At 63.6% G+C, this 56575-nt stretch carries 53 protein-coding genes and 2 tRNA genes; 25 read left to right on the top strand and 30 right to left on the bottom strand.

Going from position 1 to position 56575, the window contains the following annotated elements; genetic code table 11:
* Positions 1-44: 44 nt before the first annotated feature.
* From LB541_RS26760 to LB541_RS26770, 3 genes are all read left to right on the top strand, one after another.
* Entirely contained in the window at positions 45-413 is a 369-nt protein-coding gene (locus LB541_RS26760; protein ID WP_140561378.1) for a four helix bundle protein, read from the top strand.
* Between the two features lie 70 nt (positions 414-483).
* The gene (locus tag LB541_RS26765) at positions 484-1770 is read left to right on the top strand and encodes an NAD(P)/FAD-dependent oxidoreductase (RefSeq protein ID WP_140676717.1); all 1287 of its coding nucleotides are present in this window, start codon (positions 484-486) and stop codon (positions 1768-1770) included.
* A 224-nt stretch (positions 1771-1994) separates the two neighbouring features.
* Positions 1995-2843, top strand: a complete 849-nt coding sequence (locus LB541_RS26770) for an SH3 domain-containing protein (RefSeq protein WP_224619969.1) — start codon at positions 1995-1997, stop codon at positions 2841-2843.
* 67 nt (positions 2844-2910) lie between these two features.
* Here LB541_RS26770 and LB541_RS26775 read toward each other — a convergent pair whose 3' ends face one another.
* Entirely contained in the window at positions 2911-3657 is a 747-nt protein-coding gene (locus LB541_RS26775) for an SDR family oxidoreductase (protein ID WP_140501098.1), read from the bottom strand.
* Between the two features lie 313 nt (positions 3658-3970).
* On the opposite strand from LB541_RS26775, the gene zwf reads away from it, so the two are divergent.
* The 3 genes from zwf to edd all read left to right on the top strand — a co-directional run bounded on the left by zwf (position 3971) and on the right by edd (position 8058).
* Positions 3971-5443 carry a glucose-6-phosphate dehydrogenase gene (zwf, locus tag LB541_RS26780; protein ID WP_140501096.1) on the top strand — a complete coding sequence of 491 codons (1473 nt, stop codon included), beginning with the start codon at positions 3971-3973 and terminating at the stop codon, positions 5441-5443.
* Positions 5425-6141, top strand: coding sequence for a 6-phosphogluconolactonase (pgl, locus tag LB541_RS26785; RefSeq protein ID WP_224619970.1), 717 nt, complete (start codon positions 5425-5427; stop codon positions 6139-6141). The genes zwf and pgl overlap by 19 nt, the downstream gene beginning before the upstream one ends.
* Before the next feature lie 72 nt (positions 6142-6213).
* Positions 6214-8058 (top strand): phosphogluconate dehydratase, encoded by a 1845-nt coding sequence (edd, locus tag LB541_RS26790; protein WP_140525577.1) that lies wholly within the window; start codon positions 6214-6216, stop codon positions 8056-8058.
* A 326-nt stretch (positions 8059-8384) separates the two neighbouring features.
* On the opposite strand, the gene LB541_RS26795 is transcribed toward edd, so the two are convergent.
* The 6 genes from LB541_RS26795 to LB541_RS26825 form a co-directional block, all read right to left on the bottom strand.
* Positions 8385-8663 (bottom strand): helix-turn-helix domain-containing protein, encoded by a 279-nt coding sequence (locus LB541_RS26795; protein WP_140501090.1) that lies wholly within the window; start codon positions 8661-8663, stop codon positions 8385-8387.
* Entirely contained in the window at positions 8632-8907 is a 276-nt protein-coding gene (locus LB541_RS26800; RefSeq protein ID WP_140501088.1) for a BrnT family toxin, read from the bottom strand. Before LB541_RS26800 ends, LB541_RS26795 begins: the two co-directional genes overlap by 32 nt.
* Positions 8908-9234: 327 nt before the next feature.
* Positions 9235-10914, bottom strand: coding sequence for a vWA domain-containing protein (locus tag LB541_RS26810; RefSeq protein ID WP_140513380.1), 1680 nt, complete (start codon positions 10912-10914; stop codon positions 9235-9237).
* Between the two features lie 89 nt (positions 10915-11003).
* Positions 11004-11966 (bottom strand): GlxA family transcriptional regulator, encoded by a 963-nt coding sequence (locus LB541_RS26815; protein WP_140501084.1) that lies wholly within the window; start codon positions 11964-11966, stop codon positions 11004-11006.
* Between the two features lie 55 nt (positions 11967-12021).
* Positions 12022-12921, bottom strand: a complete 900-nt coding sequence (gene folD / locus LB541_RS26820) for a bifunctional methylenetetrahydrofolate dehydrogenase/methenyltetrahydrofolate cyclohydrolase FolD (RefSeq protein WP_140501082.1) — start codon at positions 12919-12921, stop codon at positions 12022-12024.
* Between the two features lie 240 nt (positions 12922-13161).
* Positions 13162-15756, bottom strand: a complete 2595-nt coding sequence (locus tag LB541_RS26825; protein WP_140558572.1) for a GumC family protein — start codon at positions 15754-15756, stop codon at positions 13162-13164.
* Positions 15757-15955: 199 nt separating this feature from the next.
* On the opposite strand from LB541_RS26825, the gene LB541_RS26830 reads away from it, so the two are divergent.
* Positions 15956-17251, top strand: a complete 1296-nt coding sequence (locus LB541_RS26830) for a lipopolysaccharide biosynthesis protein (RefSeq protein WP_140501079.1) — start codon at positions 15956-15958, stop codon at positions 17249-17251.
* Positions 17252-17297: 46 nt separating this feature from the next.
* Here LB541_RS26830 and LB541_RS26835 read toward each other — a convergent pair whose 3' ends face one another.
* The 3 genes from LB541_RS26835 to LB541_RS26845 are packed head-to-tail and all read right to left on the bottom strand — an operon-like array spanning position 17298 to position 20187.
* Positions 17298-18227, bottom strand: coding sequence for a DUF6492 family protein (locus LB541_RS26835; protein WP_224619971.1), 930 nt, complete (start codon positions 18225-18227; stop codon positions 17298-17300).
* On the bottom strand, positions 18224-19018 hold the full coding sequence (locus LB541_RS26840; RefSeq protein WP_224619974.1) for a WecB/TagA/CpsF family glycosyltransferase: 795 nt from the start codon (positions 19016-19018) through the stop codon (positions 18224-18226). Before LB541_RS26840 ends, LB541_RS26835 begins: the two co-directional genes overlap by 4 nt.
* Positions 19015-20187 (bottom strand): glycosyltransferase family 4 protein, encoded by a 1173-nt coding sequence (locus LB541_RS26845; RefSeq protein WP_224619976.1) that lies wholly within the window; start codon positions 20185-20187, stop codon positions 19015-19017. The genes LB541_RS26840 and LB541_RS26845 overlap by 4 nt, the downstream gene beginning before the upstream one ends.
* A gap of 170 nt (positions 20188-20357) precedes the next feature.
* On the opposite strand from LB541_RS26845, the gene LB541_RS26850 reads away from it, so the two are divergent.
* Genes LB541_RS26850 through proC form a run of 3 tightly spaced genes read left to right on the top strand, consistent with a single transcriptional unit; the run spans position 20358 to position 23546 of the window.
* Positions 20358-21356 carry a glycosyltransferase family 2 protein gene (locus LB541_RS26850; protein ID WP_224619977.1) on the top strand — a complete coding sequence of 333 codons (999 nt, stop codon included), beginning with the start codon at positions 20358-20360 and terminating at the stop codon, positions 21354-21356.
* Entirely contained in the window at positions 21325-22671 is a 1347-nt protein-coding gene (locus LB541_RS26855) for an O-antigen ligase family protein (RefSeq protein ID WP_224619978.1), read from the top strand. Before LB541_RS26850 ends, LB541_RS26855 begins: the two co-directional genes overlap by 32 nt.
* 59 nt (positions 22672-22730) lie before the next feature.
* Positions 22731-23546: a pyrroline-5-carboxylate reductase gene (proC, locus tag LB541_RS26860; protein ID WP_140501067.1), complete on the top strand. Its 816-nt coding sequence runs from the start codon at positions 22731-22733 to the stop codon at positions 23544-23546.
* A 10-nt stretch (positions 23547-23556) separates the two neighbouring features.
* Here the strand turns inward: proC and LB541_RS26865 are convergent, their stop codons facing one another.
* The 3 genes from LB541_RS26865 to LB541_RS26875 form a co-directional block, all read right to left on the bottom strand.
* A complete protein-coding gene (locus LB541_RS26865) occupies positions 23557-23949 on the bottom strand; it encodes a type II toxin-antitoxin system VapC family toxin (protein WP_140501065.1) in 393 nt (130 codons plus the stop codon).
* Positions 23949-24191, bottom strand: coding sequence for a type II toxin-antitoxin system VapB family antitoxin (locus LB541_RS26870; protein ID WP_140501063.1), 243 nt, complete (start codon positions 24189-24191; stop codon positions 23949-23951). Before LB541_RS26870 ends, LB541_RS26865 begins: the two co-directional genes overlap by 1 nt.
* A gap of 67 nt (positions 24192-24258) precedes the next feature.
* Complete coding sequence (locus tag LB541_RS26875) at positions 24259-25572, bottom strand: NAD(P)H-dependent oxidoreductase (RefSeq protein WP_224619979.1); 1314 nt, start codon at positions 25570-25572, stop codon at positions 24259-24261.
* 584 nt (positions 25573-26156) lie between these two features.
* Here LB541_RS26875 and LB541_RS26880 point away from each other — a divergent pair.
* The 3 genes from LB541_RS26880 (at position 26157) to LB541_RS26890 (ending at position 28403) form a co-directional block, all read left to right on the top strand.
* A complete protein-coding gene (locus tag LB541_RS26880; RefSeq protein ID WP_140562198.1) occupies positions 26157-27563 on the top strand; it encodes a PTS galactitol transporter subunit IIC in 1407 nt (468 codons plus the stop codon).
* Between the two features lie 73 nt (positions 27564-27636).
* Positions 27637-28098 (top strand): PTS sugar transporter subunit IIA, encoded by a 462-nt coding sequence (locus tag LB541_RS26885; RefSeq protein ID WP_224619980.1) that lies wholly within the window; start codon positions 27637-27639, stop codon positions 28096-28098.
* A gap of 17 nt (positions 28099-28115) precedes the next feature.
* Positions 28116-28403 carry a PTS sugar transporter subunit IIB gene (locus LB541_RS26890; RefSeq protein WP_140513359.1) on the top strand — a complete coding sequence of 96 codons (288 nt, stop codon included), beginning with the start codon at positions 28116-28118 and terminating at the stop codon, positions 28401-28403.
* A gap of 20 nt (positions 28404-28423) precedes the next feature.
* On the opposite strand, the gene LB541_RS26895 is transcribed toward LB541_RS26890, so the two are convergent.
* Both LB541_RS26895 and LB541_RS26900 read right to left on the bottom strand, forming a co-directional pair.
* Positions 28424-29812 (bottom strand): multicopper oxidase family protein, encoded by a 1389-nt coding sequence (locus tag LB541_RS26895; protein WP_224619981.1) that lies wholly within the window; start codon positions 29810-29812, stop codon positions 28424-28426.
* A 459-nt stretch (positions 29813-30271) separates the two neighbouring features.
* Positions 30272-30346 (bottom strand) — tRNA-Thr (locus LB541_RS26900).
* Positions 30347-30507: 161 nt separating this feature from the next.
* Here LB541_RS26900 and LB541_RS26905 point away from each other — a divergent pair.
* The 9 genes from LB541_RS26905 to yacG all read left to right on the top strand — a co-directional run bounded on the left by LB541_RS26905 (position 30508) and on the right by yacG (position 36216).
* Positions 30508-30708 (top strand): hypothetical protein, encoded by a 201-nt coding sequence (locus tag LB541_RS26905; protein ID WP_224619982.1) that lies wholly within the window; start codon positions 30508-30510, stop codon positions 30706-30708.
* Between the two features lie 127 nt (positions 30709-30835).
* Entirely contained in the window at positions 30836-32128 is a 1293-nt protein-coding gene (gene murA / locus LB541_RS26910) for a UDP-N-acetylglucosamine 1-carboxyvinyltransferase (protein WP_224619983.1), read from the top strand.
* Positions 32129-32277: 149 nt separating this feature from the next.
* Positions 32278-32712, top strand: a complete 435-nt coding sequence (locus tag LB541_RS26915) for a DUF2948 family protein (RefSeq protein ID WP_140666550.1) — start codon at positions 32278-32280, stop codon at positions 32710-32712.
* A 3-nt stretch (positions 32713-32715) separates the two neighbouring features.
* Entirely contained in the window at positions 32716-34008 is a 1293-nt protein-coding gene (gene hisD / locus LB541_RS26920) for a histidinol dehydrogenase (RefSeq protein WP_140666548.1), read from the top strand.
* Between the two features lie 5 nt (positions 34009-34013).
* Positions 34014-34499, top strand: coding sequence for a UPF0262 family protein (locus tag LB541_RS26925; RefSeq protein ID WP_140501043.1), 486 nt, complete (start codon positions 34014-34016; stop codon positions 34497-34499).
* Between the two features lie 48 nt (positions 34500-34547).
* Positions 34548-34958 (top strand): low molecular weight phosphatase family protein, encoded by a 411-nt coding sequence (locus tag LB541_RS26930; RefSeq protein WP_263488205.1) that lies wholly within the window; start codon positions 34548-34550, stop codon positions 34956-34958.
* 196 nt (positions 34959-35154) lie between these two features.
* A complete protein-coding gene (gene infA, locus LB541_RS26935) occupies positions 35155-35373 on the top strand; it encodes a translation initiation factor IF-1 (protein ID WP_006200926.1) in 219 nt (72 codons plus the stop codon).
* A gap of 22 nt (positions 35374-35395) precedes the next feature.
* Complete coding sequence (locus LB541_RS26940; protein WP_140501039.1) at positions 35396-36022, top strand: Maf-like protein; 627 nt, start codon at positions 35396-35398, stop codon at positions 36020-36022.
* Positions 36019-36216 carry a DNA gyrase inhibitor YacG gene (gene yacG, locus LB541_RS26945; protein WP_140501037.1) on the top strand — a complete coding sequence of 66 codons (198 nt, stop codon included), beginning with the start codon at positions 36019-36021 and terminating at the stop codon, positions 36214-36216. The genes LB541_RS26940 and yacG overlap by 4 nt, the downstream gene beginning before the upstream one ends.
* A gap of 18 nt (positions 36217-36234) precedes the next feature.
* Here yacG and LB541_RS26950 read toward each other — a convergent pair whose 3' ends face one another.
* From LB541_RS26950 to LB541_RS26975, 6 genes are all read right to left on the bottom strand, one after another.
* Positions 36235-37605 (bottom strand): alpha-glucosidase/alpha-galactosidase, encoded by a 1371-nt coding sequence (locus LB541_RS26950; protein WP_140672508.1) that lies wholly within the window; start codon positions 37603-37605, stop codon positions 36235-36237.
* 19 nt (positions 37606-37624) lie between these two features.
* Positions 37625-39292 (bottom strand): ABC transporter ATP-binding protein, encoded by a 1668-nt coding sequence (locus LB541_RS26955; protein ID WP_140501033.1) that lies wholly within the window; start codon positions 39290-39292, stop codon positions 37625-37627.
* A 10-nt stretch (positions 39293-39302) separates the two neighbouring features.
* A complete protein-coding gene (locus tag LB541_RS26960; protein WP_140501031.1) occupies positions 39303-40439 on the bottom strand; it encodes an ABC transporter permease in 1137 nt (378 codons plus the stop codon).
* On the bottom strand, positions 40440-41447 hold the full coding sequence (locus tag LB541_RS26965; protein WP_140513339.1) for an ABC transporter permease: 1008 nt from the start codon (positions 41445-41447) through the stop codon (positions 40440-40442).
* A 112-nt stretch (positions 41448-41559) separates the two neighbouring features.
* Positions 41560-43641: an ABC transporter substrate-binding protein gene (locus LB541_RS26970; protein WP_140672509.1), complete on the bottom strand. Its 2082-nt coding sequence runs from the start codon at positions 43639-43641 to the stop codon at positions 41560-41562.
* Positions 43642-43751: 110 nt separating this feature from the next.
* Complete coding sequence (locus LB541_RS26975; protein ID WP_140672510.1) at positions 43752-45218, bottom strand: alpha-glucosidase/alpha-galactosidase; 1467 nt, start codon at positions 45216-45218, stop codon at positions 43752-43754.
* Between the two features lie 211 nt (positions 45219-45429).
* Here LB541_RS26975 and LB541_RS26980 point away from each other — a divergent pair, with 211 nt between their 5' ends.
* Positions 45430-46338 carry an AraC family transcriptional regulator gene (locus LB541_RS26980; protein ID WP_181167335.1) on the top strand — a complete coding sequence of 303 codons (909 nt, stop codon included), beginning with the start codon at positions 45430-45432 and terminating at the stop codon, positions 46336-46338.
* 37 nt (positions 46339-46375) lie between these two features.
* Here LB541_RS26980 and LB541_RS26985 read toward each other — a convergent pair whose 3' ends face one another.
* The 5 genes from LB541_RS26985 to LB541_RS27005 form a co-directional block, all read right to left on the bottom strand.
* Complete coding sequence (locus tag LB541_RS26985; RefSeq protein WP_140672511.1) at positions 46376-48403, bottom strand: aldo/keto reductase; 2028 nt, start codon at positions 48401-48403, stop codon at positions 46376-46378.
* A 36-nt stretch (positions 48404-48439) separates the two neighbouring features.
* Entirely contained in the window at positions 48440-49519 is a 1080-nt protein-coding gene (locus LB541_RS26990; protein ID WP_140672512.1) for an ABC transporter ATP-binding protein, read from the bottom strand.
* Between the two features lie 8 nt (positions 49520-49527).
* On the bottom strand, positions 49528-50364 hold the full coding sequence (locus LB541_RS26995; RefSeq protein WP_140513329.1) for a carbohydrate ABC transporter permease: 837 nt from the start codon (positions 50362-50364) through the stop codon (positions 49528-49530).
* Positions 50361-51221, bottom strand: coding sequence for a carbohydrate ABC transporter permease (locus tag LB541_RS27000; protein WP_224619984.1), 861 nt, complete (start codon positions 51219-51221; stop codon positions 50361-50363). Before LB541_RS27000 ends, LB541_RS26995 begins: the two co-directional genes overlap by 4 nt.
* 160 nt (positions 51222-51381) lie before the next feature.
* A complete protein-coding gene (locus LB541_RS27005; protein WP_140567750.1) occupies positions 51382-52653 on the bottom strand; it encodes an extracellular solute-binding protein in 1272 nt (423 codons plus the stop codon).
* Positions 52654-52757: 104 nt separating this feature from the next.
* Between LB541_RS27005 and LB541_RS27010 the strand changes: the two genes are divergently transcribed.
* Both LB541_RS27010 and LB541_RS27015 read left to right on the top strand, forming a co-directional pair.
* Entirely contained in the window at positions 52758-53630 is an 873-nt protein-coding gene (locus LB541_RS27010) for a helix-turn-helix domain-containing protein (protein WP_140633737.1), read from the top strand.
* A gap of 172 nt (positions 53631-53802) precedes the next feature.
* Positions 53803-53878: transfer RNA gene (locus LB541_RS27015), tRNA-Phe, on the top strand.
* Between the two features lie 180 nt (positions 53879-54058).
* Here the strand turns inward: LB541_RS27015 and LB541_RS27020 are convergent.
* The 4 genes from LB541_RS27020 to LB541_RS27035 form a co-directional block, all read right to left on the bottom strand.
* Positions 54059-54781, bottom strand: coding sequence for an AprI/Inh family metalloprotease inhibitor (locus tag LB541_RS27020; RefSeq protein ID WP_181172013.1), 723 nt, complete (start codon positions 54779-54781; stop codon positions 54059-54061).
* Positions 54782-54850: 69 nt separating this feature from the next.
* Complete coding sequence (gene csgH / locus LB541_RS27025) at positions 54851-55168, bottom strand: curli-like amyloid fiber formation chaperone CsgH (RefSeq protein WP_181167438.1); 318 nt, start codon at positions 55166-55168, stop codon at positions 54851-54853.
* Positions 55169-55230: 62 nt separating this feature from the next.
* The gene (locus LB541_RS27030) at positions 55231-55926 is read right to left on the bottom strand and encodes a hypothetical protein (RefSeq protein WP_140525781.1); all 696 of its coding nucleotides are present in this window, start codon (positions 55924-55926) and stop codon (positions 55231-55233) included.
* A gap of 26 nt (positions 55927-55952) precedes the next feature.
* The gene (locus LB541_RS27035) at positions 55953-56447 is read right to left on the bottom strand and encodes a hypothetical protein (RefSeq protein WP_224619985.1); all 495 of its coding nucleotides are present in this window, start codon (positions 56445-56447) and stop codon (positions 55953-55955) included.
* Between the last annotated feature and the right edge of the window lie 128 nt (positions 56448-56575).

Consider the following 56575-nt stretch of genomic DNA (forward strand, 5'->3'; position numbering starts at 1 on the left):
GAGAGGGAGTATTTGTTGCTCAATGAGTAGGGGAGTAGGGATGAATGGCCGAAAAGACAGGCTCTTACAAGGACTTGCTTGTTTGGCAGCAGGCAATGGATCTTGCTGTGGCAGTTTACAGCTCCACAAAATCATGGCCCAAGGAGGAACTTTATGGATTGACCAGCCAAGTCCGCCGTTCCGCAAGCTCGGTGCCGGCAAATATAGCTGAGGGGTATGGTAGAGAAATTCGAGGATCCTACCAACAGTTTCTTCGCATCGCCCAGGGATCATTGAAGGAGCTGGAAACTCAACTTCTGATCGCTGAGCGGACTGGCATCGCCTCGCAGGCGGCGACAGCGTCGTTGTTGGCCAGCACCGAAAGTGTGGGGAAGCTCTTGCGGCTTTTGATCCGCAAATTGTCCCCGGAATAGCCTACCCTACTCCCCTACTCCCCTACTCCCCTACTGCCCTACTGCCCTACTGCCCTACTCCGTGAGCATCATGCCCTACCAATCCCCGATCTCCCCCGGCCGTTCCTGGTACGAGGACACGGCCGGCCCGCGACCCGAGTATCCGGCGCTGGACGGTGACCGGAGCTGCGACGTCGTTATCGTTGGGGGCGGTTTCACCGGCTTGTCGGCGGCGGTGCATCTGGCCAAGGCTGGTAGCAATGTGGTCTTGATCGAGGCGTATCGCTTCGGCGACGGCGCTTCCGGGCGCAATGGCGGCCAGCTCGGCACGGGGCAGCGCGCCTGGGCCGAGGAATTGGAGGCCGAGTACGGGTTTTCCCGCGCCAAGGCACTGTTCGACCTCGCCGAGGAGGCGAAGGCGCATCTGCTCGAATTCGCCGCCGCCAACCAGATCGATATCGACTACATGCCGGGCCAGCTCTCGGTTGCGCACAAGCCGCGCTATGTCGACGACTACAAGGCGCATGCCGAGATCATGGCCAGCCGCTTCTCCTATCCGCACATTTCGTTCATGGACGCGACGGAAACTGCGCAGCGGCTGGGCTCGACAGCCTATTTCGGCGGGACGCGCGACACCGGCACCGGCCATATCCATCCGATGAAACTGGTGATCGGCACGGCGCGGGCGGCGGCACAGGCCGGCGCACGATTGTTCGAAGCGACGCCGTCGACCGGCATTGTTTCGAGCGGCGGCACGGTGAAGGTTTCGACAGCCAGGGGGACGATCACAGCGCAGAAATGCCTGATCGCGGTCAATGCCTATGGCGGCACGCTCGAACCGGTGAGTGCCGCGCACATCATGCCGATCGGCTCGTTCATCGGCGCGACCGTGCCGCTTGGAGCGGATTCGAACGTGCTGCCGGGCGGCGAGGCCGTCGATGATTCCCGCTTCGTCGTGCGCTACTTCCGCAAGTCGAGGGATGGCCGGCTGCTGTTCGGCGGACGCGAGGTCTACGGCGTCAACGACCCCAAGGACATCCATATCCATATCCGCCGCCAGATCGCGGAACTCTATCCCGCACTAAGGGACGTCGAAATCACGCATGGCTGGGGCGGCTATGTCGGCATCACGGTGCCGAGAAAGCCGTTCGTGCGGGAAGTGATGCCGAATGTGATCTCGGCCGGCGGCTATTCCGGCCACGGCGTCATGCTGTCGAACTTCTTCGGCAAGCTCTATGCCGAAACGGTAGCCGGCAACCGCGACCGGCTAAAGCTGATCGAGGATTTGAAGATTCCGCCGTTCCCGGGTGGCCGGCGCTTGCGCGCGCCGCTGCTTTTCCTGGCGCTCAACTGGTTCGCGTTGCGCGACAGGATTTAACAATTGTTGAGTAATATCATGGGGGCCGCGACATCCAAGCGTTGCAGAATCTTCAGCAATGGCGCACTGATGCCACAATCGCGGGCAAAAAGTGCAATCTCTAGGCGAATATAGACGGGGATTTTCTGCGGGCCCGCCCGCTGTTTGATTTGGGACCGGTGTGATCGACGCACGCATTGCGGTGTTTGATCGAAGAACATCGGCCCCTTATGGAGGTGGCAAGAGTGAGAGAGCCCTTCAGTTTCGGTGCTCCGGAACGTCGGCGCTTTGCCATGCAGTTCGGCTACGACATGCGCCCGTCATTCTGGCAGGAAGTTCGTTCGAACTCGCATCTGGTGATTGCCGCGGTCGGCACGGCCGCGCTGCTCGGCGTGGCCGCGGTGGCACTGTGGCTGGCATTGCCGGCGAACGAGCGGCAAGCGGTTGCCAATCCAGAGCAAGCCATTCCGGCCGTTCCGGTGAAGACGACGAAGATCGCGCCGGCGGGGATCACGGTAGCCGCGGCGGCGGTGCCGCAAGCGGCGCGAAAGTCCGACCAGGTCTCGCCGACCGTGGCTGTCTCGGAAGCCGCCATTCCGGCGCTCGCGGCGAACGATCCGCGCTGGACCGCCTCCCAATCGAAGACCGCACCGGCTGCTTCCGGCCAGTCGGCGAGCAAGGCCGGGCAGACGCCTGACAAGCCGGCGGCGGCGGCATTCGCGCAACCCGCTGCCGACACCGACGCCGCCACCGAGCTCGCCAAGGTCGCCGCACCGGCCCCGGCGGCGGGCAGCAGTCCCGATGGCGCGCAGACCGCCGCCATTCCGGCCGCGCAACCACAAGTAGCGTCGCAGCAATCTGCCGCGCAGGATGACGACAGCAAGGCCGAACCGCGCAAAGCGGCCGCGGCTGGCACCGGGCGCATCCTCAGGGCCGTGACTATGCGTAGCGGCCCGAAGAAGAATGCGGCCGCCATCGTCACGGTGCCCGCCAAGACCTCGGTGCAAGTGATGAGCTGCAAGCGTTGGTGCCAGATCGTCTACAACGGCAAGACAGGCTGGGTCTACAAAACCTACATCAAGACCGGCGCCTGACGCACCAGCGCCACGATCAAGGCAGGCACGGCCGAGCCGATCTTTGGCGCAGTGATGACGGTGTGCGTCAGATGCAGCGCCCGCCGTCGACCTCCAGTGCAACCCCAGTAATGAAGGCGGCCTCGTCGGATGCCAGCCACAGTGCCGCATTGGCGATGTCGAGCGGGGTCGAAAGCCGGCCGAGCGGGATCGAGGCGCGGAATTTCTCGCGGATTTCGGGTGTATCGGCGCCCATGAATTTTTCCAGCATGCCGGTCTCACCGGCCACCGGACACAGGCAGTTGACGCGGATGTTCTTCGGCGCGAGTTCCACCGCCATCGACTTGGTGGCGGTGATCGCCCAGCCCTTGGAGGCGTTGTACCAGGTGAGGCCGGGCCGAGGGCGCAGGCCAGCGGTGGAGGCCGTGGTCAGGATGACGCCCCCGCCTTGCCGCTCCATGATCGGCACGACGGCAAGGGCAGCATGATAGATGGCCTTCATGTTGACCGATGTGATCAGGTCGAACGTCGCCTCGTCGACTTCGAGCATGTCGCCATTGCGATGGGTGAACCCGGCGTTGTTGACCATGATGTCGATACGCCCGAAGGCGCTTTTGGCGGCATGGACCATCTCGTCGAATTCGGAGCGCTGCGAAACGTCGGTCTGGGTCCAGATCGCCGCCTCGCCGATCTCGCCGGCTACGCGTTCGGCGCCCTTGGCATTGAGGTCGGCCACGACGATCCTGGCGCCCTCCTCGGCGAAGCGACGGGCAATGCCCTCGCCGAAACCCGAAGCGGCCCCGGTGACGATGGCGACCTTGTCCTTCAGACGCATGTTTTTCCGCTCCCTGGGTTCATCGCGTGGCTTTTACCGTGGGCTGCCGGCGTCATGGCCTGTGCCACGACAGGCAAAGCGCTGATTCTCCCTTAGCTTTCGTCACATTCACGTCCTATGCTGCAACTGCGAAGGCTTGGCGGAGTTGTCGTTTGCCGACAAGCCTTTGCTTGGTGCCAGTGTCAAGCGCACATCTGGACCGATGCAAATATGTAGCGATCGGTCGTCGATGTGACACCATGGCACTGGAAAATTTAAATCGATTAGAATATATCAGCCGCGTACTCGCGACCGGCGTCAAAGCGGATAGACCATGACCAGCCAGATCATCCCCGTCGACCCTTTCGACTTCATCATTTTCGGTGGCACCGGCGACCTGTCGGAACGCAAACTTCTGCCGTCGCTCTACTATCGCCAGCGCGACCATCAATTTTCCGAGCCAACCCGCATCATCGGCACGTCGCGTTCGAAGATGAGTGATGACGAATTTCGGGCTTTCGCCAAGCAGGCTATTTCCGACCACGTCAAGGCGGCCGATATCGATCCCAAGGAGCTCAAAACCTTCCTGGCGCGGCTTTCCTATGTCCCGGCCGATGCCACGAGCGGCGCGGGGTTCGACAGGCTGAAGAAGGCGATCGGCGACAGCGACTGCATCCGCGCCTTCTATCTGGCGGTGGCGCCGGCGCTGTTCGGCGACATCTCGCACAAGCTGAAAGAACACGATCTGATCACGCCGAATTCGCGCATCGTGCTGGAGAAACCGATCGGCCGCGACCTCGCTTCGGCGCAAACGCTCAACGATCTGGTCGGCGACGATTTCCACGAAAGCCAGATCTTCCGCATCGACCATTATCTCGGCAAGGAAACGGTGCAGAACCTGATGGCGCTGCGTTTTGCCAATGCGCTCTACGAGCCGCTGTGGAATTCCGCCCATATCGACCACGTGCAGATCACCGTCGCCGAGACCGTCGGCCTGGAAGATCGTGTCACCTATTACGACAAGGCCGGCGCGCTGCGCGACATGGTGCAGAACCATATGCTGCAACTGCTCTGCCTGGTGGCCATGGAAGCGCCATCGTCGATGGACGCCGACGCCGTGCGTGACGAGAAGCTGAAGGTGCTGCGCGCGCTCAAGCGCATCAACGGCAACGAGGCGCCGAAGCACACGGTGCGTGGACAATACCGCGCCGGCGCTTCCGCAGGCGGGCCGGTGAAAGGCTATGTCGAGGAGCTCGGCAAGGACAGCAACACCGAAACCTTCGTCGCGATCAAGGCCGAGATCGGCAACTGGCGCTGGGCAGGCGTTCCGTTCTACCTCAGGACCGGCAAGCGGCTGGCAACCCGGGTCTCGGAGATCGTCATCGAGTTCAAGCCGATCCCGCATTCGATCTTCGGCGGCGACAGCGCCGGGCCGATCTTCGCCAACCAGCTGGTCATCCGGCTGCAGCCCGACGAAGGCGTCAAACAATTCATCATGATCAAGGACCCGGGTCCGGGCGGCATGCGGCTGCGGCAGATTTCGCTCGACATGAGCTTCGCGCAGTCCTTCGACGGCCGCGCGCCGGACGCTTATGAACGGCTGATCATGGATGTCGTGCGCGGCAACCAGACGCTGTTCATGCGCCGCGACGAGGTCGAGGCCGCGTGGAGGTGGATCGACCCGATCCAGAACGCCTGGGAAAGCGCCAGGCAGGAGGCGCAGGGCTATACGGCGGGCACCTGGGGACCTTCGGCCTCGATAGCGCTGATCGAACGTGACGGGCGGACATGGCACGAGAGCAATTGAACAGCGCCAGCTACAACTGGAATGGCTTTTCCGACCGCGCGGAACTGGCGGCTGCGCTGGCCGGCCGCGTCGCCGACCGGCTGGCAAAGGCAATCGCGGCGCGCGGCACGGCGTTACTGGCCGTTTCCGGCGGCACGACGCCGGCAAAATTCTTTGCTGCCCTGTCGGGAATACTGATCGCCTGGGACAAGGTAACGGTGACGCTGATCGACGAGCGCTTCGTGCCGGCCTCCTCGCCGCGTTCCAATGCCGGACTGGTGGCCGCCAATCTGTTGCAGAACGCGGCTGCGGCGGCACGGTTCGTGCCGCTCTATCACGAAGCCGTCAGCATCGAGGATGCCGCGGCATCGGACAATGCGGCGCTCCAGTCCCTGCCCTGGCCGCTCGACGTCGCCGTGCTCGGCATGGGACCTGACGGCCATACCGCCTCATTCTTTCCCGACGCCGACGATCTGGCGAAATTGCTCGACCCGTCCTCGCACAGGATCGTGCTGCCGGTTCATGCGGCAAGCGCCGGCGAGCCGCGGCTGACCCTGTCGCTGGCGCGCATCGTCGATGCCGGCTTCCTGGCGCTGCACATAGAGGGCGAGGACAAACGCACCGCCTTCGACGGCGCGGTGGCACCCGGTCCGCGAAAGCCGATCCGCGCCGTGCTCGACGCCGCCCCCAGGCCTGTAGAGGTTTTCTGGGCACCCTAACTCTAGACTTATCTGGTCCCGGCAAACGGCGGGAGGATGTTTCCGGGACCTCGCTTGAAAGGACCGAACGCCATGACCGCAAGACGCGATATCGAAGCCATCACGGAGCGCATCCGCCAACGCTCCAAGCCGGGCCGCGAGCGCTATCTCGGCCGCATCGCCAGCGCATCGAACCAGACCGCCAACCGGGCGGTGCTGTCCTGCGGCAATCTTGCCCATGGCTTTGCCGTGTGCAGCCCCTCGGAGAAAGTGGCGCTGGGTGCCGACAAGGTGCCGAACCTCGGTATCATCACCTCCTACAACGACATGCTGTCGGCGCATCAGCCCTTCGAGACATTCCCGGCGCTGATCAAGGAAGCGGCGCGGGAGGCCGGCGGCATCGCCCAGGTTGCCGGCGGCGTGCCGGCGATGTGCGACGGTGTCACCCAGGGGCAGCCGGGCATGGAGCTTTCGCTGTTCTCGCGCGATGTCATCGCCATGGCGGCCGCGATCGGCCTGTCGCACAATATGTTCGACGCCGCCGTTTATCTGGGCGTCTGCGACAAGATCGTGCCCGGGCTGGTGATCGCGGCACTGACCTTCGGCCATCTGCCGGCGGTGTTCATTCCGGCCGGGCCGATGACGACAGGCCTGCCCAACGATGAAAAGGCCAGGGTTCGCCAGCTCTATGCCGAGGGCAAGGCAGGCCGCGCCGAACTGCTGGAGGCCGAGTCCAAATCCTACCATGGACCGGGGACATGCACCTTCTATGGCACGGCCAACTCCAACCAGATGTTGATGGAGATCATGGGCCTGCACACGCCAGGCGCTTCCTTCGTCAATCCGGGCACGCCGCTGCGAGATGCCTTGACCCGCGAGGCGACCAAGCGGGCGCTGGCGATCACCGCGCTTGGCAACGCCTATACGCCGGTCGGGCGGATGATCGACGAGCGTTCCATCGTCAACGGCGTGGTTGGCCTGCACGCGACCGGCGGCTCGACCAACCATACCATTCATCTGATCGCCATGGCCGCAGCCGCTGGGATCGCGCTGACCTGGCAGGATATTTCCGACCTCTCGGAAGCGGTGCCGCTCCTGGCGCGCGTCTATCCCAACGGGCTTGCGGATGTGAACCATTTCCATGCCGCCGGCGGGCTCGGCTTCCTCATTCGCGAGCTGCTCGACGAAGGCGTGCTGCATGAAGATGTGCAGACGGTATGGGGCGAAGGCCTGCGGCCCTACGCAGTCGAGGCAAAGCTCGGTGCCGACGGCAGCGTCGTGCGCGAAGCCGCCCCGCGCGCGAGTGGCGACGCGAAGGTCCTGGCGCCGTTCAAGAAAGCCTTTCAGCCGACGGGCGGCCTCAAAGTGCTGGCCGGCAATCTCGGCCATGCCGTCATCAAGACGTCCGCGGTGAAGCCGGAACGGCGCCTCATCGAAGCGCCGGCCAAAGTGTTCGACAGCCAGCAAGGGCTGAACGAAGCCTTCAAGGCCGGCACGCTCACCGGCGACTTCATCGCCGTCATCCGCTTCCAGGGGCCGAAGGCCAACGGCATGCCGGAACTGCACAAGCTGACCACCGTGCTCGGCATCCTGCAGGATCGCGGCCAGCGCGTCGCACTGGTCACGGACGGGCGCATGTCCGGCGCCTCCGGCAAGGTGCCGGCGGCGATCCATGTCACGCCGGAAGCGGTCGAGGACGGCCCGATCGCCAGGATCCACGACGGCGACATCATCCGGCTGGATGCGGATGCCGGCACGCTTGAAGTGCTGGTACCGGCAGCGGAATTCGCGCTGCGTCGGACGGCGGAAGCCGATCTCATCGGCAATGAGTTCGGCTTCGGCCGTGAGCTCTTCGCCGGGTTCCGTCAGCTGGTGGGTCGAGCCGACCATGGGGCCAGCGCGTTTGGAACCGACGCAGCGGAATTCGCACTGCAATGAAAAGGGACGGCTCCTGGCCGCCGTAGCTGAAATGTGGATTACTTGCTTGTCGCGGGGATCGTCGTCAAAGCCGGTTATTTTGTTGCGAAGATTAGGATTTCTGAGATCGGACGTGGCCGAAAGGGCAAAGCACAAGGCTTTCCGTAAATAACTCGCCCCACTGTGCTTCTCGAATGCAACTGCTCTCCGCTGGCGGCGTACGCTAGCTGTTCATGATTCCTCCGAATCACCACAAAATCTCAATTTTTCGTCAGCTCGCCATATGGGCAAATTCGCGAAGCTGCCGAAACTACGACATGCAAGCCGAAACTCCTCGGTGACGCCAGCTATGCGACGGCCTTCGCCACCATGTCCGGATGCTGACCGATCACGCGCACATAGGCGATAGCGAAATCCGGCGCGGTTGCCCGCGCCTGCTCCCAATCGCGTAGCGTGCCGACCGGAACCCGGAAGCGGCTGGCGAACTCGGACTGCGACAGGCCAAGCCCGGTCCTCGTCTTGCGGATCAGGCGGGCGCGCTGGCCCCGGTCCATCGCCCCAGCCGTCACGTCGAAGTCATCGGCGTCAGCCGGGTCAGCAGGTAGCGAGATATGCTCGTTCTTCACCCTTGTTGCTCCTTCTCACTGAGATGAAGCGGGGCTGTTCACCCCGCCAGACGAAGACGCCGGTGAACAGCTTCTCCCCGACGATGCCGACCACCTTGAACCGTTCCTCGCCGTCGATCTCTCGGATGGAGGGGATAATGAGATGGTTGTCGTCCTCAAAAATCCGATCGCCAAAGGCCAGCGGTAATTTGTGCTTTTCGCGATTCGCCGCATCCTTGGCAGAGTCGAACCTGTCCTGCGTCATGGGCTACAATCATACGGGATTTCCGTATAGATCGCAAATCCCTTTTCACTCGTGAAATGTCGAGGGTTTTAGGAGCGCGACAAACCCACAGAGGAAAGGCGCTTAAACCGCTCGGTATGGTAACTGGAGCCGCTGGGTAAACCTTCGCTCGGCCGGCTAAAGCGCCGGCGATTTCGGGCAGCACATTCATCGCATCTCGGCCATGGTCGAGCTTTCAGCACGGCCGGAATGTCGTAGGTGTCGTTGATTGACTTGACGGTTCGCCAATCGAGACCGGCCTGGTAGGCCGGCTCGTGGGCCGCCCCTTCTGTTGCTGACAACCAAACCCTACTGAACCGTGATCTCGGCCCGTTCGCCAGCCTTGACTGTCACCGGCATCTCCTTGTCATGACCCTCATCCGACATATGCCGGACGACGACATAATCGCCGGCCGGGATCGTCTGCTGCCAGTTGTCGCCGTAGTTGAAGCCGAGCGATTTGCGCTTGCCATCGATGTCCTTTTTCGACGAAAACACCTCAATCGAATAAGCGCCGGGCGCCGATATTGCGAGCACGCCCGCATCGAGCACGACCTTCACGTCCTGGCTGTCGCCGGGCTTGATGCTGAAAGGCTGCTCGACGACGGCGAGATCGAGCGTTGTCACCGCCACATAGTCGTCGGGCGGCAGCCAGAACTTGCTGTCGGCCCCATAGGAGTGCTCGACGCTGTCGCGGCTGCCGTCGATCTTCTTCTTCGCCTTGACGATCTCAAAGCCGATGGCCGAATTGTCGGCCTTCTCGCCGCCAGACGTATAGTAGGCATTGAGCATGGCCTGGCCGACGCCGACCACGACGTCCTTTTCTACGGTCTGCCCGGCGGCGAGCTGGATTGTTTCCGTCACCGTGCCGGCACCGATCTGCACCGTCACCTTCTGTTCGCCCGCCGGCACGATGGCCTGGGTGTCGCCGTAATGGGTGGTGCTGCCACCGGGATAGGCGAAATCGACGCGGGCTTCGCTGCTGATCTCGGCACCCTGGCTGGCATGCGGGTGAATGATCAATGTGCCGGCGTTCAGGATAAAGAGCGGTTTTTGGACCTGGCCGGCCTCGATCTTGACCTTCTGCTCGACCTTGGCTTCGTCGTCGCGCGCGACGACGATATAGTCGCCGGGATCGAGTTTGCCGCTATAGCTGCCATATTCGGTGGTGACGGACTCGCCGCGCGAGCCGTCGGGGTTGGCTTTGTAAATCTCCCAGGCATTGCCGTCGGTGATCGGCTCGCCGCCTTCGGCCATCACCACGGTCGGCTGGAAATTGAAAGCAGGCCTTGCAGGCTCCGGCGCAGGCGCTGGCGCTGGCGCCGGTTCGGTTGCCGGCGCCGGCGCGGGGGGCGGTGACGGCGCCGGTGCGGCGACGGTTTCGACCAAAGCTTGCCGCAGCGCCTTCTCGTCGGACGCCTGGATGTACTTGCCGCCGGTGTTGTCGGCGAGGCAAGCGATCTGCTTGCCTTCGTCGGCCGTAAGGCCAAAGCCGACAACGTCGGCTGTGAAATCGACGCCGGACGATTCGAGTTCCTTGCCAAGCGCGCAAGGATCGCCGCCACAGGTCTCGAGCCCGTCGGTGATGAGAATGACGGTCGCCTTGTCCTCGGTGTATTTCAGCGCTTCGGCCGCCTGCTTGACGGCTGATGTCAGCGGCGTCTTGCCGAGGAATTTCATGCTGTCGGCCGCGGCCGAAATCGCGCTCGCCGAGCCGGCCTGCGGCGGTACGATCAGCTGGATATCCTCGCAACTGCCTTTCTTGCGATGGCCATAGGCCATGAAACCGAGTTCATCGTCGGCGGGAACCGATTGCAGCACGCTTCTCAGCGACTCACGGGCGATTTCCAGCTTGGGCCTGCCGTCGATCTGCGCCCACATCGACCCTGAAGCGTCGAGGATGATGATGAGCTTGTTCGCGGCAAAGCCGAATGTCGTCATCGACAAAAGGAGAAACGCCGCAGCGACGCTCCGTGCAAGTCCCGCCATCAAAATCTCCTGAGTAGCCGCCCCGTCCGCCGGCTGAAGCTATTTGAGCCCACCCTGGGACACAAGCCCGGACGCGGCTTGTCCGCGGCTTAGTAGGTGGTGCGGCGCTCTTCGGAAGGCGGGCGGCCAAACTGCAGCCGGTAGCTCTGGGCAAAATAGGAATGCGAGGTGAAGCCGGTGGCGATCGCCACATCGAGGATCGGCATGTTGGTCTGGCGCAACAATTCGCGCGCCCGCTCCAACCGCAGCCGCATGTAGTAGCGGCCGGGCGTGACGTTGAGGTGGCGCAGGAACAAACGCTCCACCTGACGCACCGAAAGGCCGGCCGATTTGGCGAGCTGCACCGCCGAGAGCGGCTCGTCGAGATGGTCGGCCATCAGCTCGACGATGCGCCTGAGCTTCTCCGACTTGCCGGTGAGATCGCGCTCCGGCCCGACGCGCTGGCGGTCGCCGGCCGAGCGGATGCGCTCGTGCTGGAACTGGTTGGCGACGCCATTGGCGAGGTTCGAGCCGAAGTCGCCGCGCACGATCTCCAGCATCAGGTCGATCGAGGTGGTGCCGCCGGCGCAGGTGTAGCGCTTGCGGTCGATCTCGAAGACGTTGCCAGTGCAGTTGATGTCGGGAAAGCGCTCGACGAAGCCGGCGCGGTTCTCCCAATGGATGGTGCAGCGATAGCCGTCGAGCTGGCCGGCCTCGGCCAGCAAATAGGATCCGACCGACAGCGCGCCGAGCGCATTGCCGCGCCGGCCCCAGCTGCGCAGCGCCGCCAGAACCTTGCTCTTGCCGGGAAACTCCGTGGTCAGCCCGACCGAGACGAAGAGGATGTCGACCGGCGGAAGGTCGGCAACCGCATAGTCGATCTTGAGCGGCAAGCCGTTGGACGCCATCACCGGATCGCCATCGGCCGATACCGTCGTCCAGCCGTAGAAATCGCGGCCGAGCAGCCGGTTCGCCGAACGGAACGTGTCGATCGCGGCGGCCAGCGAGAACATGGAGAACTTGTCGACCAGCAGGAATGCGAATTGCCGGCCGCCTTGAACGGGATCATTCATGACCGGCCGTTCCAAGGGAATAGTTGGGTTCGGCAAAGCTGCTGCTTTCTGGTGGTCAGAAGGAGGGCCGTTTCAACCCGGCCGCAAGGTAGGCGGAGGCTAACGTATTGGCCATCAGCATGGCAATGGTCATCGGCCCGACGCCGCCGGGCACGGGCGTGATGGCGCCGGCGGCCTTCGCCGCTTCGGCATAGGCGACGTCGCCGACGAGGCGGGATTTGCCCTCCCCCTTCTCCGGGGCCGGGATGCGATTGATGCCGACGTCGATGACGGTTGCGCCGGGCTTCACCCAATCGCCCCTGATCATCTCCGGCCGGCCAACGGCGGCGACGAGAATGTCGGCGGTGCGGGCCAGCCCCGGCAGATCCTTCGTGCGGCTGTGCGCGATGGTGACGGTGCAATTGGCGGCGAGCAGGAGATTGGCCATCGGCTTGCCGACGATGTTGGAACGGCCGACGACGACGGCATTGAGGCCCGACAGATCCTTGCCGCGCACGCGCTCGATCAGGAGCATCGAGCCGGCGGGCGTGCAGGGAACGAAAGCGGTGTCGAGTTCGCCGGTGCCGAGCTTGCCGACATTGATGAAATGGAAGCCGTCGACATCCTTCTGCGGCGCGATCGCCTGGATGACCTTGCCGGCGTCGATGTGGGCGGGAAGCGGAAGCTGCACCAGGATGCCGTTGATGGCGGGATCGGCGTTGAGGTCGGCGATGATCTTGAGCAGCGCCTCCTGGGAGGTGTCCGCCGGCAGCGTGTGCTGGACCGAATGAAAGCCGCATTCCTTGGCGGTGCGGGATTTGGAGGCGACGTAGACCTGGCTCGCCGGATCCTCGCCGACGATAACCACGGCGAGGCCGGGCTGGATCTTGCCCTTGGCGACAAGCTCCGCGGTCAAGGTCTTCACCGTCCGCACCACGTCTTCGGCAACGCTTTTGCCGTCAATCACTTCGGCCATATGAATCACCCCTCGATACGTTCCGCCAAACCGGCCGCGTCTGAAAATGCGGCGCTTTGGATCCTTTTCTCAATCGTGTGCCGAAGCCTGCATGACCCGGCCAGCCGGGCTGCGTCTCCGGCAAGACACCGCGCGGCATTTTGACGAAAATTCGAACACGCAATCCCGTCAAAGCGCCGTCCGATGCCGTTTACGCGAAACCGGCCCGCTTTTGTTCGACACAGGAGACTATCTTGTGGCTCAGAAATAGCGGCGGCCGGCGCGGCTCTCGGTAAGCTCGCGAACAGCCTCGCGAAATTCGCGCAGGCTGGCGCGAATTTCCTCGATCGACGCCTGCTCGGCGCCCTTCTCGGCGGCGGCGGGCTGCTCCAGCGGCGCGGCGGGATAGGCCGACGGCTGAGCCGGAGCGGGTGCGGCCGGGTAGGGCATGGGCGCGCCATAGGGCGCCGCGGCCTGGGGATGGCCTGCCGCCGACCGCGTCTGCCAAGGCTGCATGTGCGGATAGACCAAGGGCTGCGCATAGGGATGGGACGAGGCCGGATACATCGCCTGCTGCGGCACCAGGGGCGACCGCAATGGCGGTCCCATGGGCCGCGTATAGCCGGCGTCCGCGTCTGGCTGAAAAGATGGCCGCGGATAGTCTGGAGCTGGCGGGCGATGTCCAAAGGCGGAATCCGGAGCCGGATAGTCGGGAAATGCCGGAGTGCTCGCCGGCCGGCCCTCTTCGGCGACAGCGGCCGATGCAGATGCACCGGGAAACGCATCGTCCTGCGCCTCGGTGCCGGGCTTGCGGGACACGGCTTTGCGCAGCCTCGACATCAGCAAGCCGATCCGGCTTGGACCCTCGGTGGCAGCGGCTCCGGGCTGCGCGGCAAGCGGCGGCACTGATGCTGGTGGCGGCGGCGGTGATTGCGGCGGCGATGCTTGCGGTATCGGCGGCGCCGGCGGAGGCGGCGCCCGGAATGCCTGGTCATCGAGCGGCGCCCGGCGTTCGTCCATCTTGCGGTCACGGCGGGATCGTGACCCGGCGGTCTCACGCAGGCTTTCATAGGCGCCGCGCATGGCGCCGAGACCGACGCCGGAGGCAAAGCCCAGCAGCAGGCCGGCAAGCGCCACCACGGCGCGCGACGGCCCGTTCGGCTCCAGCGGAATGGAGGCGGGCGAGATGACGCTCATATTGGCGGTGTTGATATTCTTCTGCTCGCCGGTCTCCTTGGCGCGCAGGAGATATTGCTCATAGACCGAGCGCTTGGCCGAGGCCTCGCGTTCCAGTTCGCGCATCGAGACAAGGTCGCTGTTGACGTCGCCGCTGCGCACCTTCATCTGCGCCAGGCGGGAAGCAAGGTCCTGTTCGAGCTGGACCGAGCGTTTCAGGTCAACCTGCAGCGACGACGCGATGCGGCTGAGTTCGGCGACGATGCGTTCGCGCGCGCCGGTGAGCTGGGCCTCGAGCGCCTGGCGCTCGGGATGGCGCGGTCCGAGCCGGACCGCTGCCCGATCAGCCTCCTGTTTGAGCGTTGCGTATTGCGAGCGCAGATCGCTCATGGAGTTGGAGTTGATCTCTTCAGGCAAGGTGCCGCTGAGCACCGAATTCACGTTGACCTGACGTGCCGAGGCCGCGCGGGCGTTCAGCTCCAGCGTGCGGGCGCGGGCGACGGAAAGCTGCTCGTTGAGCTTGAGCATCTGGTCGTCGCTGATCAGATGGCCCTGCGCGTCGACAAGATCATGGGTGGCCCTGAAATCCTCGACCTTGCGCTCGGCGGCTTCGACGCCCTTGCGCATCTCGTCGAGTTTCGCCGTCAGTTCGTTGTTGGCCCGGCCGGCAGTGTCGGACTGGATTTCACCCGAAGTCTGCAGGAAAACCTTCGTCATCGTTTCCGCGATGAGCGCCGATTTCTGGGCGTCCTGCGTGGTGACGCCGATGGTGATCACGGAGGTCTTGCCGCCGCGCTCGACCGAAACGCTCTCGGCCAGGTTGACGATGGCAAGGGAAAGGCGGCGGGATTGGTCGACACCGCCCGGTCCGTCCTGGCGCAACAGGATCGAGCGGATCAGCGACATGACGCCCAGGCCGCCATTGCCTTGGCCGTTGAACTCGGGGTCGTCGACCAGGTCGAGCTCCTGGACAACCTTGTTCAACACGGTGCCGGAGGTCAGCAACTTGATCTGGTTCTCGACGTTGACGAGCGCCGCGTCGGGCATGACCACCGCCTGGGTGAGATCGCGATCCGTAAGCTTCAGGTCGCGCGGGTCGACGATCAGTTCGGTGGTGGACTCGTATTTCTTCGGCGTCGACAGGGCAATCGCAACGCCGAGCGCCGCGCCCAGTACCGTCGTGGTGATGATCAGCGCTTTGGACCTGGCGACGCCGCGAACCACCTGCATCGGATCGATCAGGGGCTTCCATTGCTGGCTGTCGGCATCCTCGCCAGGAGATGTTCCCGCTTCGCTCGCGCTCAGCGGTTCGGATGTGCTGCGCGGGGAATCAACGCTCGAGGCGATCTCAGGAACCGTCTCTTCATACGGCATCGCCGAGTCCGAACCGCCGATACCGGCCCCATCGTGCGAACGCGAAATGCCGGCGGACGCCGGAGCCGGCTCGCCGCCCGGCTGCAAGCGTTGCGTTGCGGTGGATGCGGAAGGCGCCGGATTCATCTTCGCCTCGCGCTGCGAACGCGCCAGGCGATGACGTGTGGCGGCATCCTCGCGCCATGACGGATTTGCCCGATCCCCTAGCGAGACCAGCGATGCCTCGTCCTCACCGCGCACGGCTTGGCCAAGCGCCAGCAAGGATCGCTCGCGCCTCCAGTCCTCACGATTTTCCCTGTCGCCCATTGTCGCGGAGCTTACTTTCAGCCGCCAGACAGCGGCAGTCGGCCATTTGTTAAGCCACGCTAAACAAGCATAGAAAACAAAAGGTTAATTTTAGGCGGCCGAAAGCATTGCTTGATGCCGGCTGCTTGGAATTTCAGCAGATGCAGGAAGATTTCAGAAGGGCACGTTAAACTTTGCCGCCTATGCCTTTCCCTGACCTATGACTGAGGCCAGCGACATACCGCAGAGGCGGCCCCTCGCCCGGATCGGCACCTTCGTGGCCGAAAGACGGGGGATGGTTCGCGACTATTTTTCAGCGATCAGCGGCGCCGGCGGGCGGCTGGTGTTTTCACTCGCCTACTTCATCGCCTTGGCCAATACGCTTTCCATCGCCGAGTTCGGCATGTTCGCCACCGCCTCGGCCGCCGGAGTGATGCTGTCGCGGCTTCTGGCCTTCGGCTTCATCTCGGCACTCTACCGCACCGCCACCATCCGCCCCAACCTGATTGGCACCTTCACCGCAGGCTTCCTGCTGCTGGGCATCGTCTCGTTGCCGCTGCTCGCCGCGGCCTCCTACATCGTCTACCTGATCTTCTTTGCCAGCACCGTGCCGCTGCCGGTGTTCGCGGCAATCGTCTTTGCCGAGGCGCTTCTGTGGCGGCCGGTGGAGGTGGCGCTGATCGTCAACAACGGTCTCGGCAAATTCGGCCGTGCCGCCGTGCTGGCGATCCTGGCGACGGCGTTGCGGGCAGCCGGCGCGGTGCTCTTCATGTTCTGGGCGCAACACAGCGTCTGGGTGTGGTCCTGGTTCTATATCGGCGCGAACGCGGCCTCGCTGCTGGTCGCGTTCGGCCTCTTCTATCCGCGCCAGCGGCTGCGGCTGCGCGGCGAGCTCTATCTCAGGCGGCTCGCCGATTCGATCTACGTCGCCGGCGCCGAGGTGTTGTTCTACCTGCAGATGGAGTTCGACAAGCTTCTGGTGCTGGCGATCGGCGGGCCGCACCTGGCCGGCATCTATGCCATCATCATGCGGCTGGTCGACCTGACGGCGATCCCGATCCGCACCTTCTCCATGATGCTGGTGCAGCGCATGATGCGCGCCCCGGAGCTCTTGTCACGGCTGGCGGTCAAGAGCGGCATCGAAGGCGGCGTATTCGCGGTCTCGACGCTGGCGCTGCTGGCGCTTGCCGTGGTGCTGCATTTCTTCCCCGGGGCGCTCGGCAAGAACGTCTCGGAGGCCGCTCCCCTGGTGGCGCTTGCGATCGGCGTTCCGGGACTGCGCAATCTGGTCGAATACCAGGCGGAACTTCTGTTCGCGCGCGGCCAGACGCTGGTGCGGGCGCTCAATCTCGGCCTGCTCGCCGCTCTCAAGGCGCTGCTGCTGACCTATGTGCTGACAACCATTGCCGACACATCGAAGCTGGTGCTGTCGCTCAACGTCGTCTTCCTGCTGCTCTATCTCGCGTCGATGCTGCTGACCTATTCGGCGCTGCGCAAGCCGGCGAAGGCGATCTGATCCTTCATCCGGGCAGTCTTTCCGAGAACCGGTTCGCTTTTCAGGATCAGGGTCGGTCGAGCCCGATCAGCCGGCGGATGCGGCCGGTATCGGTGCCGATGAAGGACTGCATGCCGATCGCCACCTGTTCGGGCGCCATGGCGGCAACGAAGCGACGGAATTCATCATCCGACAGCGCCTCACCGGTCCAGTGGACGCGGCAGAATTCTTCCGAGCCATGGAAGTGGCCAGCGCCGTCCAGCAGATTGTCGACATAGCGGCCATAGATCATGCATTCGGAGAATTTGCGCGCCGAGCCGACGACCTCGACCCAGTTTCGGCCATGCACCTCCTCGATCCGACTGCACATGGCCAGCACGGTGTCGCGGCGCCAGGCGATCAGCGTCGAAATGTAATCGTGAACCGAATTCCTCGACGGATCGATGCCGAGCGCGGAGCCGGCATTGCGCGACCATATGCGATGCTCGTCATGACCGTCCTGCGCAAGCACGCCGTCACGGCGGAACAGGCGCGCCTTGCCGTCGCGCCAGAACGCGCCGCAATCGAAAGGCTTCAGAAAGGCGACGTCGGAATCGCAGAAGACCAGAACGTCCTGGCATGCATGCGCCGCAACTGCAATGCGGCGCAGTTGCTGCACGTGCCAGCCGCGCAGCGGCTGTGTCTTCAGGCTGAGCCAGACGCGCCGCCGGAACAGGCTGAGCGGATCGTCGAAGACATGCAGCCAGCGCGGCAGCAGCTCACCTTCGTCGACGACGGATCGGTTGGCGCTCTCCAACCGTCGAAACAATTTGACGTCGCGGCCTTCGACCAGAATGTAATGATGCGCGATGCCCGTGACGTGCCGGTCGAGGGTTTCGCAGAGCAAGCGGCAACGCTCGAAATCCGGCGCATAGCTTGCCGTCACCATGGCTGCCGTCGGCGTTGCCCGAAGCAGTCCGGGTTCGGCGATCGCGCCTGGAACGAACCTCTCGTTCAACGGACGTCTCCGGCGGCTTGGGGCCGGTTCAACAATTTCTGTTTGAGGACCCGCCACAGGAACAAGGGGTTGCCGACCACATAGCGGCGCCAGAGCCGTCCCGGCTCGACCGCCAGCCGAAACAGCCACTCCAGCCTGAGGCGCCGTATCCACAAGGGCGCGCGCGGCACGGCGCCGCTGAGAAAATCCAGCAGCGCGCCGACCGCGACCGGCAGCGTGCAGTGGCGCTCGTCGATGTGCCGTTCGATCCACAATTCCTGGCGCGGCACGCCCATGGCGACCAGCAGCATATCAGGCCGCAGCGCCGCGATCCGTTCGATGATTTCCGGCTCCTGCACAGCGGAGAAGTAGCCGTCATGGATGACCACGAATCTGTGCTGGACGGCAATCGCCGCGAGCTTCTTCGACGCGGCCTCGGCATTGACGCGCGTCGCGCCGAGCAGCCCCACGGTCAGCGGCCGGGTCACCGACCGCAGAAAGGCCGGCACGAAGTCGGTGCCGTTGAGATTGTCCGGGAACGGCGCGCCATAGAGAAGCTGTGCTGCGAGATCGACGCCGATGCCGTCCGGCAGGATGAGAAAATCGTCGAGCGCCTGGGCGAACACCGGATCGGTGTAGGCGAGATTGGCGTTATGGGCGTTGAGGAAGCTGACCTTGGTGAAGCGTCGTTCCACGATCAGCCGCGTCAGCAGGGCGATCGCGTCGTCCCAGCGAATGGCGAGCACGGAGATGCCGAAGATCGTCTTCAATGTGTCGGGCCCGAACGAGGCGCGGGCGGCGTGCATGTTCATGCAAACGCCTCCTGCATGACCGGACCGAGCTTCTCCAGGCCAAACCGAATGGCGGCGTCCAGCGCCTTGAGCTGCCGGCGGTGGAACGCGCTGCCGTCAACGTCGCTTATGTCGGCCGCCGCGGTCTCCAGCGCCTTGGCAAAGGCGACCGGATCGTCGGTGACCGCGCAATTGACCGGGCGATGGTCGATGCCGCGCAGCGCGCGGCTGGTGGCGACGGCGGGCAGGCCGAGCTCGAACGTTTCGATCGTCTTCAATTGCACGCCGCTGCCGGCGGTGCTGATGAGCGGGATGACGGCGCCGCCGCGTATGAAAGCCTGGGCGTCCGGCACGCGTCCGACGAAAGCGACGCCGGGATGCGTCGAGGCGATGTCAGACGGCATGCTGCCGGCGATCCTGATGCGGAAGTCCGGGCGCAGATGCGGTACCACCTTGTCCAGGAACCAGCCGAGCCCGATGCGGTTCGGCTGCCAGGTCCAGGTGCCGATCAGCGCGGCGTCGCACTCAATCTTGCGCCGGCCGTTACGCGCCGGTGGCGTGGCGCCCGTCACCAGCGGCAGCACCGCCGAGCGGTCGTCGGAGGCCGCGCCAAGTGCCGAACGGTCTTCCTCGGCCAGCGTGAAGACGAAACGCGCGCGGCGGCACAGACGCTCTTCCACGCTCTCGAGCAGCCTTGCCTCGCGGCGGAACAACAGGCGCTGGAAGATGCCCGGGGCGGCAGCGGCATTTTCCCGCGCCGAAAGATGCTCGACATTGTGGGCGACGAAGATCGAAGGCCGCTCGTCGAAGAGCTTTTCGAAGGCGCCGGCGAACTGCACGGAATTAAGCACATAGCCGTCGAAGGGGCCGGCGCGCTCGATGGCGGCGAGGACTTCGGCATCGGAGACCGCACGCACCTTGGCCGACGCGAAGGTGAGGCCCGAAAGCATCGCCTTGCCGACCCAGGCAAGCTTTTGCAGCGCTGAAGCATTTTCGGTGCGCACGTCCACGGCACCCAGAACGATGGTGCTTTCAGGATCGGCGGCGGCTTTCTCCGGCCAGATGAAGCCGATGACGGTGACGCGCGCGCCGGCGCGCCGCAAGGCAGCGATGATTGCAGCATTGGCGATCTCGTAGCCCGATGCGAGAGCGCCATCGGGCACGATCGATGTGGCGAACAGCAGATGCATCTCACCTATCCTGTGGTGCAGCCGGTAGCAAAGCGCGGTGAACCCTTGATTAAACGCGCGCGCATCGACGACCCAAAACCTCGGCTTGAAGAGCCACTCCGTGAAAGGTGATTAACGAAACGTTATCGTCATGGTGCTAACAGAACTCGACCCACCATGCGGTGACACGGATGATCCCTTTGCCATCGGACGGTTCGGTATCGATCGCGGGACGATCCCCCCGGCTTGACACGCAGGCCGTCGAAGCCGTCGTCACCTTGCCGACCTTCAAGCGGCCGGACCAGGTCCTGCAAACGCTGGCGTCGCTGCGGGCACAGCAGACCGGCAGGCGCTTTGCCGTCATCGTCATGGAGAACGAGGCCGAGGCACGTGCCGGCGCCCAGGCGTCGCTGCCGCTGTTCAAGCGCGGCGAGATACCGGGCATGGTGATCATCGCGCATCAGCGCGGCAATTGCAGCGCCTACAATGCCGGCTGGCAGGCGGCGATCCTGCACTTTCCGAATTTCAGGCACCTGCTGGTCATCGACGATGACGAGATAGCCGACCCGCACTGGCTGGAACGGATGTGCGCGGCGGCCGAGAGCCTTGGCGCCGATGTTGTCGGCGGTCCGCAAGTGCCCGACTTCGCCGATCCCGCCCATGCGCGCTGGGCCAAGCATCCGGTCTTCGCGCCGCCCTACCGCAAGACGGGCCTCGTGCCGGCGCTCTATTCGTCCGGCAATCTCCTAGTGGGGCGCAACGTGCTTACCGCCATGGGGCCGCCGTTCCTCGACCTGAAATTCAATTTCATGGGCGGCGGCGATTCCGACTTCCTGAGCCGGGCGGCGCAGCGCGGCTTCGTGCTTGGCTGGTGCGCCGAGGCCAGCGTAACCGAGACAGTCCCGGCCCGGCGGGTCGAGGCCGACTGGATCCGCGCCCGCAGCCTGCGCAACGGCGTGATCTCGACGCTGGTCGAAAAGAAGAAACGCGCCGGCACCCCGCTGGCCGGCGTCAAGGTGTTGCTGAAGAGCCTGGCCCTGCTTGCCGCCTCGCCATTTCGCGGCGCCGCCAGGCTTGCACGGACAGGATCGCCGGCGGCCGCCATCTACCCTGTCCATGTGGCGCTGGGCCGCGTGCTGGCCGAATTCGGATATGCCAATGAGCAATACCGCCAGCCTGAAAAGAACTGAGCGCGCGCCGCTCAGCGCCGCGTTCACACGCGACGGCGTGGCAACCGCGATCGCGGCGCTGCTGTTCACCGTCATCCTGATATCCTTCCGCCCGTTCCAGCCCGCGGGCGCGGAACTCACCGGCGAAGGCGGCGACATCGTCAACCAGCTCGGCTTCGGCTCGCTCGGCGCCGTTTCCATCTTTTCGCTGATGGCGTTCGCCGAGCCGCGCATCGTGCGTTCGCTGCTCAGCCCTTCCTGGATGCTGATGCTGGGTTTCTTCTTCCTGTCGGTGGTGCTGGCGACAGACCCGCCCTCGGCGATGCGCGCCGCCTCCTTCACCATGATCGGCATCCTGACCATGGCGACCATCCTTGTGCTGCCGCGCGATGCGGACTCCTTCTCGAAGGTCATCATCTTCACCGCGGTGGCCGTCATGGGCCTGTCCTATCTCGGCCTCATCGTCTTTCCGCACGAGGCAATGCACACGGCCGATTCGCAGGAACCCGAACATGCCGGCCTGTGGCGCGGCGTCTTCACCCACAAGAACATCGCCGGCCCGGTCATGGCCTGCTTCAGTTTCGCCGGCCTCTATCTCTTCCGGCGCGGGCAGCGGTTCTGGGGCGCCGGAATTTTCTTCGCGGCGATGGTGTTCATGCTGCACACCGGATCCAAGACCACGGCCGGCCTGGTGCCGTTCTCGATCCTGATCGTCATGTTTCCAAGCCTCATGGGCATGCGACTCGGCACGCCGATCCTGTTCGCGCTGGCGATCATCGCTACCGCGGTCGGCACGCTGGGCATCGTTTTCCTGCCGCCGGTGAAACAGCTGGCGGCGATCTATTTTCCCGGCCTGACCTATACCGGGCGCACCACGCTCTGGGAGTTCGCCGGCGAGATGCTGGCGAAGAAACCGTGGACCGGCTACGGTTATGAGAGTTTCTGGGGAACGCCGCTGCTGCTCAACCAGGATCAGCCCTTCGACCGGCCGTGGGATATCAGGACTATCGTGCATGGCCATGACGGTTATCTCGATATCGCGGTGCTGATGGGCATTCCGGCCCTTTGCGTGGCGGTCTACACTTTCCTGATCGCCCCTTTGCGCGACTACATGCGCATTCCCTTGCGCAAGGAAAACATCTATCTCGGCGACTTCTTCATGATGGTGGTGCTGTTCGCCGCGCTCAACGCCTTCCTCGAAAGCTTCTTCTTTCATCGCGGCGATCCGGTGTGGCTGTTCTTCGTGCTCGGTGTGCTTGGGCTCAGACAAGTTTCGCTGCGCCCGGTCGCGCTGCGCAACGCCGGTCGTGGCGCGCGATTGGGCCACTCCACCTGACAGGGCTTCCCCGTTGATCCGCGAGCGTTTATGTGAAGCCTTTCCTCGGAGGGCTTTCGATGACGATCAGGCTTGTTCTCGCCGGCTGCGGCAATATGGGTTACGCCATGCTCTCGGGCTGGCTGAAATCCGGCAAGCTTGCACCGTCGTCCGTTTTCGTGGTCGAGCCCAATGCCGACCTGCGCCAGCGCGCGGCCGCACTCGGATGCGGAACGGCTGCCGACGCCACCGATATCCCGGCCGGTGCCGTGCCTGATCTCATCGTCATCGCCGTGAAGCCCCAGGTGATCCGCGACGTCACCGCCGCTTACAAACGTTTCGGCGAAGGGCGCACCACCTTCGTCAGCATTGCCGCGGGCACGCCGGTCGCCACCTTCGAGGAAATCCTGGGCGACCGCGCGCCTGTTGTGCGCTGCATGCCCAACACGCCTGCTTCCATTGGCAAGGGCATGATGGTGGTGTTTTCCAATCCGCTGGTTTCCGACGACACCAAGCGTTTCGTCGCCGACCTCTTGTCGGCCAGCGGCGAAGTGGCCACCATCGACGAGGAGGGACTGATGGATGCGGTGACCGCCGTGTCGGGATCGGGGCCGGCCTATATCTTCCATTTCATCGAAGCGCTGACCGTCGCCGCCGAGAAGGCGGGCCTGCCGGCGGCGACCGCCAGGCTGCTCGCCATGCAGACCGTCTATGGTGCCGCCTCCCTCGCCGCCGAAAGCGGCGAGGAGCCGGGCCTGCTGCGCCAGCAGGTGACCAGCCCGAACGGCACGACGGCGGCGGCGCTTGGTGTGCTGATGGGCGAGGACCGGTTGACCAATCTCCTCACGCAAGCGGTGGAAGCGGCGCGGCTGCGGTCGATCGAACTGGGGAAATAGAGCAGACTCCCTAGGCCAGATCGGTATGCGAGAAGTCGTTGCCTTTGTAGAGCAGAGCAGAGCCACGACTCTTTGCGCATGCATAGGACAGGCAATCGGCCAGGTTGAGTTGGGCGGGATGCCCGCGTCCTTTTCCATAGTCTGAAAAAGCTTGGACCGCGAGCTTGGCGTCGCCGGCGTCGATCGGAACGATTTCGATTTCGGACTCGCGCAGAAAAGCCTCTATCGCCACTTCAGCGACAAGCGGCTCAACGGCCAGCATAGTTGAAAGCCGCATAGCCGCTTCGAGCACCACCAACGCGGAAGTAATTTTGCGAGGTGCTACCGCGATGCGGTTGCTCCACTCGCCAGCATCTCCCTCTCCCGAAAGAATTGCGACGACCACCGAGGTGTCGACAAACATCAAGAGTGGCCCCACATCTCATCGATCTCATCCTTGTCTACGGGCCGGCCGCCATGACCAGCTCTGGCTTTGAGTTCATCAGCGATGGCAGCCAGCCGCTGCGCCAACGGAGCGCGTCCACTTTCCCGTTTCAGTTCGGACTCAAGAGCTTCGATCACCGCCTCGGTCATCGAAATCTTGCGTTTGGCGGCGAGCCGCTGTGCCAGCTCACGTGCACGCGGGTCCCTGATCTGGAGGTTCATTGGTCGATCCTCAGCGTCATCTGCCATTACAATATAGTGCATCTGTCATGACAGCGCCACAACGGGCTTATTTTTCGTACAGCATCTCATCCTGCAGCCGGCGCAGAGCGAACAGTCTCGTCGTCCGGTCGGGTGCGGCGTTGTCGGCCGTCAACAGCTCGCCTTTCCTGACCGGTTTCAGCACCTTGCCGCCCTCGAGCAGGCCGACCGGCACGGCACGCCGGGCGCGAGCGTCTTCGACGGTCATCGTCCAGGAGCGATAGCAGGTCTCGCCGATCGCATCGAAGGTTTCGCCGGCGGCCAGATCCCGCTTGGCGACGGCGCATACCTCGGCGACGGGCCTTGGCAGCGGCACCATGTCGGGCTTGCCGAAGAGCACGATGCGGGCTGCGGTCAGCGGCACTTCCAGCGAGGTCAAATGGTAGGGCCGGAACAGGCTGTAGTAGGGACCGTGGCCGATATGCAGGTCGTCCATGCGCTCGACGATGCGCGGGTGGGTCGCCTCGACGATGACGAAGACACCGGGTGCGACACCTTTGCCGACCGTGTAGTCGACAACGCCCTTTTTCGTGAGCAGCCCGCCATGCTCGCGCGGAATGAGCACCTTGACGAGGTCGTCGCGGTCGGCCTTCGGGCCGTGCATGCCGGGCACGTCGGGCACCAGCCCGGTGGCGTTGGCGATGGCGCACATCTCGACCATGGTTTTCGAACCGTCGACGAACTCGACCAGCATGCGCGGGTTCATGTTGCGGCGGATCGCTTCCTCGCGATAGTCGTCGGGCACGGCATCGTGGTTAAGCGGGTTGTTCTTGCCCTTGCCGGCCGAGACGATGGTCAAGCCCAGTGCGGAGGCGAACTCGATCAGTTCCATGCAGCTCGAGGGCTCGTCTCCGGCGCCGACCGAATAGACGACGCCGAGGCGATCTGCCTGCTGCTTGAGATAGCAGCCGATAGTGACGTCGGCCTCGACATTCATCATCACCAGATGCTTGCCATGCTGCATCGCCATCAGGTCGAAGTCGGCGGCGACGCCGGGCTTGCCGGTGGCGTCGATGACGACGTCGATCAGCGGATTGGTGACCAGCATCTCGTTGGAGGTGATGGCGATCTTTCCCGACTCGATCGCCGCGGTGACTTTCGAAGTGGTATCGGCTTCGACGGCCATCGCTTCGTCACCATAGGCGATGCGGATCGCTTCGCGTGCCGTGTGCGGACGTCTTGTCGAGACCGCGCAGACCGAAATGCCGGGCATCAGCATGCCTTGCGTGACCAGATCGGTGCCCATTTCGCCCGAACCGATGACGCCGATGCGTACCGGGCGGCCCTCGGCGGCACGGCTGGCGAGATCGCGGGCGAGCCCGGTCAAGGCGACATTGGTCATGCGGAGATGTCCACAGCTTCCTGGTTCGCGTCGGATTAGCAGGGAATAGCTCCTCCTTGCCAACGAAACTGGCCTCGGCCCGTCAATTTCCCATGAAATCGCGCAGGACAGATGCGCTCGCCACGGTTCGGTTGGCCCAAAGACTGGGCTCCGAACTCGGCGACAAAGACCTGACGACTGCCAGTCCGCTGTGCCGGCGGTTTCTCCTGATAGGAATTTTTTCTTGACTGGGTGAGGGCAACTATGCTCCATATTTGCCCATGGTGCTGAGTTGCGCCAAGGGCCCGCCGCACAGGCGGGTTTTTCCGTTCAATGGTCCGTCAAGACGCACAGGCGAAGGCTCCGTCAGCCCGGATGCCTTGGGTTCAAAGACTTGCCAATTGACATTGCCTTGAACTGCCTCAATAAACATTCGTTCGCCAGCGAAGGCAAATGTTCATCCCGCATCACCGAGCGGGACGCATTCCGCCTCGCGGGCAGAACGGGGAGTGCCTTTGCGCCGAGGTTGGCGGCAAAGGCGTTGGAGGTCAACGGAGCATCATTTCGAACCCGGGGGTCGGGCTCGGTGCTCCAGGGGAGGACAAATGGATACTATTCTTGCGGGCCTCAAAGGGGCCATCGACACGCTCGGCGCAACAGTGCTGCTGCCGATCGTCATTTTCATCATAGCCGTCGTTCTGGGCGCAAAGGTCAGCAAGGCTTTTCGCGCCGCGGTCACCATCGGCGTCGCCTTCATCGGCATCAATCTCGTGCTTGGCCTGATGTTCACGTCGATCGGCGACGTCGCCAAGGCCATCGTCACCAACACCGGCATTCATCGCGACATCATCGATGTCGGCTGGCCGTCGGCGGCCGCCATCGCCTTCGGCTCGTCGGTCGGCCTGTGGGTCATCCCCGTCGGCATCCTGGTCAACATCGTGCTGTTGCTGACGCGCATGACGCGCACGCTCAATGTCGACGTCTGGAACTTCTGGCACTTCGCCTTTGTCGGCTCGCTGGTCGTGGCGGCGACCGACAATCTGGCCTACGGCATCGCCATCGCGGCGTTGGTCGCGGCGCTGTCGCTGCTGTTCGCCGACTGGTCGGCGCGCGCGGTGCAGCAGTTCTATGGCGTGCCCGGCATTTCGGTGCCGCACCTGGCCTCCGCGCAGATCCTGCCGATCGCCATCATCCTGAACTGGATCATGGACCGTATTCCCGGCATCAACCGCATCAACATCAACACCGAGACCATCGAGCGCCGGTTCGGCGTGTTCGGCGAACCTGTCGTGCTCGGCTTGATCATCGGTCTCGTGCTCGGTGCCATCGCCTTCTACAATGCGGGCGATCTCGGCACGGTGCTCGCCAAGGTGCTGGGCACCGGCATGACCCTGGCAGCCGTCATGCTGCTTTTGCCGCGCATGGTGAAGATCCTGATGGAGGGCCTGATCCCGGTCTCCGACGCGGCGCAGGAATTCGTGCGCAAGCGCACCGGCGACCGCGAGCTTCTGGTCGGCCTGGACTCCGCCATCCTGATCGGGCATCCCGCCGCGATCTCGTCGTCGCTGATCCTGGTGCCGATCGCGATCATCCTGTCGGTGATCCTGCCGGGCAACCGCGTCATCCTGTTCGCCGACCTGGCGGTCATTCCCTTCATCGTCGCCATGACCGCCCCTCTGGTCAAAGGCAATGTGTTCCGCATGGTGGTGATCGGCACGGTGACGCTGGCGATCGGTTTCTACGTCGCCAACGCGCTGGCGCCGCTGTTCACAAGTGCGGCCGTCGCGTCGGGCTTCAAGCTGCCGGCAGACGCGCTGCAGATCACCTCGGTCGTCGACGGCTTCCTGTGGGTGCCCTATGTGATCATCGAGGCGATCCAGGGACTTGGCCTTGCCGGCATTGTCGTGATCGCCGTGGTCATCGCGGCATTGTTCGTCCTCTATCGCCGCAACACGCTCGGCTGGGAACGGGCAGCGGGCGCCGAGGACGAGCCGGCCGAAGGCACGGCCTGAGCGTCGTCGCGCCTGACGTTTGAAATGATCGTGTGCCCTCCCCGGGCGCACGATTTTGCCGACGGAGCAAAACATGTCTGACAGCCTCATGCAGCTTCTGGATCCCGAAGCGATCGTGCTCGGATCCGATGCCTCGACCAATGAGCAGATCATCCGCATCCTGGCCGGCCGGCTCGAGACGCTCGGCTATGTCAAAGACTCCTATGCCGACGCGGTCGTGCGACGCGAGTTGACCATCCCGACAGGACTGCCGCTGGAGCGCCCCGACAATGTCGCGGTGCCGCACACCGATCCCGAACATGTCTTGAAGCCCGGGATCGCTTTGGGCACATTGAAGCACCCCGTCGTCTTCGCCAACATGGAAGACCCCGACGAGAAGCTGCCGGTCGGCTTCGTCTTCCTGCTTGCCATCAATGACAAGGACAAGCAGATTGAAGCGCTGCAGGCCGTCATGGCCACCATCCAGAATCCAGATGCATTGGACGGCCTGAGGTCGGCCACGACGCTAGACGACGTTCGGGCCGTGCTCGGCTGAACAAGGAGAAGCAAGAGATGTCCAGACAGAAAACAATTCTCTTTGCCTGCGGCACGGGCATAGCCACCTCAACCGCGGTCAACGTCGCCGTCACCGAGGCGATGAAGCAGCGCGGCCTGACCTTCAACGCCCAGCAGGCCAAGGCGACCGAAGTGCCGGGGCTGGCCGACAGCGTCGACTTCATCGTCGCCACGACGCCGATCTCGGCTTCGGTGACCAAGCCGGTCATCAAGGGCCTCGCCTTCCTCACAGGCATCGGCAAGGACAAGGTGCTCGACGAGATCGAGGCGCAACTGCGCAAGTAGGCCGCGGCACGCGCTCGGTTTCAGGTCACCCTGACGTAGCTCGTCATGCCCGACTTCTGATGCTCGATGATGTGGCAGTGCAGCAGCCAGTCGCCGGGGTTGTCGGCGACGAAGCCGAGGCTCACCTTCTCGTTGGGCTGGATGAGATAGGTGTCTGAAATCAGCGGCTGCACGGGCCGAGTCGAGGATGACAGCACTTTGAAGCTCATGCCGTGCAAATGCATCGGATGCGATTGCGGCGTCAGGTTCTCCATGTCGATGACATAGCTCCTGCCAAGCTTCAATTCGGCCAGCGGCGCGGTCGGATCCGGCGTGTCACCCGGCCACGGCACCTTGTTGATGGCCCAGAAACTGTAGCCGAGCGAACCGCATATGCCGTCGCTCGCAATGTTCTCGGCCGTGGCGCTGAGCGCCAGCGAAATATGCTGGGCAGCGGAGAGATCGACCTCCGCCACCGGATTGGCCTCCAGCGGCGCGACATCACGAATGTCGCGCTTCAGCGAGCGGCCAGCCGCACGCAAGGTAGCCAGCACCTTGGGCTTGGTGCCCCTGACGTCCCGCAGGCTCACGACCGCGCCCTCCGCGTCAGGCATGCGGATGGCGAGTTCCATGCGCTGTCCCGGGCCAAGCAGCAAGGCATCGGGCGAAAAACGCTGCGGCACCGGATTGCCATCCAGCGCGATCACCGTCGCCTCCGCGCCGTCGACGCGAAAGGCATGGATGCGCGTCACGTCGGTGATGGCGACGCGCAGCCGCACCAGCCCGCCGGCTGGCGCGTCATAGTGCGGCTGGTCGAGCCAGTTGGCCGTGCGCACCGTGCCATAGGTGCCGGTTCTCGCGGCATCCCGCGGCCGGAACTGATCGATGAACTGGCCATCGTCGCCGAGGCGCCAGTCGCGCAGATTCAGGACGATTTCGGCATCGAATTTCGGATCACCGGGATTTTCGACCACGATGACGCCGGTCAGGCCGTGCCCCATCTGCTCCAGCGTGTTGCAATGCGGGTGGTACCAGAAGGTGCCGGCATCGGGCGGCGTGAAGGCGTAGTCGAAATGATCGCCGGTATAGACATAGGGCTGGACCAGGAACGGAACGCCGTCCATCTTGTTGGGGACCCGAACGCCGTGCCAATGGATCGTCGTCGGGTCGTCGATGGCGTTGACGAGCCGGGCGGCGAAGGGCTCGCCCTTTTTCATCCTCAGCACAGGCGGCATCCCGGCGCTGCCATAGGTCAGCACGTCCCGGGTCGGACCGATCTCCATCAGCCTGGCCTGGATCTTGGCGGTCCGCAGTACCACCGGCTCGGGCGTGGCGGCGGCCCAGCCGCCAAGCCTCCCCATCGCGACGAGCCCGCCCGCACCGGCAAACGCTGCCGATTTCAGAAGTCGACGGCGTGTGATCAAGGTCATGCTGCGCTCCAGCGGGAAAGCCCTCGGAATCGCCGACTTGAATCACGATCGGGCGACCAGCGCAAATCCCGATATCGGCATTTGCGTTCCGATGAAGCCGCAACCAGCGCCGTCTGCGCGGACGGCGCTTCGCCCTGCGACTCTGATCGGGACGACGGCCGCGCCAGGTCATGCTTCAAGGCACTGACCGGAGCGGACTCGCCCGGGTCGCCAATGCCGATGTTTTCAACCGTCCGATCGGGCGGGTGGGTAGCGGAAGGGCGTCAAGCGGTCGCCCCCTATGGGCAGGCGCTCGTCGCGGAGGAAAGCAAGCAGGCCGATTTGCTCCCGCCATGAAAGCGCGACGAGAACCAACCTGCGCGAAATCTCGGATTCAGGTGCCGGATGCGCCTTTTTTTGCCCGTTCGTGCCGCAAGGGCTTAAGAATGGGACGGATGGCGCTGAAAATGTCGGGCAGCCTGGTGCTGCGAGAGAGGATTGAACTCTCGACCTCTCCCTTACCAAGGGAGTGCTCTACCACTGAGCTACCGCAGCCGCTGATGGCGGGGCTTCTGCCATATCGAACCGGCAAGCGCAAGGCCAAGTGCAAAGCATCTGTGAAAGCCTTTGCCGGATACGTTTTGATGACATGGCCGCGCCACAATGTTGGTTATGCCTGAATAGCGGGCTGGCCGGCCGCCGGCTAGGACGGGACAATGAACGACAAGACAATTCCACCGAAAAAGGGCGGCACCGGCCGCAAGGACCGCCTGGCCGAGCAGCTGCGCGCGAATCTGCTGAAACGCAAGGCGCAGTCGCGCTCGCGGCGCGCCGGCGACGCTGACAAACAGCGCGCCGGCGACGCCGACAAGCGGCCGGACGGGCTCGGCCCGGCGAAGGAAATGCAAAAAGATTAACTCAAATCAGCCACTCTTCGGTCGGGTGCCAGGAAATCCTATTTCTTGAACCAGCTTGGCCGATGGTCTAGACGGGCCGATACTCAAACGATTGAAACCGGCTTTCGGGGCCGAGGGGATAGTCTTCATGGATCGCATCAGAATTGTCGGCGGCAACAAGCTCGCCGGAAGCATTCCGATCTCGGGCGCGAAAAACGCCGCCCTGCCGTTGATGATCGCGTCGCTTCTGACGGACGACACGCTGACGCTCGAAAACGTGCCGCATCTGGCCGATGTCGAGCAGCTGATCCGCATCCTGGGCAATCACGGCGTCGATTATTCGGTCAACGGACGCCGCGAAAAGCAGAATGAAGGCTATTCGCGTACCATCAACTTCTCCGCCCGCAACATCGTCGACACGACGGCACCCTACGAGCTGGTGTCGAAGATGCGCGCTTCGTTCTGGGTCATCGGCCCGCTGCTGGCCCGCATGGGCGAGGCCAAGGTGTCGTTGCCGGGCGGTTGCGCCATCGGCACGCGGCCGGTCGACCTGTTCCTGGAAGGCCTGCAGGCGCTGGGCGCCGACATCGACGTCGACACCGGCTATGTCATCGCCAAGACCAGGAATGGCCGCCTCGTCGGCAACCGTTATGTCTTTCCGAAAGTGTCGGTCGGCGCCACCCATGTGCTCATGATGGCGGCGTCGCTCGCCAAGGGGGAGACGGTGCTTGAAAACGCCGCCTGCGAGCCCGAGATCGTCAACCTCGCCGAATGCCTCAATGCCATGGGCGCCAGGATTTCCGGCGCCGGCACGCCAACCATCACCATCGACGGCGTCGAGGCGCTGTCGGGCGCGCGCGTGCGCGTCATCCCGGACCGCATCGAGACCGGCACCTATGCCATGGCCGTCGCCATGACCGGCGGCGACGTCGTGCTCGAAGGCGCGCGTCCCGATTTGCTGCAGACCGCGCTGGACGTGATCTCGCAGACGGGCGCCGAGATCACGCCGACCAATTCCGGCATCCACGTCAAGCGCAACGGCGCCGGCATTTCACCGGTCGACGTGACGACGGCGCCCTTCCCGGCCTTCCCCACCGATCTGCAGGCGCAGTTCATGGGGCTGATGACCATGGCCAAGGGCAAGTCGCGCATCACCGAGACGATCTTCGAAAACCGCTTCATGCATGTGCAGGAACTCGCGCGCCTGGGCGCCCACATCACACTTTCGGGCCAGACGGCGATCGTCGACGGCGTGCCGAAATTGAAGGGCGCGCCTGTCATGGCGACCGACCTTCGCGCTTCCGTTTCGCTGGTCATCGCCGGCCTTGCGGCCGAAGGCGAAACCACGGTCAACCGCGTCTATCATCTCGACCGCGGCTTCGAGCGGCTGGAGGAAAAGCTGTCCAATTGCGGCGCGGTGATCGAACGGATCTCGGCTTAGGCCGATCCCCGCCCGCCTCACGGCTGCGCGGACCGGAACGACCTCCGGATTCCTGCTTGAGCATGATCTTTTCCGAAAAGCGGTTTCCACTTTTCGGGATCATGCTCTAACAGAAGGCTGAACAGTCAATTTTCAGGTGCGAAATCCGCATGAACGGCCTCAAGCTTATCGCCCTCGACGACCAGGACCTGAGCATCGTCTCCGCCCACGTCCAGGACGCCGTGATGAAAGTCTCGGACCTTGAATACCTTCCCGCGGCCAAGCGTTTCGTGCTGACCATGAACCGTTTCGTCTGGGAGGCCAAATCGGGCTTCTTTCGCCAGCACAACGAACGGCGCCAGGCCGTGCTGCATTTCGATCGGGTTCTGGGCGCCAAGACCAGCGGCATAGCCCGCGACAAGCCGGCCGAAGTGCTGTCGCTGCTGGCGATCAGCTTCATCGAGATCAGCAAGCCGGCCGGCATAGTCGAGCTGATCTTTTCGGGAGGCGGCGCAATCATGCTCGATGTCGAATGCATCGAGGCCCGCCTTGCCGATGTCGGCGGCGCGTGGGAAGCCACGTCGCGCCCCGTGCACAGGACCTGAGCGATGGCCATCACGCTTCGTCAGTCCGACGCCGATTTCGAACAGCGTTTCGCCGCTTTCCTCACCACCAAGAGGGAAGTGTCGGCCGATGTCGACGCGGCCGTGCGCCAGATCATCGCGCGCGTGCGCGCCGACGGCGACGCGGCCCTCGTCGATTTTACCAGACGCTTCGACCGGGCCGACCTCAGGGAACTCGGCATTGCCGTGTCGAAGGACGAGATCGCCCGCGCCTATGCCGCTTGCGACCACCAGACGATCGAGGCGCTCGAATTCGCGCGCGACCGCATCCGCGCCTATCACGAGCGGCAGCGGCCGAAGGACGACCGCTTTACCGATGCCGCGGGCGTCGAGCTCGGCTGGCGCTGGACCGCAATCGAGGCGGTCGGGCTTTACGTGCCGGGCGGCACTGCGAGCTATCCGAGTTCGGTGCTGATGAACGCCATACCGGCCAAGGTCGCCGGCGTGGAGCGCATCGTCATGGTGGTGCCGGCACCCGGAGGCGTCATCAATCCGCTCGTGCTGGTGGCGGCCGACCTTGCCGGCGTGCCGGAAATCTATCGCGTCGGCGGCGCCCAGGCGATCGCTGCCCTGGCCTATGGCACCGAGACGATCAAGCCGGTCGCCAAGATTGTCGGCCCTGGCAACGCCTATGTCGCGGCGGCCAAGCGCCAGGTGTTCGGCACCGTCGGCATCGACATGATCGCCGGCCCCTCGGAAGTGCTGGTCGTGGCCGACGGCGACAATGATCCCGACTGGATCGCCGCCGATCTCCTGGCCCAGGCCGAACATGACGCGTCCGCGCAGTCGATCCTGATCACCGACGATCCGGCCTTTGGCAAGGCGGTGGAGGAGGCGGTCGAACGGCAGCTGCCAAACCTGCCACGTGCGGAGACGGCGGCGGCGAGTTGGCGCGATTTCGGCGCGGTGATCGAGGTTGCGGCGATCGAGGCGGCGCTGCCGCTGGTCGACCGTATCGCGGCCGAGCATGTCGAACTGGCAATCGACGATGCCGAGGGTTTCCTGTCGCGGATGCACAATGCCGGTGCCGTGTTTCTCGGCCGCCATACGCCGGAAGCCATCGGCGACTATGTCGGCGGTTCCAACCACGTGCTGCCGACGGCGCGCTCGGCGCGTTTCTCGTCAGGCCTTTCGGTACTCGATTTCGTCAAGCGCACCTCGATCCTGAAGCTCGGGCCCGAGCAATTGCGCGCGCTGGCGCCTGCCGCGATCGCGCTGGCCAAGGCGGAAGGGCTCGACGCGCATGGACGCTCCGTCGCCATACGGCTGAACATGTAGGCGCCATGTCGGGCTCCGATCAAACCCGGGCGAGGCTGATCGATGTCGAACTCGATGAATCGATCGGCCGTTCGACGCCCGACGTCGAGCACGAACGCGCGGTGGCGATCTTCGACCTGATCGAGGAGAACAGTTTTCAACCGGTCAACGACAGCGGCGCCGGTCCCTACCGGCTGAAGCTGTCGCTGGCCGAGTCCCGCCTGGTTTTCGCCGTGACGCGCGACGACGGTTCCGCCGTGGTCACCCATATCCTGTCGCTGACGCCGCTCAGGCGCATCGTCAAGGACTACTACATGATCTGCGAAAGCTACTACGACGCCATTCGCTCCTCGACGCCGAGCCATATCGAGGCGATCGACATGGGTCGCCGCGGCCTGCACAACGAGGGTTCGCAGACGTTGATGGACCGGCTCGCCGGCAAGATCGACATCGATTTCGACACGGCGCGCCGGCTGTTCACGCTGGTCTGCGTGCTCCATTGGCGGGGTTAACCCCTGACCGCCGGCGCGCCGCCCCGTTCGATCCTGTTCCTGTGCGGCATGAATGCCGTGCGCTCGCCGATGGCCGAGCTGTTGGCGCGGCGCATGCTGCCGGCCAGCACCTTCGTCGCCTCGGCGGGCGTGCGCAGCGGCGAGCGTGACCCGTTCGTCGATGCCGTGCTTGCTGAGGAAGGCCTGTCGCTGGGCGAGCGCCACCCAAGGACGATGGACGAGCTGGAAGACGACTATTTCGATCTCATCGTCACGCTCGCGCCGGAGGCGCACCATGCCGCGCTGGAGCTCACCCGCTCGCTCGCCGTCGAGGTCGAATACTGGCCGACGCCGGATCCTACCGGCGCCAGCGGCACGCGCGAGCAGATCATCGCGGCCTATCGCGATGTGCGCGAACGGCTGAAGTTGCGTATAGGCCGACGTTTTTTGCTTCCGGAAGCAAAAACCGCGACGGATTAAGCGTGTTCACAAGCCGACGATTATCATATAGGTTCCGCCGAATTTCCGGCTAGAGTCGGATGCGGTTGGGTCTCGTCGACCTGACAGCTTCCGACTCTAGATCAAAGAAGTAGAGCATGATGTCGTCCGAAAACCGCTTCATACTTTTCGGCATCATGCTCTAAACGCCGGGAAACCATCCAAGCAAAGGTATCGAATGCCGAAGGAAGAAGTCCTCGAGTTTCCGGGTGTCGTCACGGAACTGCTGCCCAACGCCATGTTCCGAGTGAAACTCGAAAACGAACACGAAATCATAGCCCATACGGCCGGCCGCATGCGCAAGAACCGTATCCGCGTGCTGACCGGCGACAAGGTCCTGGTCGAGATGACGCCCTACGACCTGACCAAGGGCCGCATCACCTATCGTTTCAAGTAAGATCAAGGCCGACTGGTCCGCGATGAGCATTTTGCTGAAGCTGGTGCTTGCCTCGGGTTCGCCGCGCCGCATTGAACTCCTGCAGCAGGCCGGCATCGAACCGGACCGCATATTGCCTGCCGACATCGACGAGACGCCGCTGCGTGCCGAGCATCCGCGCTCGCTGGCCAAAAGGCTGTCGAAGGAAAAGGCCGAAAAGGCATTTGCCTCACTGAAGTCGGAAACCGACTACGCGCCGGCCTTGGTGCTGGCCGCCGACACGGTGGTCGCTGTCGGGCGGCGCATCCTGCCCAAGGCCGAGACGCTCGACGATGCCGCCAACTGCCTCGGATTGCTGTCGGGGCGTTCGCACCGGGTCTATTCCGGCATCTGCCTGATCACGCCCGGCGGCAAACTGCGCCAGCGGCTGGTCGAGACGCGCGTGCGGTTCAAGCGGCTGCCGCGCGAGGAGATCGACGCCTATGTCGCGTCGGGAGAATGGCGCGGCAAGGCCGGCGGCTATGCCGTGCAGGGGCTTGCGGGCGCTTTCGTCGTCAAGCTGGTCGGCTCCTACACCAATGTCGTCGGCTTGCCGCTCTACGAGACCGTAGCGTTGCTTTCAGGCGAAGGCTTCAAGGTCCATCAAAACTGGTCCTCGGCGCGGCCATGAGCGCGGACGACAAGGTGACGCCGCTGCGGCCAAGGCGCCCCTGCCCCGAATGCGGCAAGCCTTCGGCGCGCGAGACCTACCCGTTCTGCTCCAAGCGCTGCAAGGACATCGACCTCAACCGCTGGCTAAAGGGCGCCTATGTCATCAAAGCCCGCGACGACGAGGAAGAACCCGACGCCGACGAGCCGAAATAAGCTAAGAGCGACGCTTGATCAGGCGGCTTGGATCTTGCGGCTCACGCGTGCCCAGGCCGGCAGCCAGTCGCCGTGAGCGGCAAGAAGCTCGTCCACCAGTGACCATATCTGGTCGAGATCGAGCTCGGCTGCCGTGTGCGGATCCATCATCGCCGCATGGTAGATGTGTTCCCGGTTCTCGCTCGTCAGCGCCCGCACCGTCAGTTCCTGCACGTTGATGTTGGTGCGGATCAGCGCCGTCAATTGCGGCGGCAGGTCGCCGATGTAAGTCGGCTGGATGCCGGAGGCGTCGACCAGGCACGGCACCTCGGCGGCGCACTCGCGGGGCAGCGAGGTGATGCAGCCATTGTTGCGAACATTGCCGTAGATCACCGACGGCTCGCCGGTCCAGACCGAATTCATGATCGAGGAGGCATATTCCTTCGACTGCTCGACCTCGATGCGCTCGGCCGAACGATAGGCTTCCGCCTGTCCCTGCCAACGCTCGATCTGCTCGATGCAGCGCTTGGGATATTCATCCAGCGGGATACCGTATTTCTCGATCAGGTCGGGACGGCCGCTCTTGATGAAATAGGGCGTGTATTCGGCGAAATGTTCGGAGCTTTCGGTGACGAAATAACCGAGCCGGGTCAGCATCTCGTAACGCACCTTGTTGGGGCAGCGCGGATTCCAGCCGGGCTTGGGCGCGCGGCCATCGCGATAGGCGCGCAGGAGATCCGGGTAGAGGTCGCGGTAGGAGCCGTCGGCCTGGCGGTGCTCGAACTTCAGGTAGAAGGCCATGTGGTTGATGCCGGCGGAGCGATAGCGGATGTCCTCGTAGGGAAGATCGAGATCGTGCGCCAGTTCCATCGCGGTGCCCTGCACCGAGTGGCAGAGGCCGACCTGCCTGATCTCTGGATATCTCTCCGAGATCGCCCAGGTGTTGATCGCCATCGGATTGACGTATTGCAGCATGATCGCATCGGGGCAGACGGCGAGCATGTCCTCGCAGATCTTCCACAGATGCGGCACGGTCCTCAAGCCTCGCATGATGCCGCCGACGCCGAGCGTGTCGGCGATGGTCTGGCGCAGGCCATATTTCTTCGGCACTTCAAAGTCGGTGACGGTGCAGGGCTCGTAGCCGCCGATCTGGAAGGCGACGACGACGAAATCGGCACCGGCCAGCGCCTTGCGCTGGTCGGAATAGGTCTCCGCTTTCGCCTTCACGCCGAGCGTCGCGATCAGCTTGTTGACGACGACGGCACTCTCTTCCAGCCGCTGCGGATCGATGTCCATCAGCGCGATCGTCGCGCCCGAAAGCGCCGGCCGCTGCAGCACGTCACCGACGATGTTCTTCATGAACACGGTCGAGCCGGCGCCGATGAAAGTGATCCTGGGATGTCTTGCCACGCTAACCTCCGGCATGTGTTCAGGCCACGTCGAAAGCGGCCCGGACGAGCCGTTCGGTGTAGGCGGTCTTGGGATTGGTGAGGACCTCGTCGACAGGTCCCTGTTCGACGATCTTGCCGTGCTGCATGACGATGACGCGGTGACACAGAGCGCGCACCACCTTGAGATCGTGCGAGATGAAAAGATAACTCAGGCCACGCTCGTCCTGCAGCCTGCGCAAGAGATCGATGATCTGCGCCTGGACGGAGAGGTCCAGCGCCGATGTCGGCTCGTCGAGCAGGATGAATTCCGGTTCCAACGCGATGGCTCGGGCGATGGCGACGCGCTGCCGCTGTCCGCCGGAGAACTCGTGCGGAAATCGCGAAAGGATGTCGCCCGGCATGCCGGCGCTGACCAGCGCCTCGCGCACCCGCTCGACCCGCTCGCGCCGCGTCGCTCCGATGCCGTTGACGATCAGCCCTTCCTCGATGATCTGCCCGATCGTCATGCGCGGGTTGAGCGAGGAGAACGGATCCTGGAAGACGACCTGCATGCGCGATCGCAGCGGCCGCATCTCGGCCCGTGACAGCCCATGGATCGGCTGGCCGTCGAAACGGATCTCGCCGCGCTTGGCATCGATCAACCTGAGCAGGCACTGGCCGAATGTGGTCTTGCCGGAGCCGGATTCGCCGACCAGTCCCAGTGTTTCGTGGCGGCAAAGCTTGAGATCGAGATCGTCGACGGCGACCAGCTCGCGCCAGTCGGGTTTGAGGAAGGTGCCGTGACGCAGCATGAAGCAGACGCGCACCCCGTTCGCTTCGAGGATGGTGCCGGAGCCCTCCGGCAGCGGTTGTGGCCGCCCGCGCGGTTCGGAGGCGAGCAGTCGTTGCGTATAGGGATGCTGGGGATCGGAGAACAGACGTTCGGTGACGTTATGCTCCCGCATCTCGCCATGCTGCATGACATAGACGTAGTCGGAGAATTTGCGCACGACCGTGAGGTCATGGGTGATCAGGATCACCGCCATGCGCAGCTCTTTCTGCAGATTGCGGATCAGGTTCAGGATCTGTGCCTGGACGGTGACGTCGAGCGCCGTCGTCGGTTCGTCGGCGATCAGCACGTCGGGATCGTTGGCCAGCGCCATGGCGATCATCACGCGCTGGCGCTGGCCGCCCGAGAGCTGATGCGGATATTGCTTGAGCCGCGCGACGGGATCCGGGATCTGGACATGCTGCAGGAGTTCGAGCGCCCGTGCCCAGGCTTGCCGCCGGCCGACCTTGCGATGAACCCTGATCGCCTCGACGATCTGGCTGCCGATCGTATAGATCGGATTGAGCGAGCTCATCGGCTCCTGGAAGATCATCGAGATGCGGTTGCCGCGCAGCTTGCGCCGGGCGCTTTCGGGGAACTTCAGGATGTTCTGCCCATCATAACAGACGGTCGATCTCGGTGAAACGGTGGCGCGCCGGGACAGCAATCCCATGACGGTGCGCGCCGTCACCGATTTGCCGGAACCGGATTCGCCGACGATGGCGATCGTCTCGCCGCGATAGAGCTGGAACGAGACGTCCTTGACCGCCTCGACGGTGCCGTGCTCGACCTTGAAGGCGACCTCGATGTTGCGGGCATCGATCACGGGTTCTCCCTGGCGTCCGTCATGGTCGTGCCGGACGGAAGGTGCGAAGGGTTCGGCGAGCGCGAGCGTCATCCCAGCCACCTCAATAAGGATCGACGGCGTCGCGCAGGCCGTCGCCCAGCGCGTTGAAGGCAAAGACGGTGACCAGCACGAAGCCGACCGGCGACAGGATCCACGGATAGGTGCCTATGACGGAGTAGGTCGCGGTGTCCTGCAGCATCAGCCCCCAGGAGATCAGTGGCGGCTTCACCGCAAAGCCGAGAAAACCGAGGAAGGATTCGAGCAGCACAACGGTCGGGATCGCCAACGTCACCGCGACGATCACATGGCTCATCACATTGGGGAAAATGTGCTGCATGATGATGCGCCGGTCGGTGGCGCCCACCGCCATGGCGGCGCGTACGTATTCAATGCGCGCAAGCGCCAGCGTCTTGCCGCGCACCTCGCGCGACATCTGCGCCCAGCCCAGCGCCGACATGACGATGATGACGAAGGCGAGGAAGACGTTGGTGGGCGCGGTGACCGGGATCAGCGTCGTCAGCGCCAGATAGAGCGGCAGCTGCGGGAAGGCCAGCACGAGTTCGACGAAGCGCTGCATCCAGACATCGAACCGACCGCCGAAATAGCCGGAAGCCATGCCGACCGTAGTGCCGATGACGGTGATGATGAAGACCACCGTCAGCGCGATCATCAGCGAGACGCGCGAGCCATGGATGGCGCGCGAGAGCACGTCGCGTCCGAACTTGTCGGTGCCGAGGAAATGCACCGGCTGGCCGTCCATCGAACCGAAGAAATGCCGGTTCGCCGCAATGAGCCCGAAGAGCCTGTAGGGCGCGCCCTCGACGAAAAGGCCGAGCAATCTTGGATGATCATAGTCGGGACCGACGATGGGCTGAAAGGTGACCGGATCGAGATCCGCCGAATCCGCCAGCGCATAGACCCTGGGCCGGGCGACGAAATCGCCGTCCCTGTCGTGGAAAGCAGGCAGTTGCGGCGGCGCGAAGGCGACATCGGTCACCTTCGGGTCCATCGGCGCCAGGAACTCGGCGAATACCGCCATGAGGATCAGCAGCACGACGAGCCAGAACCCCGCCATGCCGGTCCAGGAGCGCTTCAGCCGGCGCCAGACGAGCGCGGTGTAGCTCTCGTTGCCGTGCGCGGGTCTCTCGACGGGTCCTTCAGCCGGCAGCGGCGGTGGCGATGTATCGCGGGCCAACATCTAGCTCTCCCCGAACTGGCGCACGCGCGGATCGAGCAGGACCAGCAACATGTCGGCGATGATGTTGCCGACGATCAGCGTCGCCGACAGCACCATCATGAAAGTGGCGGTGACATAGACGTCGCCGACCGCCATCGAGCCGACGATCGCCGGGCCGACGGTCGGCAGCGCGAAGATGATCGCCGTCTCGATTTCGCCGGTCAGCATGTAAGGCAGCACCACGCCCTGATACATGACCAGCGGATGCAGCGCATTGGGCACGGCGTGTCGCATGACGACGGCGCTGCCGGTCAACCCCTTGGCCTTGGCCGTCTCGACATATTGGGCGTTCAGCGTGTCGAGCAGATTACCGCGCATGACGCGCATGTTGTAGGCGAGCCCGCCGAAGGTGGCGATCGCAACCACCGGCCAGACATGCTTGACCAGATCGAGGAACTTGGCCCACGACCATGGCGCGCCGCCATATTGCGGCGAGAAGAAGCTGCCTATCTCCGAGACGTTGAACTGGAAGACCAGGAGATAGACGATGATCAGCGCCATCAGGAAGCGCGGCACCGTCATGCCGAGGAAGGAGATGGCCGAAAGTGTCGAGTCGATCCAGGTGTATTGCCGGGTCGCCGCCCATATGCCGAAGGTGATGCCGAGCACCGAGGCGAGCAGATGGCACACAAGCGCCAGGATGAGGGTGCGCGGCAGGCGCTCGCCCACAACGTCGGCCACCGGCTTGTTGTAGTAGAGGCTGTAGCCGAAATCGCCGCGGGTGACGATGCCGCCGATCCAGTTGAGATACTGGACGGGCAGCGGCTTATCGAGGCCATGTTCGATCCGGTAGGCGTTGGCCTGCGCGTCGGCTTCGGCGAAGGAGGCGCCTCCCTGGTTGATCAGCTGCGAGCGGATGTAGTCGGCATAATCGCCGGGCGGTGCCTGGATGATGGCGAAGGTGACGAGGCTCAGTATGGCAAGGACCGGGATTGCCGACGCTATGCGCATGAGCAGAAATCGCAGCATGGACGGTCCGCTTCCTCGTCTTGCCGATCGCGTCCTTTTGGTGCGTTCGGAGGTTGCCTTTGTCCGGCCGCGCCAGCGGCGCGGCCGGAGGTCTCAGTCAGGGGAGGTAAACTTACATCGGGCCCTTGTCTCCAGGCTTGCCGGGCAGCTCTTCCGGGAACAGTTCGTATTTCGCCTGCTTGTCGGCCGCCACGAAGACCCGCTCGCGGATGATCGAATCCTCTGCCCAGTTGAACATGTAGATCGGCGTGCCCCTTGGAACGTTGGAGAAGCGCTTATTGACGATCAGCGCACCGGGATATTCCGTCAGGCCGACATTGTAGACGTGCTCCGTCGAAATCTTCTGGAAGTCTCTCATCAGGGCGGCGCGCTGGTCATTGTCCTCAGACGTGACAAATTTGTTGACGATGTCGACGAGGTCCTTCTCGAAAGGCATCAGGTCGACCTCGCCGCTTTCAGGTGCGCGGTGATCCCAGCTGGTCTTGGGGCCGACGGGAGCGAGCTGCACGGTGTTCTGCACGATGGAGGTCAACTCCTGGTCGTTGCGCCGGATCAGCCAGTCGAAGCGCCCGGAATATTGCGAGGCATCGCGCTGCGTGCCGTTGAGACCGTTGAGCACGATCCGCAGCCCGAGCTTCTCCATCTGGGCGACAACGCCTTCGGCGAGGCTCTTGTCGGTGCCGTAGTCATTGTTGACCAGCATGACGATCTCGACATTCTTGCCGCCGGCCGTGCCGGCCGGGAAGTTCACGAAACCGTCGCCATCGGTATCCTTGAGTCCGGCCTTGGCGAGTTCGGCCTTGGCGCCCTCGAGGTCGAAGGGATAGTAGACCGTCGACTTGCGGTCATAGAAGCTGGTGCCGGAGGACAAGCCGCCGGGGTAGATGGCGGTGAACGGCCCCTTGACCAGGGAGTTGCCCAGCGCCTTGCGGTCGAGCGCCATGGTAACGGCCTTGCGGAAATCCTCATTGCGGTTCAGCTCGCGAATCGCCTGACCGCGCTCGTCCGGGTTGCCCCAGCCATTAGCGGAAAAATTGAGGCGCAGATTATAGCCGATCAGCCGTGGACCGAACGCCAGGCGTGCAGGCGCATTCGCCTCCGCGGCCCGCTTCAGCGAGGCGACGAAGTTCTCCGGCTGCTCCAGATTGGAGAAATCGCCCGAGCCGGCCACCGCCTGGACATCGCGGTCGGCCCAGGTGGACAGCTTGTAATGTAATTCGTTGAGGTAGGGCAGCTGATTGCCCTTCTCATCGACCTTCCAATAATAGGGATTGCGGCGCATGACGATGATGTCGTCTGGCCGGTATTCAACCGGCACCCAGGCGCCCATGACCGGCATGTTCATATATTCCGGCGGGAAGGCGTTCTTGAACTGGTCGTAGGTGTTCTTCGAATATTTCGGATGCTGCGGCTTCAATATGTGCGCGGGGCCAGGACAGAAAGTGCCGTAGGCCATCGCGTAGAGATACTGTTTCGGGAAGGCTTCCTTGAAGGTCCACTCGACGGTGTAGTCGTCGACCTTCTTGAGCGTGGTGCCGACGCCGAACGTTTCCTGGGTGGCACCATTGAGCGGCGAGACATTGGGATCGACGACCTCGTCGTCCCAGTAGAACATGACGTCGTCTGAGTTGAAGGGCGCGCCGTCGGACCATTTGGCACCCTCGACGAGGTGCATGGTGAGCTTGTGGCCATCCGCCGACCAGTCCCAGCTTTTGGCGAGGTTGGGCAGCGGTTCGGTGTCCTTGGCCTCGACCTGGAACAGCGGCGCGGTGCGCGTCAGGCATTCGGACAGGCCGATATCGATGCCGCCCCATCCCTGCGTCTGACCGGCGCCGTAGTTCCAGCCTTCCGGCCGCCCGCCGATAACGTGGCGCATTGTATCGCCGTAGACGCCGATGCCATCAGGCATGTTGCCCGTCTTGAAAACCAAGGGCTCCTTCGGCAGCCTGTCTTTCACCGGCGGCAGCTTGCCGGCCTTGACGTATTTCTCGGTCACCCAGTCCGGCTCGTGATAGTCGGGCAGCGCCTTGAACTCCAGGATGGAGTCGCGCGGCACATAAGTGATCTTGCCTTCGGCCGGAAACGCCGCCGGTACCGGCGGGACCGTCGGCTCGGAGGCGAAAGCGTTAAGCGCCGGGACGGAAACGCCCAGCGCCAGTCCCGCGACCATGCCAATGCTGCGTAGGTTCCTCATTGTCTCCTCCCTCGTGTTCGGACGTTTTGTTTTGCTGCTGCTCGTCTTCTGCCCGGACGGCGACCGCGGCGGACCTGTCTCCCGCAGGCCCGTCGCCGCCACCTGGGTTTTCAGCCGGCCTGCTTCAGCGCGGCCTTTTCGGCGCGCAACTCCTCGATCGAGCGGACGCTGCGCCAAGCGGCGCCCGCCCATTCGCGGGTCTTGACCCTGGATTTCGACAACCTCTCTTTTGCCGCCGGAACCGCATGCGCAAATTGCGGCAGCCAGGCCGCTTGGGCGACGACCATTTCGTCGACCATCTGCCAGACCTCCTCCGGTGTCGATACCGCACCAACCAGCGGGTCATGCAGCACGGCAAGCTTGAGCAGGTCGATGTCGCCGGATATGGCGGCATGCACCGACATGCGCTGGACATTGATCGAGGATATGCAGGTCGCGGCACATGCTTCCGGCAAGGTGATGCCGGCCGCCATGTTGATGCCGAAGCGGTCGACGAAGCCGGGCGATTCGACGATGGCGTCCTGCGGCAAATTGGTGATGACACCGTCATTCTTGACGTTGAAGTGGCCGCGATAGACGCGGTTGGTCTCCAGCGCCTCCAAGATGTGGCTGGCATGCTCGTTGGAGCGTTTTGACGGATCGATCGGCTTCGACGCCGCTTCGAGGAATTGCGGATATTCCGTCTCGAACCAGTTGCGGGTCTCGGTGGAATAACGGAGATAGCCGCCCGTCTCGCCATGGATCCAGTCGGACATGTCGATCCAGCGGGTGATCTCGTCCGGGCGCTTGCGGTACCAGGGAAGATACTCGGACAAATGGCCGTTGCTTTCGGTCGAATAGACGCCGAAGCGCTTCAACACGTCTATGCGCAGCTTTTCCTGCCTGGAATAGACCGGGTGAGCCTCGAAGGCGGCGACCAGCTCGTCCTTGCCGATTTCGCGCCCGTTCAGGCGCAACTCGATGAACCAGGTCTGGTGGTTTATGCCGGAACAGACATAGTCGAGCTCCCGAGGTGACTTCGCGCCCAGTACCTCGGCGATCTGCTCGGCGCCGTGCTGGACCCCGTGGCACAGCCCGACCGTGTCGACCTTGCCGTACTCGATCGCCGCCCAGGTGTTCATCGCCATCGGGTTGGCATAGTTGAGGAATTTCGCATCGGTCTCGGCGACATCGCGTATATCTTTGCAGAAATCGAGGATCACCGGGATGTTGCGCTGGCCATAGAGGATGCCGCCGGCGCAGATCGTGTCGCCGACGCATTGGTCGATGCCGTATTTCAAGGGGATCCTGATATCGTCGGCATAGGCTTCGAGGCCACCGACCCGCACACAGCTGATGACATAACGAGCGCCCTCGAGCGCCTCGCGGCGGTCTGTCGTCGCCGTCACCTTGGTCGGCAATTTGTTGGCCTCGACGATCCGGTCGAGGATCGCCTTGATCATCTGGAGATTGTGCTCGCTGACATCGGTCAGCGCGAATTCGATACCCTTGAATTCCGGCACGCACAGTATGTCGGTGAACAGTTTCTTGGTGAAGCCGACGCTGCCGGCGCCGATAATAGCGATTTTGAAACTCATCACCTTCACCTCGATCCGATCGGATGCTAGGCAAGGAGCAGCAAGGGAGGATATGGCCACACGCCAAGGCGCGCGTGCCAATCGAGCCGAATTCCGGCTTTTCTCCTCCCGCCCGCTCCTCGACCGCGGGTTCTTCACGTTCTTCGGGGATGGATTATGCGCTTATTCGCGAGCGCGGCCAGAGAAGGATTATGCTTTCAAGGGTAATTTTGTGCTGCGGGATCTGATCGCCAACGGACAGTCGATGCGCACGATCTCGCTGCCGCGCGGTCGCCAGCGCCTGCATGCCATGCCGACGAGCACCGGCTACGAAGTGCGCGAAGGCGAAATCTATGATTGGGACGGGCGCAAGCGCGGCCAGACGCCATTCACCGTGCTCCAGCACACGATCAACGGAAGCGGCCGGCTTCGCTATGAGAACCGCGACTATCGCCTGCAGCAGAACGACACGCTGCTGGTGCTGGTGCCGCACAACCACCGCTACTGGCTGGCCAAGGACGAGCGCTGGGAATATTTCTGGATCTCGATGAATGGCGAGGAGGCGCTGCGCATCCACAAATCGATCCTCGACGTCTCGGGTCCGGTGTTCCGGCTGCAGCCGGAGACGATCGATCATCTCGCCGATTGCAGCCTGCGTCTCATCAACGGGGCCGCTGCGCCGGGGGCGGCTTCAGCGATCGCCTATGAGGCGGCGATGGCGCTCTACGACGATGTCTTCGGCTCGCACGCCTTTGCGGAGAAGCAGAGCGCCATGCAGCCGGTCATCGACCACATCAACGCCAATCTCGACAGGCCGCTGCCGGTAGCGGACCTCGTCCAGATCAGCGGCCTCAGCCGGGCGCACTTCTCGCGCTGCTTCGCCGAGAGCGAAGGCATCCCGCCCGCGGAGTTCGTACTGCAGCAGCGGCTGCAACGCGCCGCCAAGCTTTTGACCAAGGCTGACTTCCTGCCCGTGAAGGAAGTCGCCATCCTGTGCGGCTTCGAGGACGCGAACTATTTCTCGAAGGTCTTCCGCCGCTGTTACGGCATTAGCCCGGGCCAGTTCCGCACCACCGGCATGTATGCCAGCATGAGGGTTCCGGCCAGGCGCGACATCAGGGTGTCCGACGACGAGACCTGACCCCGTCGCCGTCCAGCGCAGCCTTGCATGACATGCACTACGCCGCTTGCCGGCTGCCGCCGTCCAGCCATTGGAGATCGGCAGGTGAAAGCGCGATGTCGAGGGCGCGCAAGCTGTCGTCCAGTTCGCCCAGCGTGCGCGGGCCGATCAACGGCACCGATGGGAAAGGCTGGTTGAGCACATAGGCGAGCGCAATATGGATCGGGCTCTTGCCCAGCCGCGCGGCAAGTTCGATCGCCCGGTCGCGGCGGCCGAAATTGCGCTCCGAGTACCAGACCCGCACCAGTTCTTCATTGTCGCGCCGGTCGCGCCCGGCGCGTTCGGTGAAGAAGCCGCGCCCTTGGCTCGACCAGGCGAAATTCGGCATCTGCCGGGCGGTCAGCCAGGCCTTCCAGTCATCGGTGGAGGAGGTCACGCAACCGGCCCAGATCGGCTCCAGCATTTCAGCCAGCGAGAAGTTGTTGGAGAGCGCGCCGGGCTTTTGCTTGCCGGTGCGCTCGGCATAGGCGATCGCCTCGTCCATGCGCTGCATCGTCCAGTTCGAGCCGCCGAACGGGCCACGGATGCGGCCTGCCTTGACCTCGCGGTCCATCGCATCGACGAATTCTCCGACGGGCACGTCCGGATTGTCGCGATGCATGAAATAGATATCGACATGGTCGGTCTGCAGGCGGTCGAGCGACTGGTCGAGCTGCTTGCCGATCACGTCGGGATAGCAGAGCGGGGAATGCGCACCCTTGGCGATGACCACCGATTGCTCGCGCACGCCACGGTTCTTCAGCCATTGTCCAAGCAGCGTCTCGGTGTAGCCGCCACCATAGACATAGCCGGTGTCGAACAGATTGCCGCCTGCCTCGAAGAAGGCATCGAGCAGGATCGACCCCGAGGAGAAGGTGCGGAAGTCCTCGAAACCGAGCGCCACGACCGAGGCCGGCTTCGACAGGCCCGGAATGCCGCGCTTGGCGATCGCCGTGCCGCCGGGGCGCAAAGGCCGGCCGGAGATGGTGTTGGTGCGCAGCGGGGCCTTTTCGATCTCGTATTCCAGCCCCACGGCCGCGCGCCATCTGTCGAGCACGCGCAGTGTGCCGAGGCTGTCGGCCCAGGCCATGCCCGGCCAGGCGAATTCCTGCCGCCCGGAGAGGATGGCGTCGCCGGCGGCGTCGACCTCGAAGGAATACACGTGACGCTTTTCGTTCACGCTGATGGTTTCGCGCACGCCGTCCGCGCCGATCACATCGATCCGGCCGAGGCCGACATCGCGGTCGCCGCCGGCGAACCAGAAATCCGGCACTTCGATGCGGCCCCTGGTGCCGAAAATCCTGAGCACATTGTCCTGGTTGAGGGAGATGCTGCAGGAGACCTCGGCGACGATGCCGCCCGGGAAATGCAGCAGCGCGGAGGCCCATTCGTCGACGCCGGACTGGCCAAGATGGGCAACGCCGGTCACCTTGTCCGGCTCGAGGAACGGCTTGCCGGCCGCGGCGCCGGCAATCAGCCGCGCCATCGAGACGGGATAGCCGCCGACGTCCAGGATGCCGCCGCCGGCGAGGTCGTTGGCATAAAGCCGGTGCTGCGGCATGAAATCAGGCATGGCAAAACCGAAGCTCGACTTGATCATCCTGATCTCGCCGATGACGCCGGATTTGATCAGTTCCACCAGCTTCAGCGTCTGCGGGTGCAGCCGGTACATGAAGGCCTCGCCGAGAAAGGTGCCGGCCTTGCGCGCCGCATGCATCATGGCGTCGGCCTCGAAGGCGGTCAGCGCCAGCGGCTTTTCGCACAGCACATGCTTTCCCGCGTCCGCCGCCCGGATCGCCCATTGCGCGTGGCCCGGGTGCGGGACCGAAATGTAGATCGCGTCGATTTCCGCGTCAGTGAGCAACGCTTCGTAGCCCTCGAGAATGCGCGCGCCGGGAAAGCTCTGCGCCAAACTCGGCTTGCCCGGATCGCGCGCACCGATGGCGACCAGCTTTCCGTTGCGGGAGCCGGCGACGCCGCCGGCGAAGGCCTTGGCGATGCTGCCCGGGCCGAGAATGCCCCAGCGGATGGGCGTGGTTGCAGTCATTGTCATTCTCCTTGCGGGATGGGAAAGGGCAGCCGATCAGCGCAGCCGCAGCCCTTTTTCGTCGAACAGGTAGGATTTGCGGATGGATACGATGATCTCTGATGTCTCGGGGACCTTGGCCGCGTCGCGCTGGATCACCACGTCCTCCCCATTGGCCGTTCTGGCGTAGAGAAAGCTCGTACCGCCCAGGTGCTCGACCACATCGATGGTGACGGCAAGATCGGCGTCGCCTTCTCCGGCGCTGCCAAAATGTTCGGGTCGCACGCCAACGATGACCTTGCTGCCGATTGCGGACGCGGCGCCCTTCAACGGCTGCGTGATGCGGGTCTTCTCCTGGCCAGCGAGTTCCACCACGACCCCGCGCGCATCGCAGCCGACGACGCGGCCCTCGATGAAATTCATCTTCGGCGAGCCGACGAAACCGGCCACGAACTGATTGTCGGGATTGTCATAAAGATCGAGCGGGCGGCCGATCTGCTCGACATGGCCGCCGCGCAGCACGACGATCCGGTCGGCGAGCGTCATCGCCTCGGTCTGGTCGTGCGTGACATAGATCATGGTGGTGCCGAGCTCCTTGTGCAGGCGCGAGATCTCGACCCGCATCTGGACGCGCAGTTCGGCGTCGAGGTTGGACAGCGGCTCGTCGAACAGGAACACCTGCGGCTCGCGCACGATGGCGCGGCCGATGGCAACGCGCTGGCGCTGGCCGCCGGAGAGTTTCTTCGGACGGCGCTCCATCAATTCGCTGATGCGCAGGATCTCGGCCGCCCGTTTCACCCTGCGGTCGGTGTCGGCCTTCGGATTGCCGGTCATACGCAGGCCGAAGGAGAGATTCTGCTCCACGTTCATATGCGGATAGAGCGCGTAGGACTGGAACACCATGGCTATGCCGCGGTCGGCCGGCTCGACATCGTTGACCACCTTGCCGCCGATGGCGATCTCGCCATCGCTGATATCCTCCAGCCCGGCGATCATCCTGAGCAGCGTGGACTTGCCGCAGCCAGACGGACCGACGAACACGACGAACTCGCCATCCCTGATGTCGATGTTGGCGCCATGGACGACCTCGAAAACGCCGAAGCGCTTGACGACATTCGTGAGCGTGACGGTTGCCATGCCTACCCTTACTTGACCGCGCCGGCGGCGATGCCGGCAATGAAATGGCGTTGCAGCAGCACGAACACGATCAGCATCGGCACCGTCAGCATTACCGCGCCCGCCATGATGCCGCCCCACGACACTTTGGTGAGGCCGATCAGCGTGCCGAGCGCCACCGGTGCGGTCATCGCGCCGGGCTGGCTGTTGATCAAAAGCGGCCAGAGATAATTGTTCCAGGACGCCAGGAACAGGATGATGCAAAGGGCGGCCAGCATCGGCCGCGCCAGCGGCAGCGCGATGAAGACGAAGATGCGCCACTCCTTCACGCCTTCGACGCGGGCGGCATCGAACAGGTCATCGGGCATCATGGAAAAGCTCTGGCGCATGAACAGCACGCCCAGCGAATTGAACAGCGGCGGCACGATCAGCGCCACCCAGGTATTGGCGAGCTTGAAATCGCGCGCCACCATGATGAATTGCGGGATCAGCACCACCGCATAGGGAAGCGTGATGGTGCCCAGGATGATGGCGACGACCAAGCCCTTGCCGACGAACCGGTAACGCGCCAGCGCCCAGCCGGCCATCGACGTCAGCAGCACCGACAGAAAAGTGTAGGTGACCGCCACCGAGACGGAGATGAAAATCGCGCCGACAAAGTCGGTGTCGCGCTGCAGGTTGTTGAAATTGTCCACGAAATTGCCGTGCGGCAGCAACTCGATGCCGGGGCTGAAGATGCCGTTGTCCGGCATGGTCGAGAACACGACCATCATCCATAGCGGAAACAGCCAGATCAGCGCCAGTGGCGTGAGGAAAAGATGCAGCAAGAGGCTGCGCTTCAGCCTGGCCGAGGCGAGCGAGCTCATTTCGGTTCCCTCGTCAGCCACAGTTGCACCAGCGTGATGGCGATCGCCAGCCCCGCCATGGTGTAGGCGACGGCCGAGGCGTAGCCGAAATTGAGCGACCGGAAGCCCTGGCGATAGAGCAGCAGGCCGAGCGTCTCGGTGCCGCCGCCCGGCCCGCCGCGTTCGGTGATCAGGAACGGCTCGGTGAACAGCTGCATGGTGCCGATGATCGACAGCACGGTGCAGAACACGATGACCGGCTTCAACAGCGGCAAGGTGATGAAGAAGAACTGCTTGAGCTTGCTGACCCGGTCGAGCGTCGCCGCCTCGTAGACGTCCTCGGGGATGGACTGCATGCCGGCCAGAAGGATGATGGCGTTGTAGCCGGCCCAGCGCCAGGTGACCGCGATCATGATCAGCGCCATGGCCGGCGTGACATTGGAGAACCAGTCGATCTTGGGCAGCCCAACGCTGTTCAGGAGCTTGTTGATGATGCCGAAATCGAGGTTGAACATCAGCCGGAACACCGCGGAATAGGCGACCTCGCCGACCACCACGGGAGCGAAGAAGGCGAAGCGGTAAAGTCCTCTCGCCTTCAGGAGCGGCGAATTCAAAAGCACGGCCATCACCATCGCCAGCGCGATCATCACCGGCACCTGGATGACGAGGATGAGCAGCGTGTTCTTCAAGGCATTGAAGAAGGCCGGATCGCCGATCAGCCGGCCCCAGTTGAAGCCGGGCGCAAAGCGCCAGGGCACGGTGCGCGTCGCCTGGAACGAGATCACGAACGAAGAGATGATCGGCCATACCCAGAAGACGGAGAAGATCAGCAAATAGGGCGCGAGGAAACGATAGGCCGTGGCGTTGCGGTTGCGCATCGTGCTCCTCCTTCTCTCGTCGGCGTTTCAAGCTGTGGTCCCGCGCGCAGCGGCAACCGGTTGGTCGGGACATGCGACATTTCACACGTCCCGCGAGGAAGCCCCGCGGGCCGCGGTCGGGGGGGGGGGGGGCATGCCTGCCCGGACCCCGTCTGGGAGGTTATGACTTGACCGGCAGTCCGGTCGCCGCCGCGATCTGGCCGGCGGCATCGTCGAGTGCCGCCTTGGCATCGGGATAGCCGCCGGCGAGATATTTGGTCTGCACCGCGCGCATGATGATTTCGGCGTCGCTCTGGAACTGCGTGCCGCGGCTGGGGACGATCTTGGGCAGGGTGGCGAGGATGTCCTTCCACACCGCCTGGCCGCCCCAATAGGGCAGGCCTTCAGAGACGTAGGGGTCGTTCAGCGCCGAGACCAGCGAGGGAACGAGGCCGAACTCCTTCAGCATGGTGATCTGGCCCTCATTGGTTTCGAGCGTGTATTTCAGGTACTCGTAAGCCGCTTCCTTGTTCTTCGACCCGGAAGCGATGGCCAGCGACGACCCGCCGAGATTGGCGGCGCGTGGCCCGTCGGCGGTAAGGCTCGGCATCAGGTAGACGCCCCATTTGCCGTTTTCGCCAGCCGATTCGGTGCGGATGGTGCCTTCATACCAGCCGCCATAGACCTGGGTGGCGACGGTGCCGGCGGTGTTGTTGGTGATCTTGGTGCCCCAGTCGGCCGAGGAGATGACGCCGGCGTCCTTCATCTCCTTGATCTTGGCCAGCGTATCGATGCATTTCGGCTGGTTCACCGTGATCGACTGGCCATCCTCGGAGAAATAGCCGCAGCCCTGTTCATTGGAGATCATGCGGAAGAATTCGGTGTCGCCGTTGAAGTCGGCGTTGGTCATCGTGACGCCGGGATTGGCGGCCTGGATCTTCTTGCCGGCGGCAATGAAATCGTCCCAGGTCTTGATCGACGCCGGATCGACGCCGGCCTTTTCGTAGAAGTCGCGGCGGTAGAAGGCGGCGACCGGGCCGGAATCCCACGGCATTGCATAGGCCTTGTCGCCGACTTCGAGCTCGGTGCGCTTGAAATCGGGGAATTTCGCCTGGTCCTCTGCGCTGTAGCCCAGCGTGTGCAGGTCGACAAAGCAATCGGGAAATTGGCTCCAGTAATTCTCGGCCTCGCCGTTCTCGATGGTGACGACATCAGGCAGGCCGACGCCACCGGCGGCGCAGCCGGCGATCGATTTGTCATAGGTCGGCTGGTTGCCGAGATCCTGGACGGTGACCTTGATGTCAGGATGCAGCTTGTTGAACCCGGCAATCGTCGCCTTCAGCGACGAGGCGGCGATGTTCCAGCTCCAGATGGTGATTTCGCCCGATTGCGCGAAGGCCGGGGCTGAACCCAAGGCAAGCGCGAGCGCGGCGCAGGACAGTGTGATGCGCATTGAAATCCTCCCATTTCATTTGCTCTCTCTGCGAGCCGGGCTAGACTATGCGGTGCGGAAGGCTTGTCCCCGACAAAGGGAATACGAAATTGGCGGAAAGTAAGATGCCGGACCGGCAGTTTTACCAGCCTGGCGCCAGCAGCGTGGAAGGAATGCCGCTGCTGTTGCAGATGTTCCACACCGCTCCCCTGGTGATGCTCAAGCCGCATTGGCATGCGCAGGTCGAGGTGAACTTCATCGTGCGCGGCAGCGTGCATTACCGCATGAACGACCACGAAATCTCGCTTTCGGCCGGTGAGATGTGTCTGTTCTGGGGCGGACTGCCGCACCAGATGGACGATTTGAGCGACGACGCCATCTATGCCGGCGCGCATCTGCCGCTGGTGCATTTCTTCCGGCTGCATCTGCCGGCTGACATACGTCACCGGCTGATGACGGGTGCCACGCTGGTGACCAGCGCCACCGATCAGTCCGACAACGATAATTTCGACCGCTGGAACCGCTACGCCCGCTCCGGCGACCCGGCCAAGGCCGAGCACGCCGTCAACGAACTGTTGCTGCGGCTCGAGCGGGTGCGGTTCGAGCCCTACAGGCTGGTGCCGGAAAACGCGGCCGGACAGGAAGCGGGCAGCCCGTTCGACCAGCAGTCGTCGCGCAATGTCGGGCGCATGTGCGATTTCATCGCCGAGAATTTCCTCTACGACATCGATTGCATGAACATAGCGGCGGCCGCCGACCTCCATCCCAAATACGCCATGAGCATCTTCAAGAAATCGACCGGCATGACGCTCAACGAATATGTCAACCTGTTGCGGCTGAGCTATGCGCAGGCGCTGCTCATGCACCAGGACGCCAATGTGCTCAGGGTCGCGATGGATTCGGGCTTCGGTTCGCTCAGCGCCTTCAACAAGTCGTTCCGGAAGCTCGCCGGCATGACACCTACGGATTTTCGCAAGGGATTGGCGGGCGCCCGATAGCGGCGGTGAGGCGCGGAAACCAGCGGATCGGGCGGCACTTCTTTTCCTGCCGGAAATCCACATCTGGGCGCTGGACAGGCCGGATTCCCATGCTATAACCCACGCGCTTTCAAGGGGACGCCCACGGCGCTTCCATGAAATCCGGAGCGCGAGTTTTCGTAAGCCGGAACAGGCCCAGATAGCTCAGTTGGTAGAGCAGCGGACTGAAAATCCGCGTGTCGGTGGTTCGAATCCGCCTCTGGGCACCATTTCCCCCCAAGCCGCTGATTTTCCTGAAGCGTTATTTTCCAAGGGTTTGACCCACCTCGACTGTCACACACGCTGTGATACAGTCGAGGAATGGACGACATGCGCAAGATACCAAACACAATCATCCGAAATGGCATCTACTATGTTCACGTCCGCGTACCGAAAGACCTCATAGAGAGTTAGCCGCCCTGCTTGGGGCAAGAGTTGTCGAAGGTGACGATGGCCCAGCGGTTCTGGCGCAAGGCCAACTTGCGCATCCATCCGGTCCTCTCCCCGAACTTGGCGCGGCACCAGGCGCCGTCGGTCGCCGTCATGCACAGTTCGGTCGTGACGCAGGTTTGCGACGGAACCACGCCGACCACCTCGGCGTCGTCGCGCGCCTCGGCGCGGACGTTCAGGTTAACCAGGACCTGGACGCTGGCGCCTTCCGGCGCGGGAGGCGCGGCCTGTGCCGCATCCGCGCACTTGCCGGTGAAGCCCGAATAGAAGCAGCCCCCGGCCCGCTTGGCAGTCTTGAGCATGGCCGCCGTTCCGGCAACACCGACCTTCTCGAAGATCAGCGGAGCGCCCGATACGCTGGTGCCGCTGATCCGCCGCTGGTTGCCGCCAAGACGGGCGATCACCGCTCCGGCCGCATCGAACAGGGCCATCTGACCCTCGCTCACGCCCCAGGAACTGACCAGAGCGGCATCGCCGCGGCAGCCCAGCCCCTTAATGGCGAAGCGGCCGTTCGCATCGGCTGTCGACCCCAGCGCCATGTGGCAAGTTGAGGGAAGGTTGGAATAGCGCGCATCAACGAGCTGCCAAGTGCCGCTGAATGCCTGAACGAACTGGTCCACGGACTGCGCCCGTACCACCGTGGCCGGGAACGACATGCCCGCCACGGCCAGAACGACGGTCAAAAATCTCGCAACCTTCATGATGCCCTCTCCGCTACGCGAAAGTCGAAAATTAGGGAGCTAGCGACTTCCTCAGGGCTCGCCCGCCGAAACCTCGGCCTGGCCGACGACCCTGCCGTCCTGCCGGAGAACAACCCTGATGGAGATGTGGTCGCCCTTGGCGAGAGACAGCGCAGTCCTGGCTATGTCCTGGGATTGGCCGGCGGAGAGCCTCAGTGTGCGGTTCTGGCGCGTGGTCATCGTGCCCGAGCCGCCCGTCCGGTCGATCTCAACCGAGCCCTCGATCTCCACAACGCCAAGGCCGACGGCCGATGCAGTGATCTGGACCCCGGCGCCCGTGGGCACGATGGCGATGGAGGGGACCGCGACGGCGCCTCCGTGCTGCGCCACCGCGCCGCCTGCACCGCAGGCGGCGGCAAGACCCACGACGAGTGCAGCCGCGCCGCGCATCGCTAGAAACCGGTCTGGGTGATCGAAACTGTTCCCGGCGCCGTCGAGAACACCTGCATGCCTGTCACGCCTACCGGGCTAAGATTGTTGCCGTTCTGCGTGATGGTCACGGCGGTGTTGGCCGCCACGGACGTGGAGAAGGTGTTGCCGTTGCCGTTCTGAACTATCTCGCCGCTGCCACCAGAACCCACGGTGAGTGAGTTGGCATTGCCGCTGCCGTTCTGCACGATCAGACCGGTTGCGCCACCGCCTACGGTCAGCGATGCATCGTTGCCATCGCCGAGCTGCAGGACGGCGCCAAGGGAATCGGCTCCAAATGCGCTCAACTGAGCCGAATTGCCCAACGTCCCGCCAGCCGAATTGTCCTGGAGAAGAAACAACTGACCACCATCGCCTTCGATGGTCAGCGTTGCGGTGTTGCCCTGGCCTGTCTGAAGCGCGGACGGCGCAGTCGCCTGGTCCATCCGGTACAGGTCGCCGACAGCAAGCGTGCCGCCGAGCGCGTTATCGATCATCTGCTGCGTCGGGCCGGCGACAAGCGAACCGGTGGCGCGCGACTGGTCTGACGACAGGACGTTTCCCTCGAGCGCGCCAGGAGGGCTGGTCTGGATGATCTTCAGGACGTTATTGTCGCCAGCAAAGGCCGGAGAGGAACATAAGACGAGAGCGCTCGCCAGAACAGCCGTAGATTTGCGCATGATGCGAACAAGCTCCCTGTGTTGCGTCACCAGGATGTCTGCGAGACGCTGACCGTATTGCCGTTTCCGGACTGTGAAAATCCCACGACGTTATTTCTTCCGGATTGGGTGACGGCTGCCTGATTTGCCATGCCCGAGATCGAGGCTGTAAGCCGGTCGCCGCTGCCCTCCTGCGCGAAAGTGAAGAGATTGTAGCTGCCGGTTACGCTGGCGATGATGTGGTCGTCGAATCCGCTCCGTGTGATCGAACCGGGCGTGAGGCCAGCCGAGAGGATCGCTCCGATGAAGGACGGGCCAAGCGGGCCGCCGTTGAAATCGCTCTCGATGTTGACGTCGATCACGTTCGCCGCGCCGAGACCGTGGTGGGCCTGAAGAACGGACACCGCATTGAGGCTGCCGCTCACGCCGAGCATGAGCGAATTGGACAACCCGTGCTGGGCCAGGATAACCAGTTCGTTGCCGGCCTGGGCAGGCGCCGACGCCAAGACGACGCCCGCAACAAAGACAGAATGCAGATTCATTGTTACAGTCCCCTCGTAATGTGGGGAGATCATCGCAAGTGCTGCCTAATATTCGGGCCTCGGGATCGATCAAAGTTGAAGCAACGTCGCTTTCTCCGGTCCGACCGAAGACAAGGTCATTGCTGGAG

The organism is Mesorhizobium sp. BR1-1-15 (assembly GCF_020165475.1).
GTDB lineage: Bacteria > Pseudomonadota > Alphaproteobacteria > Rhizobiales > Rhizobiaceae > Mesorhizobium.

Coding starts and splice junctions, on each gene's coding strand:
- LB541_RS26760 (WP_140561378.1), top strand. CDS start 45: ATGGCCGAAAAGACAGGCTCTTACAAGGACTTGCTTGTTTGGCAGCAG.
- LB541_RS26765 (WP_140676717.1), top strand. CDS start 484: ATGCCCTACCAATCCCCGATCTCCCCCGGCCGTTCCTGGTACGAGGAC.
- LB541_RS26775 (WP_140501098.1), bottom strand. CDS start 3,657: ATGCGTCTGAAGGACAAGGTCGCCATCGTCACCGGGGCCGCTTCGGGT.
- zwf (WP_140501096.1), top strand. CDS start 3,971: ATGACCAGCCAGATCATCCCCGTCGACCCTTTCGACTTCATCATTTTC.
- pgl (WP_224619970.1), top strand. CDS start 5,425: ATGGCACGAGAGCAATTGAACAGCGCCAGCTACAACTGGAATGGCTTT.
- edd (WP_140525577.1), top strand. CDS start 6,214: ATGACCGCAAGACGCGATATCGAAGCCATCACGGAGCGCATCCGCCAA.
- LB541_RS26800 (WP_140501088.1), bottom strand. CDS start 8,907: ATGACGCAGGACAGGTTCGACTCTGCCAAGGATGCGGCGAATCGCGAA.
- LB541_RS26810 (WP_140513380.1), bottom strand. CDS start 10,914: ATGGCGGGACTTGCACGGAGCGTCGCTGCGGCGTTTCTCCTTTTGTCG.
- LB541_RS26815 (WP_140501084.1), bottom strand. CDS start 11,966: ATGAATGATCCCGTTCAAGGCGGCCGGCAATTCGCATTCCTGCTGGTC.
- folD (WP_140501082.1), bottom strand. CDS start 12,921: ATGGCCGAAGTGATTGACGGCAAAAGCGTTGCCGAAGACGTGGTGCGG.
- LB541_RS26825 (WP_140558572.1), bottom strand. CDS start 15,756: ATGGGCGACAGGGAAAATCGTGAGGACTGGAGGCGCGAGCGATCCTTG.
- LB541_RS26830 (WP_140501079.1), top strand. CDS start 15,956: ATGACTGAGGCCAGCGACATACCGCAGAGGCGGCCCCTCGCCCGGATC.
- LB541_RS26840 (WP_224619974.1), bottom strand. CDS start 19,018: ATGAACATGCACGCCGCCCGCGCCTCGTTCGGGCCCGACACATTGAAG.
- LB541_RS26845 (WP_224619976.1), bottom strand. CDS start 20,187: ATGCATCTGCTGTTCGCCACATCGATCGTGCCCGATGGCGCTCTCGCA.
- LB541_RS26850 (WP_224619977.1), top strand. CDS start 20,358: ATGATCCCTTTGCCATCGGACGGTTCGGTATCGATCGCGGGACGATCC.
- LB541_RS26855 (WP_224619978.1), top strand. CDS start 21,325: ATGAGCAATACCGCCAGCCTGAAAAGAACTGAGCGCGCGCCGCTCAGC.
- proC (WP_140501067.1), top strand. CDS start 22,731: ATGACGATCAGGCTTGTTCTCGCCGGCTGCGGCAATATGGGTTACGCC.
- LB541_RS26865 (WP_140501065.1), bottom strand. CDS start 23,949: ATGTTTGTCGACACCTCGGTGGTCGTCGCAATTCTTTCGGGAGAGGGA.
- LB541_RS26870 (WP_140501063.1), bottom strand. CDS start 24,191: ATGAACCTCCAGATCAGGGACCCGCGTGCACGTGAGCTGGCACAGCGG.
- LB541_RS26875 (WP_224619979.1), bottom strand. CDS start 25,572: ATGACCAATGTCGCCTTGACCGGGCTCGCCCGCGATCTCGCCAGCCGT.
- LB541_RS26880 (WP_140562198.1), top strand. CDS start 26,157: ATGGATACTATTCTTGCGGGCCTCAAAGGGGCCATCGACACGCTCGGC.
- LB541_RS26885 (WP_224619980.1), top strand. CDS start 27,637: ATGTCTGACAGCCTCATGCAGCTTCTGGATCCCGAAGCGATCGTGCTC.
- LB541_RS26890 (WP_140513359.1), top strand. CDS start 28,116: ATGTCCAGACAGAAAACAATTCTCTTTGCCTGCGGCACGGGCATAGCC.
- LB541_RS26895 (WP_224619981.1), bottom strand. CDS start 29,812: ATGACCTTGATCACACGCCGTCGACTTCTGAAATCGGCAGCGTTTGCC.
- LB541_RS26905 (WP_224619982.1), top strand. CDS start 30,508: ATGAACGACAAGACAATTCCACCGAAAAAGGGCGGCACCGGCCGCAAG.
- murA (WP_224619983.1), top strand. CDS start 30,836: ATGGATCGCATCAGAATTGTCGGCGGCAACAAGCTCGCCGGAAGCATT.
- LB541_RS26915 (WP_140666550.1), top strand. CDS start 32,278: ATGAACGGCCTCAAGCTTATCGCCCTCGACGACCAGGACCTGAGCATC.
- hisD (WP_140666548.1), top strand. CDS start 32,716: ATGGCCATCACGCTTCGTCAGTCCGACGCCGATTTCGAACAGCGTTTC.
- LB541_RS26925 (WP_140501043.1), top strand. CDS start 34,014: ATGTCGGGCTCCGATCAAACCCGGGCGAGGCTGATCGATGTCGAACTC.
- LB541_RS26930 (WP_263488205.1), top strand. CDS start 34,548: ATGAATGCCGTGCGCTCGCCGATGGCCGAGCTGTTGGCGCGGCGCATG.
- infA (WP_006200926.1), top strand. CDS start 35,155: ATGCCGAAGGAAGAAGTCCTCGAGTTTCCGGGTGTCGTCACGGAACTG.
- LB541_RS26940 (WP_140501039.1), top strand. CDS start 35,396: ATGAGCATTTTGCTGAAGCTGGTGCTTGCCTCGGGTTCGCCGCGCCGC.
- yacG (WP_140501037.1), top strand. CDS start 36,019: ATGAGCGCGGACGACAAGGTGACGCCGCTGCGGCCAAGGCGCCCCTGC.
- LB541_RS26955 (WP_140501033.1), bottom strand. CDS start 39,292: ATGACGCTCGCGCTCGCCGAACCCTTCGCACCTTCCGTCCGGCACGAC.
- LB541_RS26960 (WP_140501031.1), bottom strand. CDS start 40,439: ATGTTGGCCCGCGATACATCGCCACCGCCGCTGCCGGCTGAAGGACCC.
- LB541_RS26965 (WP_140513339.1), bottom strand. CDS start 41,447: ATGCTGCGATTTCTGCTCATGCGCATAGCGTCGGCAATCCCGGTCCTT.
- LB541_RS26970 (WP_140672509.1), bottom strand. CDS start 43,641: ATGAGGAACCTACGCAGCATTGGCATGGTCGCGGGACTGGCGCTGGGC.
- LB541_RS26975 (WP_140672510.1), bottom strand. CDS start 45,218: ATGAGTTTCAAAATCGCTATTATCGGCGCCGGCAGCGTCGGCTTCACC.
- LB541_RS26985 (WP_140672511.1), bottom strand. CDS start 48,403: ATGACTGCAACCACGCCCATCCGCTGGGGCATTCTCGGCCCGGGCAGC.
- LB541_RS26990 (WP_140672512.1), bottom strand. CDS start 49,519: ATGGCAACCGTCACGCTCACGAATGTCGTCAAGCGCTTCGGCGTTTTC.
- LB541_RS26995 (WP_140513329.1), bottom strand. CDS start 50,364: ATGAGCTCGCTCGCCTCGGCCAGGCTGAAGCGCAGCCTCTTGCTGCAT.
- LB541_RS27000 (WP_224619984.1), bottom strand. CDS start 51,221: ATGCGCAACCGCAACGCCACGGCCTATCGTTTCCTCGCGCCCTATTTG.
- LB541_RS27005 (WP_140567750.1), bottom strand. CDS start 52,653: ATGCGCATCACACTGTCCTGCGCCGCGCTCGCGCTTGCCTTGGGTTCA.
- LB541_RS27010 (WP_140633737.1), top strand. CDS start 52,758: ATGCCGGACCGGCAGTTTTACCAGCCTGGCGCCAGCAGCGTGGAAGGA.
- LB541_RS27030 (WP_140525781.1), bottom strand. CDS start 55,926: ATGCGCAAATCTACGGCTGTTCTGGCGAGCGCTCTCGTCTTATGTTCC.
- LB541_RS27035 (WP_224619985.1), bottom strand. CDS start 56,447: ATGAATCTGCATTCTGTCTTTGTTGCGGGCGTCGTCTTGGCGTCGGCG.